We start from the raw sequence: 56,174 nt of genomic DNA, 5'->3' as shown, positions 1-56,174 counted from the left end.
TTCATGGTGCACTCCTTTCGCAATGACATGGAGTGTTCTCGATTCTCAACGCGCCCAACGAGATTGAAACACAGGGCGGATTCATGACCAGGTCCGCGCACCACACTGCGAGCGGACTGCGGTCAAGAGGATCGGATTTCGAATTGGACGGGTCGAACGTCGGCCCATCCTGCGCTGGCGGTCACCTCTGAGCATTGCAAGTCACGGGCTCCGGTATCCCACCGCAGGGCACGTCTTCGTGCGCCACCGAGGCTAATCGTAGATCTGGCGGGCTGCCACCACCCCGGCTGGGCGTTGAATCACGCCGGCCGCCAAACTGTGGTGCACGTCATGTCCGTGGCCCGGCACCCCCGATCGCCGCAGGTGCCGCCCGGGCCCACCAGAACCTCCCCCGCCCCGGCGAAATCCGGCCGACCACCTGCACCTTATTGACATTTGATCAAATATCGAATCACCTGTTACCGTTGCCGCACCGGCCGCGGCGAGTCTGCGCCTGCGTCGCCGCGTTAGCCCCAGGAGGATGCCGAATGGATGTGGAGTGGTCGGCGAAAGACCTCGCGTTCCGCGATGAGGTCCGCGCCTTTCTCGAAGAGAAGCTGACGCCGGAGATCCGGCGCGGCGGCCAACTGATGACCAGCGTGTACGCCGATCACGAAGCCAGCATGGCGTGGCAGGCCATCCTGCACGAGCGCGGCTGGGCTGCCCCGGCCTGGCCGGTGGAGTACGGCGGCTGCGACTGGACCCTGACCCAGCACTACATCTTCAGCCGCGAATCCCAGTTGGCCGGCGCGCCGTCGCTGTCGCCGATGGGTATCCGGATGGTCGCGCACGCCATCATCAAGTACGGCACCAAGGAACAGAAGGACTTCTTCCTGCCCGGCATCCTGACCGGCGAGGTGTTCTTCTGCCAGGGCTACTCCGAGCCGGAGTCCGGGTCAGACCTGGCCTCGCTGCAGATGGCGGCCGTCGAGGATGGCGATGATCTGATCCTGACCGGATCGAAGATCTGGACCACGCACGCCGTCGAGGCCAACTGGATGTTCGCCCTGGTCCGCACCACCCGGTCCGAACGCAAGCAGCAGGGCATCACGTTCATCCTGCTGGAGATGAACAGCCCGGGCATCGAGATCCACCCGCTGGTGATGACCTCCGGCGAAGAGGTTCAGACCCAGGTCTTCTTCGACAACGTGCGGGTGCCCAAGGCCAACGTGCTCGGCAAGATCGACGACGGCTGGACCGTCGCCAAATACCTGCTCGAGTTCGAGCGCGGCGGCGGCGCCACCTCCCCGGCCCTACAGGTGGCGGTCGACAAGATCGCCGCGGCGGCAGCCGATCAGCCCGGCCCCAACGGCGGTGCACTGATTGATGATTCAGCGTTTTCGCTGAAGCTCGCCGACGCCCGGATCCGCACCAAGGTGCTCGAGATCCTGGAATTCCGCACCCTGGCGGTGCTGGAGGGGGGCGGCAACCCCGGACCGGCGTCGTCGATGCTCAAGGTGATCAGCACCGAACTGTCGCAGACCATCACCGAGATGGCGCTCGAGGCGGCGGGTCCGCGCGGTCGGGTCTACCAGCCGCACGCCACCGCGCCGGGCGGCCCGGTCACCCAATACGAGCCACCGGCCGACGGCTACGTCAGTGGTCAGCCGTGGCAAGCGGTCGCTCCGTTGTTGTACTTCAACGACCGCGCCGGATCGATCTACGCCGGTAGCAACGAAATTCAGCGCAACATCCTCGCCAAGGCAGCATTGGGACTGTAAATGGACTTCACACTGAACAACGAACAGGAACTGCTGCGCGACGGGCTCGCCAAGTTCCTCAACACGCGCTACGACCTGACCGCCAGCCGCACCGCGGCCAAGACCGGCCCGGGCTGGCAGCCCGACATCTGGCAGTCGTTCGCCTCCGAGCTGGGCATCCTGGGCGCCACGCTGCCCGAGGAAGTCGGTGGGATCGGCGGTGGCCCAGTCGAATTGATGGTGATCACCGAGGCGCTCGGCCATGCCCTGGCCGTCGAGCCCTACGTCGGGACCGTCGTGGTGGCCGGCGGACTGCTGCAGCGCGTCGGTGGGCCGGTGGCCAATGCGCTGCTGGAGAAGATCGCCGAGGGTGAGGCCGTGGTCGCGGTCAGCGCCCCGCAGCCGGGCACCGAGGCCGACGGCGTCACCGCCCAACGGGACGGCCAGGGCTGGACGCTGACCGGCTCGGAGTTCGTGGTGCTCGACGCGCCGCTGGCTACGCATCTGCTGATCGCCGCCCGCGCCGATGACGGGATCGGGCTGTTCGTCACCGAATTCGATGCCGCCGCGCCGGCCTCGGGTCTGACCGTGCACGGCTACCGCACCATCGATGATCGCCTCGCCGCCGACCTGACCTTCGACGGTTTGCAGTTGCCCGCCGAGGCGTTCCTCGGTGAGGCCACCGATTCGCTGCAGCGCGCCCACGACGAGGGCGCCGCCGCGGTGGCCTCGGAGGCGGTCGGCTGCATGCGAAAGGTGTTGGCCGACACCGTCGAATACAGCAAGCAGCGCCAGCAGTTCGGCGTGCCGATCGGCAGCTTCCAAGTGCTGCAGCACCGCATGGTCGACATGTTCATGGAGGTGGAGCAGGCCGTGGCTTCGGTGTACCTGGCGGTGCTCAACCTCGACGCCGATCCCACCGAACGCGCAGCCGCGGTGTCCGCGGCCAAGGTGACCGTGGGCCGGGCAGCACGCTTCGTCGGGCAGAACGCCGTTCAGCTGCACGGCGGCATGGGCATGACCGAAGAGCTGGCGATCGGCCACTACTTCAAGCGGCTGACCGCAGTGCAGTTCGAGTTCGGCAGCACCGACTATCACTTGGCGCGGTATGCGCGTCTGACCAAGTAGGTCGTCCCGGGGGGTCGACGGGCGGGCTCTCGAATGGGGGCCCGCCCATCGGCGTCTGCGGCTACTGCCGCCCGCGCCGCGCCCGCTCCCCTACTGCCGCGGAGCCTGCGGTTTCATACGCAACACGCCGTCTCGGGCGTATGAAACGGCAGTGCCGACAGCGGACAGCCGGTTCGCCCCGCCGACCCGACGCCGACCCGCCCAACGGACCCCCCGTTGCCCGCCTCCCCCTGCACCAACTATTCTGGACGAGTGTCCAGAGATGTGGCGGTCGACGCGGAGTCCGCGCCCGGCAAGAGCCGTAAGCCGGATCGTCGGCCTGCCCGCACCATCGGCAAGCTGCTCGACGCCGGCCTGGCCGAACTGCGCACGTCGTCGTACTCGTCTATTTCGATGCGCACCGTTGCTGCGCGTGCCGGGGTGTCGGCGGCCAGCGCCTACACCTACTTCCCGTCCAAGAGCGCCCTGGTGGGCGCGGTGTACCTGGGCCTGCTGCGCGGGACCCCGATGCGCACCGACGTCAACCAAGGCACCGGCGAGCGCGTCAGCGCAACGCTGCGGGACATGGCGCTGCTGGCCGCCAACGAGCCCGAACTGACAGCTGCGTGCGGCACCGCGTTGATGGCCGACGACCCGGCCGTGCAGCCGATCACCACCGAGATCGGCAACGAGCTGATGCACCGGATCCGGGCTGCGCTGGGCCCGGGCTGGCCACCGCAGGTCGCCACCACGCTGATGATGACTTTCGCGGGCGCGTTGATGACCGCGCGGTTCTCGTCGTTCGACCAGATCGCCGGCCAACTCGATGACGCCGTCGACTTGATTCTGTCCACCTCGACCAGATCGGATGCCTGACATGGATTTTGGCCTCGTGCTGTTCACCAGTGACCGCGGCATCGCACCCGCGGCTGCCGCCCAGTTGGCCGACCAGCACGGCTTTGCCACCTTCTACGTGCCCGAGCACACCCACATCCCGGTCAAGCGCGAAGCCGCCCACCCGACCACTGGCGACGAGACGCTGCCCGACGACCGCTACATGCGCACCCTGGATCCGTGGGTATCGCTGGCCACCGCCGCCGCGGTCACCAGCCGGGTGCGGCTGTCCACCGCGGTGGCACTGCCGGTCGAGCACGACCCGATCTCGCTGGCCAAGACCATCGCGACGCTGGACCACCTGTCCGGCGGACGCGTGCAGCTCGGCGTCGGATTCGGTTGGAACACCGATGAATTGGCTGACCACAAGGTGCCCCCGGGCCGGCGTCGGACCATGCTGCGGGAGTACCTGCAGGCCATGAAGGCGTTGTGGACCGAGGAGGAAGCCGAGTTCCACGGTGAGTTCGTCGACTTCGGACCGTCGTGGGCCTGGCCCAAGCCGATCCAGGCGCACATCCCGGTGCTGGTCGGCGCGGCCGGCACGGACAAGAACTTCACCTGGATCGCCAAGTCCGCGGACGGCTGGATCACCACGCCGCGGGACTTCGACATCGACGAACCGGTCAAGCGCCTACAGGACACCTGGGCCGCCCACGATCGCGACGGCGCCCCGACCATCGTGGCGCTGGACTTCAGACCCGACCCGGACAAGTTGGCCCGCTGGCGCGACATCGGGGTCACCGAGGTGCTGTTCGGCTTACCTGACAAGAGCCCCGACGACGTCGCGGTCTACGTCGAGCGACTGGCCGGCAAGCTGGACGGGCTGGGCCTGAGCGGTTAGAGCTTGAACCGCCCGGCGAACCCGCGCAGCGGCAGGTCGGCGCTGGTGAGCAGTCCGGGCGGGGCGGCCACCACGGACTTGATCGCGTGCAGCGCCGGCATCCCGGTGACGGTCATCCCGATCGAGGCGAACGAAGTCGGGTCCGACAGGTTCACACCGGGTTTCGGGAAGATCATGTGCTTGTTGTACACACACGGGTCACCCTTGATCTGGGTGATGTAGCAGCCCTTGACCTTCCAGCTCGGGTCGGTGTGCGGCGTCATCTGCCACTCCAGGTGGGTTTCCACCCGAGGCACCCCGTCGACCATGCCCTGATAGCGAATGTAGTTGCCACCCAACGATCCCTTGGGCAGCGTGTACCAGCCCAAGTCGACGTCGCGGGTGCAGGCGCCCAGTTCGGCGGAGAACACCACCTCGTCGAGTTCGAGGTCGAAGCAGTCGGCCATCATCAGCACGCTGTCGGCGAACACCCGGGTGTACTTCTCCAGCTTGCCCGGGATGCTCGGGTCGTCGACCGGTAGGCCGTAGCCGACCTCGATCCAGGTGTCCCGTGAGTGGTGACACGACACGTCGACGGATTCGATGGTGGTGACGTTCTCGATCTCGGCGACGTCAGCCGAACACACCACGCCCAGAATCTGATTGACGCCCGGATTCATCCCGGTGCCGTAGAAGGTCGATCCGCCGCGCTCGCAGGCCGCGGCCAGCAGTTCGCTGACCGGACGCCCGGACGGGTGCGGATGGTTGGTGTCGCGATGCCAGCCGGTGATCCAGTCCGCGGTGGTGACCACGTTGATGCCGGCTTCGAGCACCTTGACGTACAGGTCCTCGTCGGGGAACACCCCGTGGAAGGTCAGCACATCCGGCTTGGCCGCGATGATCTCCTCGATGCTGCCGGTCGCGGTGACCCCGATCGGCTCGATCCCAGCCAGCTCGCCGGCGTCCTTGCCGATCTTGTCCGCCGAATAGCAGTGCACACCAACCAGTTCCAGGTCGGACTGGGCGCCAAAGCGCCGGATCATCTCGGTGCCGACGTTGCCGGTGGCCACCTGGAAGACCCGGACCGGCGCACCGGCGGCGGAGGAGGCAGTCATGACGTGTCACCCTTTCTGGCGGCGTAGACCTCGGCGGCGCTCCCGCCGATACCGTCTGGATAGAACTGCTTGGCCCAGTTGCGGATTGCAGTGAAGCCCGCGAACTCCGAACCGGACAGCGCCGGCGGGTCGGCGTAGCGCTGGTGCGACCAGATGTGCACGTCCTGCTCGAACTGCCGGATCACTTCGGCGCCGAACTCTTCGGCCTTGACCCGGGCCCGCTCGGTGTCCTTGCCGGGCACCCGGCCGATGTACACCATGAACCGGACATCGGAGGTGCGGTCGTCGACCGGGGTGATCGCCGAGATGGTGCGGTTGTCGACCATCCCCCAACTCTTGGTCACCGCGACGCCCAGGCCGCCGTTGATCGCCTCGACACCGCTGTTGACGTCCTCGATGCGTTGCCCGTCATCGCCTTCGAAGGTGATGGTGAAGTCGACGAAGGACACCGGTGCATCGAAGTCGTGCCGGGTGAACACCGGGATGATCGGGGTCTTGTGCACGAACTTGAAGTGCGCGAAATCCACTCCGTTTTCCAGCACGTACTGCGGGTGCAACTCCAGACTCGCCCGGAACATGCGCTGCTGCGGGTAATAGTTGGCCGCACCGCCGGCGTCGCCGAAGCTGGCGAACACATCGGGCACCTCGAAGTGCGGCGGCCGGCCGTCGATGTCATGCCAGATGTACACCGAGTCATTGCATTCGGTGACCGGGTAGGTGCGCATCCGGCGGCCGCGGTTGGGCCGACTCTCGTAGGGAATGCAGACGTTGCGGCCGTCGTGGTCCCATTGCCAACCGTGGAACGGGCACTCGATCACCTCGCCCTCGACGTGCCCGCCATGACCCAGGTGCGCGCCCAGGTGTTCGCAGTAGGCGTCCATCACGGTCAGCCGCCCCGACTGCGCGCGCCAGGCGATCATCTCGGTCCCGAAGTAGGTCATCCGGTGCACATCGCCGACGCCGATCTCATCTGACCACGCGACCTGGAACCAACCGGTCGGCTGCATGGACAGCGGGGGCTTGGCCAACGGATCACTCCTGCGTAGGCGCGGACTCCCCGATGGTAGAGCGCCCAGTCGCAAAATAATAGAGGGCACTGTGAAAAAGTCGCGCGCTCGCTACCATCGCAGCATGACCTCGCCGGGCAACCCAGTCCGCCGCAGTAACAAGCGCGGCTTGGCGACCCGGGAGAACATGCTCGAATCCGCCATCCGGGCCTTGGCTTCCGGGGAGCCCGGGGCGGTTTCGGCCAGCCGGATCGCCAAGGACGCCGGCGCCACCTGGGGTGCGGTCAAGTACCAGTTCGGCGATGTCGACGGCTTCTGGGCTGCCGTGCTGCATCGCACCGCCGAGGTGCGTGGCGAGTTGCCGTTGCTCACCGACACGTCGGCGCCACTCCCGCAGCGAGTGGGCGCCATCATCGACCTGCTCTACGACGGCCTGACCTCGACGCATTCCCGCGCCATCGAGAACCTGCGCGCCGCACTACCCAGCGACCCGGCCGAACTGCAGCGCAGCTTTCCCCGCACCGCCGCGGAGCTGTCGTCCTGGGGTACCGCGTGGATCAGCGCTTGCCAGAAGGCTTTTGCCGATCTCGATGTCGACCCGGACCGGGTGCGTGAGGTGGCCAGCTTCATTCCGGGCGCGATGCGCGGCATCGTCTCCGAGCGCCAACTCGGCTCGTTCTATGACCTCGATGAGGCCCGACGCGGGTTGACCAACGCGATCGTGGCCTATTTGGAGCAGTAACCGTGCATTTATGGCACCGCTCAGCGCCGGCATGTGCACATTACAAATGCCGCCGCCCAGCGGTGTCACAAATGCACACTTCGGGGGCTGTCGGCGCGAGCCACATCCCGGGGAGGCAACCTAAGGTTTGATCCTGCACGCGGCGGGTCTCCACGGGCGAAAGCCGCTGCCAGCCGCGCTGGCCACTATGGAGGAACAAACATTAGGGTAGAGTCGTCCGACGTGACCTCCGCAGCCGCGAAGCGACGTTGATGTTCACGCTCCGCTTCGACATGCGCGCACCGCACGGTTCAGCACCCACGGTCAACCTGTACGCCGCCGCGATCGAGATGTGCGCCTGGGCCGAGAGCCGCGGCGCCGTGCTGACCATCCTGTCCGAGCACCACGGCACCGAGGACGGCCACCTGCCGGCGCCGTTGATCCTGGCCTCGGCGATCGCCGCGCGCACCCGCCAGCTGGCGATCATGCTGGCCGCGGTGCCGATCACGTTCTGGGATCCGGTCCGACTGGCCGAACAGATCAGCGTGCTCGACATCATCAGTAAGGGTCGGGTGTCCTATGCCTTCGGCATCGGGCACCGCGACGAGGAGTACGAGCACTTCGGCATCGAGCCCCGAGACCGCGGCCGTCGCGCCGACCAACACCTCGCGTTGCTGCGAAAGCTGCTGCAAGGCCGGCCCATCGAACACGACGGCCGACCCATCCACGTCACCCCGGCACCGACCGCGCCGGGCGGTCCGTACCTGTTGATCGCCGGCGGCAGCAAGGCCGCAGCGCGCCGGGCCGCACGCAATGGCCTGGGGTTCATCTCCCAGGTGGCCTCCCCCGAGCTTCGGGAACTCTACGAAACCGATTGCCGGGCACACGGTTTCGAGCCGGGAATGATGCAGTTCCCCACCGCGGGCACGCCGACCGCGGTGTTCGTCGCCGACGACGTCGACGACGCCTGGCAGGAACTCGGCCGCTACCTGCTGCACGACGCCATGACTGCGGCCGCTTACCGGCACGGCGACGACTCGGTGGCCAGCATCACCCGGGTCAGCAGCGTCGACGAGCTGCGCCGAACCGCGGGGCCCTACCGGATCTTCACCAGCGCCGAGGCCACCGACTACGTCCGCAGCGGCAAACCACTGCCGCTGCTACCGCTGTGCGGCGGACTGCCACCGGATCTGGCCTGGCCCTATCTCGAGCGTGCCGCAACCGCGGCCGAACGCGTCTGACCCGCAGGAGGATTGATGACAGCCCCTTTGCGCACCGTGGTGTGGTCCACCGGCGGGGTCGGCTCGGTCGCCATCGACGCGATCCGGACCCGGCCGGATCTCGAGCTGGTGGGCGTGTGGGTGCATTCACCTGAGAAGGTCGGCAAGGACGCCGGCGAGTTGGCCGGCGGCCAAGCCATCGGCGTCGCGGCCACCAACGACGCGGACGCGTTGATCGCACTCAAGCCCGATTGCGTGGTGTACGCCGCCAGCGGCCCGGAACGCGACGCCGCGGCCGTCCCGGACTACATCAAGCTGCTGGCAGCGGGAATCAACGTCGTCACCACCTCGTCGACCACGTTGATCTATCCGCCGGCCTACTACTCGCCGCAGTGGCGCGAGGAACTCAGCGCAGCAGCCGAACAGGGCAACGCTTCGCTGTACACCTCGGGCATCTTCCCCGGCTTCGCCTCGGACCAACTGGCGCTGCTGCTGTCCACCCAATCGAAGACGATCAAGACCCTGACCGTCAGCGAGATCTCGCTCAACGACCACTACCCGGTGGCCGACGTGATGATGGACGGCATGGGTTTCGGCCGTCCGCTCGACTTCGAGCCCTGGCTGCAACAACCCGGGTTCATCGAAATGGCCTGGCGGGCACCGATTCACCTGACGGCCGCCGCGTTGAAAGTCGAGATCGAGGAGGTTCGCGGCAGCCTGGATCGTCGGCTGACCGACCGTGACATCGAGGTCGCGTTCGGCACCATCGAGGCCGGCACCTGCGGCGCAGTCAGGACCCGTGCCGTCGGTGTGGTCAATGGCCGCGACGCCATCGTCGTAGAGCACATCATCCGGATGGCGCGCGACGTCGCACCGGACTGGCCGACCTCTGACTACGACGCCACCTACCGGGTCGACATCGAGGGCGACCCGGACATCCACTGCGCGATGAATGTCGGCGCGGCCGAGGGGCACGGCGCCGGGCACGCCGCGATGGCCGCGACCGCCATGCGGGTGGTCAACGCGATCCCCTACGTGGTGGCTGCGCCGGCCGGCCTGCTGAGCTCGCTGGACCTGCCGACCACCCTGCCGCGGCACGCCTTCGCCTGACCCGCCCCGCCCGCAGCGGCGACTCAGGCGTTGCGCAGCGCCGGCAGCACGATCGTGTCGACGATCTCCTCGACGTCGACGGTCTCGCTGACCCCGAACACCCGCCGACCCAATGCCAGCGATGGCAGCACATCGGCGATGTAGGTCAATGTCAAAGCTGCAGGCCGTAATTCGCCACGTTCGACGGCTGCGGTGATTGCCCGGCGGGTGGCGGTGAGCACCGGCGAGCCCAGGTTCTGCTGCACCGAGGCGGCGAACTCCGGGTCCACGGTGGCGGTATGCCCGATCGCCAGCATCAGCCCGGCTGAGCGCGCCTTGGAGTGGTCCACGGCGCGGCCGATCGCCACCAGGTCGGCCCGCAGGTCCCCGGTGTCGACGTCGTCGACCGGGTTCACCGCGTGCCGCACGGCCTGCAGCACCAAGGACTTCTTGCCGCCCCAGCGGCCGTACAAGGTGGCCTTGCTGGCCCGCACCCGGCGGGCCAGCGCGTCCAGACTCAGGCCCTCGTAACCACTCTCAGCGAGCATGTCGAGCACCGCGTCGAGGATCTCGAGTTCCCGGCGCGCCTCGGTGGCGTGCCGGGACTGCAGTGTCGAACTGACCGCCTCCACGAGCACCGCCTATCCGTTGCCGAATGCCTGCCGGTAGAGCGGACCGTCGGCGCTGTAGTAGCTGCAGTGGAAGCCGCTGGGCACCCGGAACGGGATGATCGCGCGGGCCAGCGGTCCATCCGCGATGTTATTCGCGTCGAACACTACCAATTCACTCTCCGGGTTACCGGCCTGATGAACCAGCGTGATCGCGTAGCCGTCGCCCTCGTCGGTGCTGCCCACCCGGGGCGCGAAGATCAGCTCACCGACCGCGGTGCCGGCCCCGAAGTGATACAGGTCCTCGGCTCCGGTCAGGGTGTCGATCCGCAGCGCGGAGTCCATGCCCTCGACCCGACCGTCGGCCGAGTGCAGGTTGCTGTTGGCGAACGCGTGCCGGCTGGCCCGGGCCATCAGCCGGTCATCGGGACGCGGGAACTGAATGTCGCGGTCGTTGATGATCTCCTCGTTGAGCGTGCTCGCCGGGGCCTGCGGGTCAATCGTCCAGCGCCGCAAGCTTTGTTGGGTTTCGGCGTGGCTGGCCCGGTTGCCGTGGATGTCGGGGAACAGCGCGGTGCCCTCGGCCGCGGCGACGTCGGCGATGATCTTGCCGTCCTGCTCCCAGACGTTGGCCTCGTGCAGCATGTGGCGCGGTTCCACCTCGATCCAGCGCACGTCGGCCGCGGTGCCGCGGCGCGGCATCAGGCCCAGCTTGGACGGCCGGTCCGGCACCCAGGCCGTCATCGGCCCGCCCTGCATGGCGCGTTGCAGGCTCAGTTCCAACGGCATCACCGGGAAGATCACCCAGTTCTCGGTGACGAAGAAGGTGTGCAGCATGGTCATGTGCGGCACCGGGATGAACTCGGTGTGCACGGGTTGGCCGTTGAAGTCGATGACGTCGTAGCGGATCACCGCCTCGCCGCCCAGGCCGTGCACCGCGTTGCCGATGTTGATCAGTTCGCCGGTGGCGTAGTCGACCTTGGGGTGCGCCGAGAAGGTGGTGGTGATCAGCCCGCCGTAGGTCTCTTCGCCGTAGGTGTCCAGGGTGCGCGGATCCAGCGCGACGGCCGGTGCGCCCTCCATCAGGGCCAACAGCTTGCCGCCGTGGATGATCACGTTGGTGTTGGCGGTGTTGTAGCGGGTGCCGTGGGCCAGCGGGTCGGTGGTCATCGGGTTGCCCAGCACCCCGAACAGTCGGCGGCCGTGGCCCTGCTCGAGCAGGAACTTGTCGGTGCGCACCCAGCGGTTGCGCATCGAGACGCGGCCGTCCTCGATGAAGAAGCCGTAGACCATGCCGTCGCCGTCGAACCAGTGGTAGTCCTCGTCGGTCGGCGCGTACAGCGGCTCGGAACCGTTGCGGTAGAACACCCCGGCCAGGTCGTCCGGCAGCTCACCGCGGATCTCCAGGTCAGGTGCGGTGACCTCCATCCGGTTGGGCTTGTGATGCCCGGTCAGAAATGGGCTCTCCCGAACCAAGGTGGTGTCCACTGCGCCTCCGACTTAGAACCAGTGCGTACGTTTGACAGTACGATAGCGTACTGCGGAGGTGCGTGCGGGTAAAACGGGCAGGTTTCGGGTGCGATGACGACGCCCCGCGTGTGCGATGACGTCAACGGTCCGTGCGACGACGACGTCAGCGGTCCGGGTGCAACGACGTCAGCAGGTCCGTGCGACGATGACGTCAGCAGGTCCGGGTCAGCGCCGCCCGTCCCACCACTGGGTGTAGATGCTCACCAGCCAGTCGTTGACCTGGTCGTAGTCGGGCCGCTCGGGCAGGTCCGCGATCTCGGTGGCCGCGACCAGATCGGCGCGCACATCGTCGAGCCGCTCGAGCATGGTGGCGCGGTCGACCTCACCGACTCGCAGCCCGCGCAGCCAGCTGCGCGACGGTTCGGGCATCGGCAACGTGATCCGCCCGGTCGTCATCAACTCGGCACCTTGCAGACCCAGCCGGATCGCGTGATAGGCGAACTTCGAGTCGAATCCGTACTTGTCCACCAGTTCTGGACGATTGGTGCTTCCCGAACGCAACCCGAGCAGTTGTTCGCGCTGCGCGTCCAGGTACCCGATGAACCTGCGGCCGGCATCGCGGGACAGGAACAGCTCAGCGCTCGCCTGCAATTCTGCTCCCGGCCAGGAGATTTCGACGATCTCCGAGGCGGGGGCGAACAACAGCAACAGCACGGTCGGGTTGCCGTGCGCGGCCAGCGCGGCCCACTTGCGCAGGCCGTAGATCACCAGGTCCAGATCGCCGGCGCCCGAGCGCGCTCCTTCGGGTTGGGTGCGAAACACGTACTGCTCGAAGCGGGCCAGGCCGATCACGCACTCCGGCGGCTCGATGCACACACCCATCTCGTCGCGGTCGTCGGTGCCCTCGACCGTCACGCCGTGCAGCCCCGAACCCACCTGGGTGCGCAGCACCGTGTTGCGCTCGGCGATCTCGCGGTGCCAATCGGTGTTGTGCGGGTTGCGGAAGACGTTCACTTTCCCAGCGTAGGGGCGGCGGGCAACCGAATTAGGCGCGAAGTGCGCCGCACACAGCCGGATAGGATCCGCTCCATGCAACTCCACGGGGGCCAGCAGTTCGCGGGCTACACCATTGTCCGGTTGCTCGGCACCGGCGGGATGGGCGAGGTGTACCTGGCCCAGCATCCGCGGCTCCCCCGCCAGGACGCCCTCAAGACGCTGTCCGACACGGTGTCGTCCGACGCCCAGTTTCGTGAACGGTTCCTGCGGGAAGCCGATCTGGCCGCCCGGCTGCGGCACCCACACATCGTCGGCGTACTGGACCGCGGTGAGCAAGACGGGCATCTGTGGATCGCGATGGACTACGTCAACGGCGAGGACGCCGCGCATCTGCTCAAGCAACAGCCCCACGGCCTACCCGTCGATCGGGCCCTGCAGATCGTCACCGCCGTCGCGTCGGCGCTCGACTACGCACACCGGCAAGGCCTGCTGCACCGCGACATCAAACCCGGCAACATCATGATCACCCATGCGGGCGCCGAACTGGATCGACGAGTCCTGTTGACTGACTTCGGAATTGCTCGTCAGGTCGACGACGATGCCGGCCTGACCGCGACGAATTTCATGGTCGGCACGGTCGACTACGCCGCTCCCGAACAGCTCACCGGGCAGACCCTGAGCAGCCGCACCGACCAGTACTCGCTGGCTGCCACCACCTATCACCTACTGACCGGCCGGGCCCCGTTCCGCGACCCCAATCCTGCGGTGGTGATCGGCCGGCATCTGAGTGCCCCGCCGCCCCGACTGGCCGACACCCATCCACACCTGGGCGCGCTCGACGCACCACTGGCCAAGGCGTTGAGCAAGGATCCCGGTGACCGATTCGACAGCTGTAGCGGCTTCGCGCAGGCGCTGCGCGCTGCCGTCGACACCGCACCCACCTCGTTTGCCGGCCCCACCGGACCCGGCAGCTACCCAGCCCACCCGGTCCGCGCGCCACTGATCGCCGCCGGTCGCGTCGAGCAGCCCTACCCGAGCCTGCCTCCCCCACCGCATACTGCACCACGCCCCAGACGCGGTCTGCAGATTGCGGTCGCGGCGCTGGCCGTGCCGCTGGTCGCCGCACTCGCCGGAGCTGGCTTCGCGGCGCTGCAGTGGCGTTCGGCCGCCGACCGCGCTGCCACCGCCAGCGTGGCCCAAGACGCCGCCCGCGCCGCCCAAGACGCCGCCAGCGCGGGCGAGGAAGCCCAAGCCGCCGCCGTCGACTTCGCAGCCATCCTGACCAGCATCAACTCCGACAACATCGACGCAGACCTGGAGAAGGTGCTCGACGGGTCCACCGGTGAATTCAAGGAGATGTACACCAGTTCCTCCGCTCAATTGCGGCAGCTGCTGATCGACAACAAGGCCCACGCCGAAGGCAAGGTGCTGGACTCGGCGGTGCAGTCGGCCACTCCGGAGCAGGTGGTGGTTCTGCTGTTCGTCGACCAGACAATCAGCAACTCTGCGCAACCCGAACCGCGGACCGACCGCAGCCGGATCAAGATGACCCTGCAGAAGGTCGATGGGCGTTGGCTGGCCAGCAAGGTCGAGTTGCCCTGATAGCGCGCCGCACCCAGCACGCCCGACACGCCGCATCGGGGTCGCCGACACGCCGGTGTGATGTCGAACATAGGATGCCCTAACAGCCAAGTTCGAGAAAGCGAGTCCCGCAATGAGGCGTAACTCCCCCGCACGGTCCGCGCGCAGCGAGGCACTCCGATGAGCGCCCAGAGCGCGGCCGGATTGCGAGTCCTCGTCGTCGGGGCATCCTCGGGGATCGGGCACGCGGTGGCGGTCAAGGCCGCCGAGCGCGGCGCCTCGGTGGCGGTCGCGGCGCGGCGCATCGAGTTGCTCAACGAGTTGGCCGAGCAGATCGGCGGTACGGCCTTCGAGCTCGACGTCGAGAACTCCGGCAGCATCCCCGCCGTGGTGGATCAGGCGGTCGAGGCCCTGGGCGGATTGGACGCGGTGGTGTTCACCAGCACCGTGGTGCCGATCGCCTACATCGAGGACACCGACGTCGCGACCTGGGTGCATGCCTTCTCGGTCAACGCGATCGGCGCCAACAACGTGCTGCGCGCGGTGCTGCCGCACCTGTCCGAGCAGGGCGTGGTGCTGGTCGCCTCGGCGCACGACGTGGGCAACCCACGCGCCGGTGTGGCCGCCTACAACGCCAGCAAGGCCGCCCTCGACGAGATCCTGCATTCCTGGCGCAGTGAGCATCCCGAGATCTCGGTGATGCGGGTGGGCATCGGGCCGACCGACAACACCGAGATCCTGCGCGGTGCCGACCGTGACCTGCTGGCGCAGCTGTTCCGCTCCTGGATCGAGCACGGCCAGCTGCCGGCGCAGATGTCGGCGCTCGACGACGTGGCCAACACCCTGGTTTCGCTGGTCGAGATGGCGCACGCCAATCCCAGCGTGGTGGCCGAGGTGGTGCAGCTCTACCCGCGCATCCGCAACCGGGAAGCCAAACCCAGCGAGCAGGCCTGACTCATCCGTCGATACGCCGGGCGACGATGAAGTCGCTGCTCACCGTGGCCGGGTCGACGCTGGGCGCCGGGGGTCGGCCGTGGTTGGTCATCGCCGCGACGGCGTCCAACGGTTCGGCGCCCCAGCCGCGCTGTGTGAGCCAGTCGACGACGTCGATGCGCTCACCGCTGAAGAACAGCTCCTCGCTGTAGATCCGTTCGGCGTCGTCATCGCCGCGGGTCGCCCGGTCCATCTGGCTGAACATCGCCTGGGTGGCCTCCTGTTGGTAGAACTCGGGCCGGTAGGTGTCGACGACGAGCTGGCTGCCCGGGGCACTCAGCGCGCAGATTCGTTCGAACAGCGCGGCTTGGGCTTCCGGCGGCAGGTACGGCAGTAGCCCCTCGATCAGCCAGTCGCTGGGCTGGGCCGGTTGGAAACCGTTGTGTTGCAGAGCGCTTGGCCAGTCCTGGCGCAGATCGATCGGCACCGCCGTGTACCCGGTGGCTGGAGCGACGCCGTGGCTGGTCAGCACTCGGGCCTTGAAGTCCAGTACGCCGGGCTGGTCGATCTCGAACACGCGGCCGTGCGACAGCTCCGGCAAGCGCCAGGCCCGAGTGTCCAGGCCGGCCGCCAGGCAGACGAACTGCCGGATCCCGGCGCGAGCCGCGACGACGACGGCGTCGTCGAAGAACTTGGTGCGTGCTGCGGCGAAGTTGGTCATGGCGGCGACGAAGTCGGCCAGTTCCGGATCGACGTCGCGGAAATCCTCGGGGCGCACCCCGCCGAAACGGGTCGCGGGACCGGCCTCGGAGGCGGCGTCGAGAAACCACTGTGCGTACGGATCGGTGAACAGCGGTGTGGGCGCGGCGTTTTCGAAGGCCCGTACGGCGGCCGCACCCAGCGCGGTGGCGCCGACACTTTCGGCCACGCCCCAGCTGTCGTCGTCCTGCCTGGTCATGGTTCCCCGATCGTTGGGAATATGATGGCAGGTCGGTGGGTGCTGCGTTGAGAATTCCTGGCGCTTGGTGACGGGGCGCCGGCGAAGTAGGTGTAGTGGTGTCTCAGCTCGAAGCGACTTTTCAGCGACTTTCCAGCCCAGCGACTTCGGTGATCGCCGAGCCGGCTAGGCGGTGTCGCGTGCTGCGTCGAGCAGCACCGGGTCGTGCGCGCAGACCACCAGCAGGCCGGTGTCGCCACGCCGATGCGTCTCGGCCAGCCGTTCCTGGTTGGCGCGCAACTGCTTTCGATCGAACGGCATCGCCGTTTCGGAGATCTGCCAGGCCAGCGGCTGGCGGCCGCCGATAAGCCTGGAGCGATGGTAGAAGGCGTCGCCGGCGTGCAGCACCCAACGGTGCCCGGCATCCACCGCGACCGCAGCGTGCCCACGGGTGTGCCCGGGCATCGGGATGAGCACAATGCCCGCGTCGATCTCGTCCAGCGGGCGGGCGGCCCGAAAACCGCGCCAGGCTTCACCACCGGGACCGTATTCGACCAGGTGCGGGCCATGTGCCCACTGCGGGCTGCGGTAGCGCAGCCGTTCTCGCAGTGACGGGGCGTGCACAGCACCGCGGGCCTCATCGGCGGTGACGTGGATCTTGGCGTGCGGGAAGTCGGCCAGGCCGCCGATGTGGTCATAGTCGAAGTGGGTCAGCACGATGTGCCGGACGTCTTCGGACTTGAACCCTAGGCCGCGCAGCTGGGCCAGGGCGGTCTCGCCGTGGCGGAGCACGGGCCGCAGGAGGTGGCGGCTGGGGCCGAGGCGTGGCCCCGGAGCCTGGCAGTCGTGAGCGCCGAATCCGGTGTCCACCAACACGAGTCCGGCGTCGGTTTCCACCAGCAGCACATGGCACACCATTGGGGCGCCAGGGACGTTCATCGTGCCGCAGTTCAGATGCCGCACTTTCACGCCCGGGCGCCCCTTTGGTTGGTGGTGGTGAAACCGCCTGCTCGGCTGTCCCCTCCCGGCAGTCGAGAAGACGGTTTCACCAACTGAGGTTGTCTCCCCCGAGACTCGGCGCCGTCCTCCTCATTCTTGATCATCTCCGCCCTGAGTGAGCTGGTCCGTCGCAGTGACCCCGCGCTGCTGCGACCGCGTGGTCTCCGAAACCATCGAGGATGCGGCCGAAAGCCAACTTCGCCGTCGCCACCGCTGCCGCAGTGACCGCCATCGCCTCAGCCGTGCCCAAACCAGGCGGCGTCGGCGGTGGGGGCGAAGTGATCATTGTTGCGCTCCCGTCAGTTTGTGATCCCGAATTCACGCAAGCGAGCACGACTGTAGCAAAGACATCTCAGGAAAATCTCAGGTCGAGATCAGTACGGATTCCGCATCGGGGGCATTCCAGGAGATCAGTGCAGTTCACGGACCTGGCAGAACCTGAAAATTTCCCCAGTATCCGCTGTTATGTTTCGTCGACTACGGAAACCGCAGCGGTCTCCCCCGCTCTCACCTGAGCAAACACCGCATGCCACATCGACCTGCAGATTGCCGTTCTGCATCCGCAAAGATTGCTCGAAACCAGCGCGGGCCATCCGAGACCACTCCGTAATCCGAAGCCGTCACCCAGCCGCGCCCGAGGTAACCGCTTGCCTTGACTACCCCACTTGCCTACCCTGCCGTCAATTCGTTCGGTACTTCTGGGGACATTGCCATGATTCGTTCGGCATCCATTGCCACCGCCATCGCCGCAGTTGGGCTGCTGTTCGCGCCGGTCGCTGCGGCCGCGCCGTACCAGAACTGCACGGCCGCGCGAGCGGCCGGCGACACCAACATCCCGTCGTCGAGCGACAAGTACGGCACGCACTTGGACCGCGACGGCGACGGAATCGGTTGCGAAAGCTGACTTAGGCCTTGAGATCCGTCGCAATCGCCGTACTGAGCCTGCTGACTGCGACCGTCGGACTGCTGGGCGCTCCGGCTTCGACGGCCGCACCCGTCGACGTCACCGCCACCGTGCTCAAGGTGGTCGACGGTGACACAATCGACGTCCGGGACGACGTCCGCGGCCGGCTGCGGATCCGGGTGCTCGGCATCGACACCCCGGAGACCCGCAAGCCTGGCTACACGGTGGGGTGCTGGGGACCCGAGGCCACCGAGTTCGCCCGCAGCCAACTCGTCGGGAAGCGGGTCGCGATCGAGTATGACCCGACCCAGGATCTGCACAACCGGTACGGGCGCACGCTGGCATATCTGGTCAAGGCCGACGGCTGGGACTACTCGGTGGAAGCGGCCCGGGCCGGCATGGCCCGTGCCTACATCTACAACCGCCAGCCGGTGCAGCGTTACCCGCAGATCGCGGCCGCCGAAGCCGAGGCACGCGACGCCGGGCGCGGCATGTGGGGTCCGCCGTGCAACGGGCAAACCGAGTCGACCAAACGCTGATCGCCCGACGGCGAGTTGCCGATGCTTTGCCGCGTTGGGCAGGATGAGGCACCTGGTCGCGCCACCGGGAGGGGACGGACATGCGCGACCAGGCGCACATCCATCACCCCGTCACGCGAAGTGTCCTGCAGCCCATATCTCCCCCATTGACCGCAATTTCCCAAACCCTGCCCGGATGGTAGTCCGTTAAACGACAAACAATTGTGAAATTGACGTAAATGCAAGCGCGAAATTTCCGAACAGAAATAGCTTCCCTTTCGGACACGACGAATTATCCCACTGGTGCACAACAGCTTTGAGGATCAGGTGCCTGATGGACAGGTCCGGAATTCAGGCCAGGAACTCAGCGCTGGCCACGACCGAGTGAGCCCGGCGAACCCTGCCGGCCATCCTGGCCGTCCTCACCGCCGGCACCGGCACACGGGCCGGTGCTGGTACTCGGGCAGGATGCAGGTAGCTGCACCCGCACCGCCGAAACTCTGGAGGAACACATGCCAGCGATCGACGTCGACGAGCGCCGCAACGGCATCGTGGTCGTGACCCTCAACCGGCCGGACCGACGCAACGCCCTGGACACCCAGACCCTGGCCGACCTGCACACCATCCTCGATGAGATCAACGGCCGCAACGATATTCGGGTAGTGGTGCTCACCGGGGCGGGCAGCTCGTTCTGCGCCGGGGCGGACATGAAGGCGACCCGCGACGACTACACCCGCCCGGGCAGCACCGCGATGGCCCAGCTCGTCGCAGATCCCGACCCGACCACCCGCACCTTCGCCGGCCAGGAACTGATGGCCTCGGCATTCGAGAAGATCCACCGGATGCGCCAACCGGTGATCGCCGCGGTCAATGGCGCCGCTGTCGGCGGTGGCTTCTCACTGGCCCTGGCCTGCGATCTGCGTTATGCCACACCGCAGGCCAGCTTCGGCGCGGTCTTCATCCGGCACGGCGTCTCGGCCTGCGACATGGGATCGAGCTACTTCCTGCCGCGCCTGGTTGGCGCGTCCCGCTCGGCCGAGTTGCTGTTGACCGGCCGGGTGTTCGACGCCGAGGAGGCGCTGTCGATGGGTCTGCTCGTCGACGTCGTGGAGCCCCAGCAGTTGCTCGACCGTGCGGTGGCGAAAGCCGAAGAGATCGCGGCGCATTCACCGCTGGCAGTGTGGATGACCAAGGAGACCATGTGGCAGACCATTGATGCGCCCAGCCTGCGGCACGCTCTCGACATCGAGAACCGGACCCAGGTGATGTGCACGGCCACCGGCGAACTGCGCCGATCGTTCAACCGGTTCGCCGAAGGTCGGACTGACCGTCGCGGGTGAACCGCGACGCACAGTTCAGGATTCCCTGAATACAGGATCTGCTGTACTATCAGTCGGTGCAGACGCTCAGCCACACCGATGCGCTGGCCCGGTTCGGGCACGCGCTCTCCGACCCGACCCGCACCCGAATCCTGTTACACCTCAACGCCGCACCCGGTTATCCCGCCGACCTGGCCGACCGGATCGGGGTGTCACGCCAGACGTTGTCCAATCACCTTGCCTGCCTTCGTGGTTGCGGTTTGGTGCTGGCGGTCCCGGAGGGGCGTCGCACCCGCTATGAACTGGCCGACGCCCGGATCGGCCACGCGCTCGACGATCTGCTGGGCCTGGTGCTGGCGGTTGACCCGGACTGCCGCTGCATCGGCCCCGACGGCGCCGTGTGCGGCTGCGGCTGATGACCTCCCCCACCGCGACCGGGGCCCGCCGGGCGCTGCTGGCCCGACGCATCCGATTCTTCGTCGCCGCGACCATCTCCTACAACGTCGTCGAGGCCGTCGTCGCGCTCGGCGAGGGCGCCCGGGTGTCCTCCACCGCGCTGGTCGGCTTTGGCCTGGACTCGGTGATCGAGGTGTCCTCGGCCGCCGCGGTGGCCTGGCAGTTCACCGGACGCGACCCGGAGGCCCGAGAGAAGATCGCGCTGCGGATCATCGCGTTCTCGTTCTTCGGACTGGCCACCTTCGTCACGGTCGACGCCCTGCGCACCCTGCTCGGCGCCGGCGCGGCCGAGCCGTCCACCATCGGTATCGTTGTGGCGGCCCTGAGCCTGGTGATCATGCCGGTACTGTCCTATCTGCAGCGCCGCGCCGGCCGCGAATACGGATCGCAGTCCGCGGTCGCCGACTCCAAACAGACGCTGCTGTGCACCTACCTGTCCGCGGTGCTGCTCGGCGGCCTGCTGCTCAACAGCCTGTTCGGCTGGGCCTGGGCCGACCCGATCGCCGGTCTGGTGATCGCGGCGATCGCGGTCAAGGAGGGCCTCAACGCTTGGCAGGGCGACACCTGCTGTGCGCCCGTGGGTTTGACGGACTCCCCGCAGGGCGATGGTTGCGGCTGCTGCGGAGAGTGAGCCCAGCGCCGCCCGAGCGCGGCACGCTGTATCCCCTACCTGCCGAACGTGCAGGTACATGCATTTCCCGACAGTAGGAGATTTGCCTATACCTGCACGCTCGGCGGTCCTTACTCAGTAGTCCCACACGGTAGGTATGCACCGGAACGCATCACCAGCGGTGGCCACCTTGCACACCGACGGGAACGGCAGATGTGTGGCCACCAACGATTCACCGGTCGCCGCGAGTTCGGTCAGCAGCCGCACCCGGACCCGGGCTGCCTCCACCGGATCGTGCTCGAACCCGTTGTGCCACTCCGGGTTCTCGAACCCCGGTGCGAAGATGGCGTCGCCGGCAAAGGTGAGCGCTTCACCACCGGAGGCCACCCGCACGATGCTGTGGCCCGGGGTGTGACCGCCGGTGCGCGAGATCAGCACCCCCGGAGCCACCTCGTACTCCGTCTCGAACGGCTGCAGGGTGCCGCGGTACTCGTCCAGGAACTGTGCGGCCACCCGGCGCAGCACACCCGGGATCGGTTGCGGCATCGTGGTTTGCGCGAAGTTCGGTGTCTCCCAGAACTCGGCCTCGGCGGCAGCCAGGTGCACCCGCAGATCCGGGCGCAGCCGCTCCTTGACCCCGTCGGTGATCAGCCCGCCGACGTGGTCCATGTGCAGATGGGTGAGCACCACATCGGTCACCGACCCGAGATCGACACCGGCGGCCGCCAACCGCTGCACGGTCTGCCCGGCGCGCGGGAAGTCCGGAAACTCCAGTCCCAGACCGGCGTCCACCAGGATGGTCTGCTCGCCGCTGCGCACTACCACGACGTTCAGCGGCCAGTCCACCACCTCTGGCGGCAGGTAATTCTCCCCCAACCAGGCGGCCAGTTCGGCCGGGTCGACGTTGGTGGCCAACGTCGAGGCGGTGATCGGCAGCACGCCGTCGCTGATCACCAACACTTCGATGTCGCCGACCTGCTGCACATAGCGGGACGGCACCAGCTCGTCGAGCCCACCCCGTTCGATCTCCGAAATGCTTTGCACGCTCATGTTTTTCTCCTCCTGTACGCCGCCACGGCGCGGTAGTGACAAACGATCCGTCTCCTCGAACACCGCCCGGTGCGCGACTTCATCCCCGAAGACTCACGCCACCAGATCGGCCGGCGCGGCGGCTTCGTCGTCGCTCAGAGCGCCACGCAACTGCTTGCGTGCCCGCGACATCCGCGACATCACCGTGCCGATCGGAATGTCCAGCAGCGCTGCGGTCTCGGCGTAGCTGTAGCCCTCGACGGCGACGTAGAACAACACTGCGGCGAAGCCGACCGGCAACGCCGACAGCGCGGCCTTGACCCGGACGTTGGGCAGCGCATCGAGCAGCGCGGCTTCGGCTGAGCGCGCCGACACCCGCCGCTGCAGCCCGTGCTCGCCCAAATCGTTGTCGTTGAGCGCGCCGGCCAACGTCTCGGCCGGGCGCCGTTGCCGCCAGCGGTGATCGTTGATCCACCGGTTGCGCATGATCCGGAACAGCCAGGCCTGCAGGTTGGTCCCGCCGCGGAACGAACCGAAGCCGGTGTAGGCCCGCAGCAACGTCTCCTGCAGCAGATCCTCGGCGTCGGCGTCGTTGTGGGTGAGTCGGCGAGCGCCCCGGGCCAACACGTCGATCAGGGGCCACACCTCGTTCACGAATCGGGCCGGATCAACCCCACCACTGGGGTTCTCGGGCACTGCGTTGCTGCTCATGATCGGACTTCCCTTCCGGTTCGGTTCTGGGTGACGCGGTCACCTTCAGATTCGCCGTCGGCGGGGCCGGCCGAACCCTGGGAAGTACGTGGTCGGGTCCGTGGTGGCGGCTGCGTGGTTCCGCGGATCTGCGTGGTCGGCCGACTCAGATCGCGATCCCGCCGCCGTCGACGTGCAACGTCGACCCGGTGATGAAACTGGAGCGCGGGGAGGCCAAGAACAGCACGGCCTGCGCGATCTCGGCGGGTTGCGCGGTCCGGCCGAGCGGCAGCGATCGCCCCAGCTCCTCGTTGGTCTCACCCCATTCGGCGTCCACGCCGTCGGTCCGGGTCGGTCCCGGCGCCACCGAATTGACCCGAATGCCCTGGCCGCCGAATTCGGCTGCCCAGGTGCGGGTCAACGACTCGACGGCAGCCTTGGTCGCGCTGTATACCGAAGCTGCCGGAACCCCGCGGAACGCCACCATCGAGGTGACGTTGACGACGCTGCCCCGGCCTCGGGACAGCATTCCAGGAACCATTGCGGCGGTGAGGAAGTAGGTGCCCCGCACGTTGATGTCGAAGGTCCGCTGAAACGACGTGGCGTCCTGGTCGACGGTCAGGGCACCGGGAAAGCTCGCTGCGTTGTTGACCAGGATGTCCACCGCGCCGGTCTGTTCGGCCAACGCCCGAAGCGACGCCAGGTCGCCGAGGTCAGCCTGCACGAACCGCAACCGGTCGTACCCGAAGGCGGCCCGGTCGCCGCGCTGAGCGTCCCGGCCGGCGATCACGACGTCGGCGCCCGCACCCGCGAGCAAGGCGGCGCTGGCCAACCCGATTCCGGCGGTGCCGCCGGTGACCAGTGCGCGATAACCGTTGAGTTCCATGATGTTCTCCTCTGCTGAGTTGGTGCTGCCCAGAACCCCCGGCGGCGAGTCGCGTCATCCTCGGTGCCGCCGAATCAATGCACCGGGCGGTCAAACGGTTTGCCACCGAAGCGGTACCGTTTTCGTCATCCGCCCTTGTCCGCCGCGCCAGGAGCCGCCGCATGAGTGCCAGTCCGCTGCCCGAGCTGGTCGGCCGGCACCCGGAATGCGCGCAGTTACTCGGAGTACTCGACGCGCTGCGGCACCGCCAGTCCGGCGTGCAGGTGCTGCGCGGCGAGGCCGGCATCGGCAAATCAGCGCTACTCGACTTCCTCGTCGCCCATGCCACCAACCTGACGGTGAGCAGAACCCGCGGCGTCGAGGCGGACATGGAACTCGCCTATGCGGGTCTGCACCACCTCTGTGCGCCCTTCCTGGGCGACGTCGACGCGTTGCCGGAACCGCAACGGGACGCCCTGCACGTGGCGTTCGGTCTGGCCGTCGGTGATGCACCGGACCGCTTCCTGGTCGGCCTCGCGGTGTTGTCCCTGCTCACCCGCGCCTCCGAAGAGCGGCCGATCCTCGTCGTCGTCGACGATGCGCAGTGGCTGGATCAGGTGTCCCGGCAAACACTGGAGTTCGTGGCGCGCCGGTTGATGGCCGAACCGATCGCGATGGTGTTCGCGGTGCGCGACCCGGAAGGCCAGGGCACTCTGACCGGGCTGCCCACCGTGACGATCGGTGGCCTGGACCCCTCGGCGGCCGGCGAACTGTTGGAAGCCGCCGTCAACGGGCGGCTCGAGCAGCGGGTGCGCAAGCGGCTGGTCGCCGAAACGCAGGGCAACCCGTTGGCCCTGCTCGAGCTCTACCGCGGGCGCAGCGCCGCCGAGTTGGGCTACGGCCTGGCACCCGAGGACGGACACCCGAGCGGTCCGGTCGCCAGCCGGGTGGAGCGCGACTTCGCGCTGCGGCTGGCGGAACTGCCGGCCAACACCAAGACGCTGCTGCTGATCGCGGCCGCCGACCCGGTCGGCGATCCCAGCCTGCTCGGCCGGGCAGCCGAGATCCTGCAGGTCACCCCGGATGCTGCACCGGCCAGGTCGGTCGGCCTGATCGGGTTCGGCGAATTCGTACAGTTCCGCCACCCGCTGGTGCGTTCTGCGGTCTACTACGGCGCCGACCCGCAGCGGCGTCGCGCGGTGCACCGAGCGCTGGCCGAGGTGACCGACGCCGTGCTCGATCCGGACCGACGGGCCTGGCACGCCGCGCAGGCCGCCGAAGGTCCCGACGAAGCCGTCGCGGCCGGGCTGGACCGCGCGGCCGGCCGAGCCCGCCAGCGCGGCGGGATGGCCGCCGAGGCGGTGCTGCTCAAACGTGCCGCCGAGCTGACACCGGATCCCGAGCAACGAGGGCTTCGAGCGCTGGCCGCCGCCGAAGCGCACTTCTCAGCGGCGGCACCCGAAGCCGCCACCGAACTGGCCGCGCTGGCCAGTGTGTGCCCGCTGCAGCCGCTGGACCAGGCCCGGCTGACCCGGTTGCGCGCCAGAATACTGTTCGCCCGCAGTCGAAGTGACGAAGCAGCGCCGCTATTGCTGGATGCTGCTGCACAATTCGCGACCGCCCAGTCCCCGCTGGCGCGGGAAACCTACCTGGAGGCCATCAGCGCGACGGTCTTCGCGGGCCGTCTGCACGGCACGTCAGGAGCGCGGGCCGCGGCGATCGCAGCCCGGGCCTCCGGGGCGCCGCCGTCGTCGTCGCCGGCCGCTGACCTGCTGCTCGACGGCGTGTCCGCGCTGCTGGCCGACGGTGTGGATACCGGACTACCGTTGCTGCGACAGGCTTTTCAGCCGTTCGCCGAAGAGCAGCTCGGTGGCCGGGAAGCGACCCTGCGGTGGCTGCTGTTGGCGCCGGTGGCGTTGGAGTCCTTCATCCATCACGGTTGGGACCTGCCGGCGTGGGATGCGCTGGCCACCCGCGCGGTCCGGTTGGCCCGCGACATCGGCGCGCTCGGCGCACTGCCACTGGCGCTGGTCTATGCCGGCGGCGTGCACCTGCATCACGGTGAATTCGACGCCGCCGCAACTGCTCTCGAGGAGGCCGAGGCGATCGCCGCCGCCACCGGAAACGCCCCGCACACCTACGGCGCGCTGGTGCTGGCGGCCTGGCGCGGCGACGAAGTCGCTGCTACCAACATGATTGCCGACGCTCATGTCGCCGCCATCGAGCGCGGCGAGGTCTCGCTGCTGGGCGTCACCTGGTTCGTGCAAGGGGTGCTGTACAACGGCCTGGCCCACTACCAACAAGCCCTGGAAGCGGCCCGTTCCGGTATCGATCACGACGGCTACAACTTCACTGGGCTGTCGCTGGTGGAGCACATCGAGGCGGCCACCCGCTGCGGTGAACTCGACCAGGCCCGCGCTTCTTTGCAGCGTTTGCTCGCGCTGACCGACCCCGCCGATTCCGGCTGGGCGCGTGGGGTCAGCGCACGCAGCCGGGCACTGCTGGCCGACGACGATCAGGCCGAGGCGTTGTACCGCGCGGCCATCGAGGAATTCGACCGCGATCTCGTGATCGTCGAGCTGGCACGCACCCATCTGCTCTTCGGTGAGTGGCTGCGTCGGACCCGGCGCCGCACCGCAGCCCGCGAGCAGTTGCGCACCGCGCATCAGATGTTCGATCGGATGGGTGCGGCGGCCTTCGCCGAGCGCGCCCGCCGCGAACTCGTCGCCACCGGTGAGCACGTACGCACCCGCGCGGCCGGCCCGTCGACCACGCTGACCCCGCAGGAGGCGCAGATCGCCGGTCTGGCGGCCAACGGCTTGACCAACCCGATGATCGGCGCCGAGCTGTTCTTGAGCCCGCACACCGTGGAATGGCATCTGCGCAAGGTGTACAGCAAGCTCGGGATCAGTTCGCGCAAGGACATCAAGGAGGCGCTGGCAGGCTAGCCACATGCATTCTTCGACCGCAACGGATCTACCTGTAGCTGCACGCCCGCACGCAGCGCCTCCTCATAATGGAAGCTGATCCAGCAACGTCACACCTGGCGGCGAGGAGTCGTGAGCATGGCCAACCGCAGCGCAGCGTTCTACCGCGACCAGCAAGCCTGGCAGGACCTCCAGGCCTTCTTGCCCGAACGGTTCCGGCTGACCGCTGACACGCTGCCGAGCGAGGAATTCTGGTCCTACCGCGGCCATCGGGTGCACCTGGACCGCTACGCCAACCCGGACGCCCCGGCCAAGATCGTGCTGCACCATGGCGTGGGGACCAATGGTCGGCAGATGAGTTTGATCGTCGGTGCACCGTTGGCCCAACGCGGCTTCGAGACCGTCGCATTGGACAACCTCGGCTACGGCCTGACCGGAGTCGCGCCGGGTGCCGCACCGTCCTACGACGACTGGGTCGACCTGGTCGTCGAGTTCCTGGCCCACGAACAGGCTCGCGATGACCGCCCGATCTTCCTCTACGGCCTCAGCGCAGGTGGCATGCTCGCCTATCACGTCGCCGCCAAGGCGCCCAAGGGAACGCTGCGCGGCATCATCGGCATGACCTTCCTGGACCAGCGCCACCAGAAGGTCCGCGACGACACCTCGCACGACAAGTTCATCTCCCGCGTCGGGGTGCCCGTGATGGGGGCGGTCGCCGCGACACCGCTCCGGCGGATGCCCTTCCCGATGACCGTGGCGTCCAAGATGTCCACCTTGGTCAATCACCCCGGCGCGCTGAAGGTGATGACCTCCGACCGCACCTCGGGCGGCAACTGGGTGTCCATCAAGTTCCTGGACAGCTACCTGAAATACACGCCGGCCGTCGAACCCGAGGACTTCGACGCCTGCCCGATCCTGCTCACCCAACCTGCCGAGGACCGCTGGTCCCCGCTCGAACTGAGTCAGCTCGTCCTCGACCGGGTCACCAAGGTGCCGGTGCGCACCGTACTACTCAGCAATGCCGGGCACTACCCCATCGAGGAACCCGGTTTGCAGCAGATGCACGATGCCATCACCGATTTCGTGACCGCGGCGGTGCGCTAGCTGCGCCGTGCACACGGGACATCCCGCGACCGTGCACTCGTTGCACACTGTGTGCACTCAGGGCACATGAAACCGCCGTCGAGCGTGCACTCATTGCACACTGTGTGCACGTAGGGCACATGAAACAGCCGCCAAACGTGCACTCATTGCACACTCTGTGCGCGTAGGGCACGCAGCACACCTGCACGCCCGCGCAGGAACCCAGATGGCAGAAACCGTGACCAGGCTGGCAACGACCAATTCGGCCTGGAGAAAGGGGGGCATTCGTAACTGTCGTCAGCGTTGTCGTCAAGACGGTCGTCAGAGCACGACCTCCACAAGGGTCGGCAAAGAACCATTAGCCGTCTTGGCATTGGCGTTGGCTCGTCTTGATCGAAAGCCGCCGTTCGCGGTTTCGACCCGCTACGAACCCAGCAGCGCGAGTGGGACCACGCCGACGCCGTCGGGGCGACGGTAGGCGTTCGGCCCCGTGTTGATGATGACCGCGTCGAGCAGGTCCACGCCTAGGTGGTCGCCGAGCCAGCGCAAGTGTGCCACATCTCGATCTTCGACGGTTGCGGCCAGTTTCACCTCGACGGCGAGCGCTCTGCCGTCGTCTCGTACCAACACCAGATCTATCTCGTGGTCGCCGTTGCGTGTCCGCAGATGACCAACGGTAGCGTCGGCGGCCTGCGCGGCAACCCGTATACAAAGTGTGACCAAGGATTCGAAGAGATGGCCGAGCATGCCACCAGCCTGAGGCCCGATCGGCCGGCCTTCACCGTTGAGAAGCGCATCCACGGACAAGCCGAGTAGACGTGCCGCCAACGCTGGATCAGCCAGATGATGCTTAGGTGATTGAGCCAAGCGCGCCAAAGGGTTTCCCGCAGGCCCCCAAGCGGGCACCGGATCCAGCAGCCACAACTGGGTTAGCACGTCTCGGTACGCGACTGTCGTTGAACGCGCCGGCTTGTCACTGACCCCTGCCGTGGCCGCGTCGAGCACTGCGGTGTAGCTGGCCGTGGTGGATGTGGCTGCGGCGTAGGCACGCAACCACCCCAACATCGCATCGGGCTTACGAACCGCGAGCCCTTGCTCCGGCACGTCGCGATCAACGGCATTGCGCAGGTACGAATCGAGCTGAAACTTCAGCGCTCGCTCACCGAGAGTCCGCATGCCCGGGAAACCTGAAGCGACGATCTCGTGCGCGTAATCGGCCAGACGAACGTCCGTCACCCCATCGAGGGGTGGCCTACTGCCAGTAAGTAATTCGCCGAGACTGACCGTCGGTGACGCGATCCCCCGCTCGGACAATGTCATTGGGCGCATGCGCAACCGCCCAATACGCCCGGCGCCCGAGTGTGCCGTCGCCCCGTGGGGGGGTGTAGCGCTCCCGGCGAGCAGGAACTGGCCTCCAGTCGGATCGTCGTCGACAGCACGCCGCACGACATCCCAAACCTCGGGAACCTTCTGCCACTCGTCGATGAGCAGTGGCCGCGGCCTCCTTAACAGCAGACCCGGGTCGGCGTGCATCGCTTCGTAGTTGGGCTTTGCGTCGAGCCTCAGCAGGCCGACAACTCGCTGCTCGGCCGTCGTGGTCTTCCCCACTGCCTTCGGGCCGTCGATGGCGATCGCGGGTATCTGCCCGAAGAGCGCATCAAGCTCGTCGTCGAGGATGCGTCTGGCGTATCGCATCGAGCAATCATACACTTAGCATGGCTCAAATCAGTCAATTAGCAGGATTTGAATCAGTCAATTAGCACGACTCGCCATGACCCTGATGCCTCAATGTGGGGATACCGAAGTTCGGCGCTGTGCATGAATGAGGCTCGCGATTGTCGTCGAACTGGACCAGCCCAATCGAACAGCAAACAGAGAAAACCCGCCCCGACCGAAGTCGAAGCGGGTTTCCAACGGGTGGAGCTAAGGGGATTCGAACCCCTGACCCCCACACTGCCAGTGTGGTGCGCTACCAACTGCGCCATAGCCCCGTGGTGCCCATCGAAATTACACCACTGCAGCCCGTTGCCCCAAAACCGCAGCTCAGGGCAGCTCGTCGGCGGAATCGGGACCCAGTGGCCGCACCGGTGTGTGCTCGGTCGAGGTCGGCGGGCGGGTCTCGGGCGCAAAAAGCCAGCCCACCGCCGCCGCCAACATGATCACCCCAGTGGTGACGAATGCCATCCCGAAACTCACATGCAGCGCGATCTGCCCCACCGCGAACGAGCCGACGATGCCACCCAGGTCCGACATCATCTGGAAGGTCGCCACCGCGGTCCCGCCGCGCGCCTTGTTCCCGACGACATCAGCCACCGCGGCCTGCTGCGGCGAGACGAACATCCCGGTCGCCGCACCCGTGACGAACGCCGCCGCCAAGAAGAACGGCAGTGACGTGGTGAACCCCACCACCACGGTCGCCAGCGCCGAGACCGTCAACCCGACGATCACCAGGACGCGCCGCCCCATCCGGTCGGACAGATAGCCGCTGGGCACCACGGCCGCGACGTTGCCGATCGCGAACGTGGCCAGCGCCAGCCCGGCAGCCCCGGTGCTGTGACCCAGCGCGTCGACCACGAACAGCGGAACCAGCGCGATCCGCAGCCCGATCGAGGACCAGCCGGTGGCGAAGTTGGAGAACAGCGAGGCCCGATACGCCGGATGCCGCAGCACCTGCCGCATCGACACCGTGGGCAGGTCGTCGACGGCCGGGGCGGCCAGCTCCGAATTGCGCAGCGACAAGAACACCACTGCCGAGGCCACCATCAGCGCCACGCCGTAGATCAGGAACGGCGCCGACAGGCCCAGTCCGGCGGTCAGGCTGCCCAGCACCGGACCGCCCACCGAACCGACCAGGAACCCGGACGCGAACAGGCCGGCCACCCGGCCGCGGGCATCCGGCGGCGAAATCCGGATCATCAGACCCAGCGAGGACACCGTGAACATCGCCGAGCCCACCCCGCCCAACGTCCGGAACAGCAGCAACTGCCCGTAGGTCTGGGCGAACGCGCACGCCCCGGTGGACACCGCGACGATCAGCAGCCCGCTGATGTAGACCCGCCGCTCCCCCAGCCGCTGCACCAGGAAACCGGCCGGCGGGGCGCCCACGAGCCGCAGCGCGGCGAACGCGGTGATCACGAACGTCGCCGCGGCGATCGACACCCCGAAGTGCCGGGCATAGGACGGCAGCACCGGCGCCACCACGCCGTAGCCCAGCGCCACCACCACATTGGCGCAGACCAGCAACCAGACCTCACGCGGCAGGCTGGGAGCGGTCGGCGAGGTCACCCGATGACTGTATTAACCACCTCGCGGGCGGCGTCTTGCACCTGTGCCAAGTGCTCGGCGCCGAGGAACGATTCGGCGTAAATCTTGTAGACGTCCTCGGTGCCCGACGGCCGCGCGGCGAACCAGGCGTTGGCGGTGGTGACCTTGAGTCCACCCAGCGGCGCGCCGTTGCCGGGCGCGGTGGTCAGCTTGGCGGTGATCGGTTCCCCGGCCAGTTCGGTGGCGCCGACCTGTTCGGCCGACAACTTGGCCAGCCGGGCCTTCTGCTCACGGTCGGCGGGCGCGTCGATGCGGGCGTACGTCGGGGCGCCGTAAGTCTCGGCGAGTTCGGCGTAGCGCTGCGAGGGCGTCTTGCCGGTGACCGCGAGCATCTCGGCGGCCAGCAGCGCCAAGATGATGCCGTCCTTGTCGGTGGTCCACACCGTGCCGTCAGTCCGCAGGAACGACGCACCGGCAGATTCTTCGCCGCCGAAACCGATTGTGCCGCCCAGTAGTCCGTCGACGAACCACTTGAACCCGACCGGTACCTCGACCAGATTGCGGCTCAATCCGGCCACCACCCGGTCGATGATCGAGCTGCTGACCACGGTCTTGCCGACGGCCACCGCGGCCGGCCAGTCGCGCCGATGAGTGAACAGGTAGTCGATCGCGACCGCCAGATAGTGGTTGGGGTTCAGCAGGCCGCCGTCGGGGGTGACGATGCCGTGCCGGTCGGAGTCGGCGTCGTTGCCGGTGGCGATCTGATAGTCGTCGATCTTGCCGATCAGCGACGCCATGGCATTCGGCGAGCTGCAGTCCATCCTGATCTGGCCGTCGGTGTCCAGCGTCATGAACCGCCAGGTGGCATCCACCAACGGGTTCACCACAGTCAAATCGATGCGGTGCCGCTCGGCGATCGCACCCCAGTACTCCACGCTGGCCCCGCCCAACGGGTCGGCCCCGATCCGCACGCCCGCCGAGGCGATCGTGGCGACGTCCACCACCGACGGCAGATCCGAGACGTAGGCGTCGAGGTAGTCGTAGCGCTGTGCGCTGCGCACCGCCCGGGCCGCCGGAACCCGCTTCACCTCGGCCAGCCCGCCGCGCAGAATGTCGTTGGCACGCTTGGCGATTGCGCTGGTGGCGTCGGAGTCGGCCGGCCCGCCGTGCGGCGGGTTGTACTTGAAGCCGCCGTCGCGCGGTGGGTTGTGTGACGGGGTGACCACGATCCCGTCGGCCAAGCCAGCCGAGCGGCCGCGGTTGGCGCCCAGGATGGCGTGGCTGACCGCCGGGGTGGGCGTGTACCGGTTGGCGGCGTCGACCAGCACCACGACGTCGTTGCCGGCCAGCACTTCCAACGCCGAAACCCACGCCGGTTCGGAAAGCCCGTGGGTGTCCCGGCCTAAGAACAGCGGCCCGGTGATGCCTTGTGCGGCACGGTATTCCACGATGGCCTGGGTGGTGGCCAGGATGTGCGCCTCGTTGAATGCGCCGTCCAGGCTGGATCCGCGGTGCCCCGAGGTGCCGAACACCACCTGCTGATCCAGGTTCTCCGGGTCCGGTTGCACGGTGTAGTAGGCGGTGACCAGATGCGCCAGGTCGACCAGGTCTTCGGGGCGGGCCGGTTTCCCGGCGCGGGGATGAGCCATGGTTGCCATTGTGCCCACCGGCACCGACGCTGTCGCCGCAAGCCGAGAGCTACCGGGCGGATCGCCGCGTGTCGGGCGACCGCCCGCCCCGCGCGCGTCATACTGCCAAGCGTGTTCGGTCACGACAACCGCGAACTGGCCGCGGTATTCGTCGGTGGCGCGGTCGGCACCGTCGCGCGCGCCGCGCTGGCCGTGTTCGCGGTGCACGACCCCGGGCACTGGCCGTGGCCGACGTTCGTGGCCAACATCGTCGGGGCCTTCGCGCTCGGCTATTTCAGCACCCGACTGTTCGAGCGACTACCGCAGTCCAGCTACCGCCGCCCGCTGCTGGGCACCGGTTTCTGCGGCGGCCTGACCACGTTCTCCACCATGCAGGTCGAGACCGTGCGGATGCTCGAGCACCAGCACTACGGGTTGGCGCTGGCGTACTGCGCGGTCAGCATCGTGGTCGGCCTGGCGGCGCTGCACCTGGCCAGCGGCCTGGGCGGACGGGCCCGGGTGCGGACGTGAGCACGGTCGCGCTGTGGGCCGGCGTGGCGGTGATCGGCGGGCTGGGCGCGGTGGCCCGGTTCCTGGTCGACCGTGCGGTGGCCGCGCGGGCCGCGAGCTCGTTTCCGTTCGGCACGCTGGCGGTCAACCTGTCCGGCGCGGCACTGCTGGGCTTCTGCAGTGGGCTGGCGCTGCACCCGCACACCGCGCTGCTGGCCGGCACCGCATTCGTCGGCGCCTACACCACCTTCTCCACCTGGATGTACGAGACGCATCGGCTCGCCGCAGAACGCCAACTGTTCTCGGCGGCAGTCAACATCGTCGGAAGCGTGCTGGCCGGGGTGGCCGCCGCCGCGCTCGGCATCGGACTCGCGGGGCTGCTGTGACCGAGCATTCCAGCTGGCCACCTACATCGCCGAGCGGCGACACAGCGATGGCTGGCACGGCCTCGCTACCGATGGGGTAAGGCTAGCCTTGGTTTACCCACGGTGTACGGTCGCAGGCTATGGAGAGCCCAACCACGGACGCGGTTCGGACCGCCCTGGAAGAGATTCTGCGCGACGATCTCAACATCGACGTGAAGCGGGTTACCGGTGAGTCACGCCTGGTCGACGACGTCGGCATGGACTCGGTGGCCTTCGCGGTAGGCATGGTGGCGATCGAGGACAAGCTCGGCGTCGCGCTGTCCGAAGAGGACCTGCTCAGCTGCGACACCGTCGCCGATCTCGAGGCGGCCATCCGGGCAAAGTCACCCACGCTCTGATGAGCGAGCTGGCGAGCAAACTGGCGCAGGCCTGGACGACGTCGCCGAACGACCTCGTCATCTTCGACCGCGCCAGTTCGAGTTGGATTCCGCACCCCTGGCCAGAAGTCCAGACGCGCGCCGAGAACATCGCCGAGCGCATCCTGGACGGCCCGGACGGGCACGTCGGGTTGGTCGGTGAACCCACCGTCGAGTTCGTCGCCACCATGCAGGGGGCCTGGCTGGCCGGCCGAGCCCTGTCCATCCTGCCCAGCCCGGTGCGCGGTGCCGAACCCCCGCAGTGGGCGGCCGCCACGTTGAACCGGTTCGCCGGCATCGGTGTCACCACCGTGTTCGGCAACGGCGAGGTGCTGGGCCCGCTGCGCGACGCTGAGTCGACGCTGGCGGTGCACGACGTCGGCGTCGTCGGGCATGCACAGCGCTCCCGCACGCTGACCCCGGTGGCCGCGCCCGTGGGCGCCCCGGCCGTGCTGCAGGGCACCGCAGGATCCACCGGCACCCCCAAGACCGCGGTGCTGTCCACCGAGGCGGTGCTGGCCAACATGTCCGGGCTGAACCAGCACGTCGATTGGGCCAACCACCAGGACGTGGTGTGTTCCTGGTTGCCGCAGTACCACGACATGGGCCTGGTGCTGACGCTGACCACCGCGATCAAGGGCCGGCCGTTGTGGCTGGCGCCGACGGCGGCGTTTGCCGCCGCACCGTTCCAGTGGCTCAAGTGGCTCTCCGACAGCAAGGCCACGGTGACGGCCGCGCCGAACTTCGCCTACAACCTGCTGGGCAAGTACGCCCGCCGGGTTCCCGAGGTCGACCTGAGCAACCTGCGGTTCGCGATCAACGGCGGCGAGCCGGTGGACTGCGAGGGCTTCGCGCAGTTCTTCGCCGAGATGGCCCGCTTCGGCCTCGATCCCGGGGCCGCGGCACCGTCCTACGGCATGGCCGAATCCACCTGTGCAACAACCCTTCCCGCGCTCGGCGGCGGCTTGCGCACCGAGGAGTACCGGGATCCGAGCACCGACGCGGTCCGCAAGTACGCGGTGCTGGGCCACCCGGTCGCGGGCATGGAGCTGCGCATCACGCCGTCCGAGCAGCACTCCGGCGGGCCCGGTCCCGAGGTCGGCGAAGTCGAGGTGCGTGGCACCTCGATGATGTCGGGCTACCTCGGTGGCGACGCCCTGGGTCCCGACGAGTGGTTCCAGACCGGCGATCTGGGCTACCTGACCGACGACGGTCTGGTGGTCTGCGGGCGCGCCAAGGAAGTCATCATGGTGGCCGGACGCAACGTGTTCCCCACCGAGGTGGAGAACGTCGCCGCGCAGGTGCCCGGCGTGCGCGCCGGGTCGGTGGCCGCGATCGGCGCCGGCGAGGGTAGCGCCCGGCCCGGGTTGGTGATCGCTGCCGAGTACCGCGGCAAGGACGGCGACGGCATCCGCAGCCAGATCATCGCGCGGGTGGCCGCAGAATGCGGTGTGGTGCCCTCGGACGTGGTGCTGTTGGCGCCGGGATCGTTGCCGCGCACGTCGTCGGGCAAACTGCGCCGGCTGGAGGTCAAACGAAACCTGGAGGTGGCGCAGGCATGACCGCGTCGGTAGAACTGAGCGTCAAGGATTACCGCGAGCTGCTCGACAAGACCTTCGACGACCGGGTGGTCGAATGGACCGCCGAAGCCGAGGCCAGCGAACAGTTCCCGCGCAAACTGATCGAATACCTGGGCAGCTCAGGTGTATTCAGCGGTAAGTGGGGCGATTCCCAGCATCCCGACGTGGCCAAGCTGATCGAATTGGCATTCAAACTGGGCTATCTCGGTTCAGCCGGCATCGGTGTCGGTGTGAGCCTGCACGATTCGGCGATCGCGATCCTGCGCCGGTTCGCCCGCTCGGACTACCTCAAGGACATCTGCGAACAGGCCATGCGCGGTGAAGCGGTGCTGTGCATCGGCGCCTCCGAGGAGTCCGGCGGCTCTGACCTGCAGATCTGCGAGACCGAAATCCGCTCGGCCCGAGGCGGGTTCGAGGTCCGCGGGGTCAAGAAGTTCGTGTCTCTGTCCCCGATCGGCGACCACGTCATGACGGTGGCGCGCAGCATCGACCACGATTCGACCAGCCGGCACGGCAATGTCGCGCTGATCGCGGTGCCGATCGCGCAGACCGAGGTGCAGACGCCCTACCGCAAGGTCGGTGCCGGCCCGCTGGACACCGCCGCGGTGCACATCGACACCTGGGTGCCCGAGGACGCACTGATCGCCCGGGCCGGAACTGGTTTGGCCGCGATATCCTGGGGTCTGGCCCACGAACGGATGTCGATCGCCGGGCAGGTCGCCTCGTCCTGCCAACGCGTATTGGGGATCACGCATGCCCGGATGGCCCGTCGTCGCCAGTTCGGCTCGACGCTGTTCGAACACCAGGCGTTGCGGATGCGGATGGCTGATCTGCAGGCCCGGGTGGACCTGCTGCGGCACGGCCTGCACGGGATGGCCGCAGTCGGCAAGCTGGACCTGCGGACCGCCGCGGCGGTCAAGGTCACCGCGGCGCGACTGGGCGAAGAAGTCGTCTCAGAGTGCATGCACATCTTCGGCGGCAGTGGCTATCTGGTCGACGAGACCCCGCTGGGCCGGTGGTGGCGCGACATGAAACTGGCCCGGGTCGGCGGCGGCACCGACGAGGTGCTGTGGGAGCTGGTCGCGGCCGCCATGAAGCCGGACTTCGACGGCTACCAGCAGATGATCGGCGAGCAGCCCGGCTAGTCAGCGGGCCGGTGCAGCGCGTAGAGCGCCATCCGGCGGTTGGACATGTCGTGCTCGCCGAGGAACTCACACCCCACGTATTCGCACAACCGGCGCGCCGCGGTGTTGCGGTGATCCGGGTCGAACATGATTCGGCGACAACGGCTGTCGAGCTCAAACAAACTGGCCACCACCTTGGGCAGTAGCAGCGGCGCGAACCCCCGGTTGACCAGGCGCAGGTCGGCGATCGCCGCGTGCAGACCGAGATCATGTGGGTCGGCGTCATAACGCGGCGCGATCGAGTCCTTGGCCGCGCGGTAGGCCTCGATGTAGGCGACGTCCTTGCCGCGCATGCTGCCCACGATGGGCCGCGAATAGCTGCCGGCAAGTTGGGCCCGCAGATAGCCGTGCCAGCGCTGCTCGGGCCAGTCGTACTCCCAGGCCTCGGCCAGGTGCGGACGGTTCATCCACTCCGAGATCATCGCGGCGTCGGCGTCCGGGTCGGCCAACCGGATGGCGTACGGCTCCGGCAACGACGGGGTCGGCGGTGCCGACACTGCGCGGACCTCATCAGTGATGTCCGTCAGCTCGCGGGGCAAGATCGGCAGCGCGGCCTGCGAGAGTTGCTCAGTCATTCCGAGCGCCGAGCCTACCGGACCCAGCTGAGGGTAGGGTTACCTAGCCGCCACCCGGCGGCTCGGTGACCGCGGCTCAGCGGCCGGCGAGGACGGTCAGCAGCACTGCCGAGTCCTCGATGGCTTCCAGCGAGTGCCGCTTGAGCGGGATCGCGACCTGCTGTCCGGCGGACAATTCGGCGGCGTCCTCGTCGGCGCGCAGCACCACGCGTCCGGCCAGCACCTGCAGCGTTGCCTCACCGGGACTTTCGTGCTCGGCCAGTTCACGACCGGCCGCCAGCGCGATCACGGTCTGACGCAGGGAATTTTCGTGTCCGCCGTGCACGGTGTGGGCGGCGCGCCCACTATGTGCGTCACGTGCGGCCGCGAGTTGCTCATTGGCAACGTCGTTCAGCGAAATCGGGTTCATGGCGCTCTCCTGGGGTTCTACGTAGCCAGCAGCAAGATACCCGACGCCAGCAGTGCCACGACCTTGATGGCTTCGATTCCGACGAAGACGTAGTGCGCTCGCGAACGGCCGGTGTCGGCGCCGGGCTCGGCGGCCAGCACCGCATCGGAGCGTCGGGTCAGCGCCGGGCGCACCGCCAGCACCTGCACAACCAGGGCGAGCGCAGCGACGGCGAAGGCCACCACCGCGCAGGTGGACGGCGGATGCGCGATCACCGCGATCAGCACGACGACGGCGAGCACCGCTTCGCAGCCGTGCAGGGCGCGAAAGACCCTGCGGCCGATGCCCAAACCGATTTGCAAAGTCACACCAGGGGCGCCGAACTTCAGCGGTGCCTCGAGGAATGAGATGGCCAACACCATGCCCAGCCAGATGAATATCGCCGCCGTAGCGACCGCAATCCAGGTATTCATGACTCCTCCTCCAACACCTCAGTCAACACGACCAGATGGCTGAGTCCCAGGTCCTTGGTCGCCGTTACTAGGGTTGAAGGTCCCTTGCCGATGGCGCGGCGCAACTCTTCGAGAGCTGCTGCGCCGCTAGGGGTGTCGAGTTCGGCCCGGTAGCGCGTGCTGAACTGGTCGAACTTGTCCGGGTCGTGGCCGTACCAATGCCGCAATTCGGTCGACGGCGCAACATCTTTGATCCAGATGCCGGCACGCGGGTCGTCCTTACGGATGCCCCGCGGCCACAGCCGGTCGACCAGAATTCGTTGGCCTTCACCGGATTGGATGTCGTCGTAAACGCGGGCGGTGTGCACCCACTCAGTTCAGCACCGCCAGCCAGCGTCGGGCAAGGTCGTCGACCCACGATTCGGCAGCGATCGGGTCGGCCGGCGGGGTGGCCACCAGCACCATCTCGTCGATTCCGGCGTCGGCCAGTCGGCCGGCGTCGCCGGGACCCGGATCGCGCAACGCGACCGACAGCCGCAGATCGCCAGGCTCGCGGCCCAACGCACGGGCTTGGCTCCGGATTCGTGCCGCACAGCCAGCGGCCTCCTCCACGTCGGCCAGGTTGAATCCGTACCAGCCGTCACCCCAAGCCGCCGCCCGGTTCAACGCGTCGTCGTTGTAGCCGCCGACCACCACCGGAAGTCCGCGGGCCTGCGGCTTGGGATCGACCCGGATGTCATCGAACGACACGAACTCGCCGTGGAAGGTGGCGCGGTCGTCGCGCCAGATGGTCCGCATCGCCTCGACGTACTCGGCCGAGCGTTCGGCCCGCCGGCCGAACGGCACGCCCAGCGCCTCGAACTCTTCGCGGGACCAGCCCACGCCCACCCCCAGAACGAACCGGCCGCCGCTGAGCCGGTCCAGCGAGGCGGCCTGCTTGGCCACGAGCACCGGATGGTGCACCGGCAACAACAGCACGCCGGTGGCCAGGCCGATCCTGGTGGTTGCCGATGCGGCGAAACTCAATGCGACGAACGGGTCCAGCCAACCGGCGTCCGATGCGGTGCGACCGGTGTCTTCAGAGAACGGAAGGGCCGGCGCCGACTCGTCGACCAGCACGTGTTCACCGACCCACAAGGTGGCAAAACCGGCCCGTTCGGCGGCAGCAGCCACCGCGTCGATCACTGTGCGTTCCGCGCCAGCGCCGATGCCAAGGGCGTGCAAACCGACGTCCATCGCCCGATCATGGCAAAGCCAGGCACACCCGATAGCGTCGATCTGGTTGCGTTGCTGCAACGGTGCCAGGGCCGCTCGGGGCAAAATGGCTCCCATGGCCGAGGACCCGGTGGAAGTACTGCGCCGATGGGAAGACTCCGGTGGACACTGGCGGGTGCTCACCCGACACGACGGACGCGTGGTGGTGGGGCTGTTCCAGTGCGACGGCGGTGAAGAACAGGACCGACTCGACTCGACGGACCCGGCGCTGCTGGAGTTCCTGGCCGGCCGGATGGACAGTATCGACTAACCGGTGTGCGGCCGGTTCTGCGCGCCGGCGGTCCTGTCCGGACGGTCACCGCGACCGGCGGGATTAAAGCGCTGGCCGTTGCTGTTGTAGCTCCCGTATGATGAAGTGTCCTGCCGATCGTCGGCGGGAATGTGCGAAGCACTAGGACAAGGGGCTGAACGGTTTCGACTTCGCGCATCGAATCAAGGGAAGCGTGCCGGTGCAGGCAAGAGACCACCGTAAGCGTCGTTGCAACCAATTAAGCGCCGATTCCAATCAGCGCGACTACGCCCTCGCTGCCTAAGCGACGGCTAGTCTGTCAGCCCGGTAGAGCCCTCGGACCGGACCCTGGCATCAGCTAGAGGGATCCACCGATGAGTTCGGTCGCGGGACTCATCGGGACAACCAACAGCGACTGGGATCGTCATCTCGGCTGGTTCGCGTGACCGAGAGATCCAAGTAGAGACAAAGCGAACTGCGCACGGAGAAGTCTTGAGGGAATGCCGTAGGACCCGGGTTCGATTCCCGGCAGCTCCACTAGAGAGAGCCAGGTCAGCGCCACTAAGCGCTGACCTGGCTCTCTTTTGTCAACGCCCTGTCACGGCCGGGCTTTCCTGGCAGCGCTCCCCCCGAACGCAGGTGCCACGAAGCGCTCCAGCAGTTGCCGCTCGGCATCGGGATCTGTGGTCGGCCAGTACGCCAACGACACCACGACCCGCACGATCCACAGCGCCGCCTCGGGATCGTCATCGGTGATACCGGTCAACTCGGCGGCCAGCTGACCCAGCACCGGCGAGGAGTGCAGCTCGGACAGCCCCGGTGCATTTCGCGCATTGGACAACAGTTTGCGAACGGGCGCCGATCTGATTTCTCGCAGGGCCACCAGGATCGCCGTCGTCACTCGATCGGACCCGCTCATCCCGTCGACGGCGAGGCGGACCGCGTCGACGATGCCGGCCGCCAGTCGGGTCAGCACCGCGTCCCGGATCTGCGCCTTGCCGCCGGCGTAGCGGTAGACCGTCGCGCGTGAGCAGTGCAGCCGTGCCGCAAGCGTGTCGATGTCGAGCGCATCGAGTCCTTCGTTGACCACCAGGTCGGTGGCGACGCCGTAGATCCGCTCGACGGCCGCGTTTCGCCGCTGACCGATCACCCAATCGTCGCGCGCCAACCCGGCCCTCCTCCTCGACGCGAAGATTTCTCACTCCTGAGACAACTCTGATCGCGATTGACACTATTAGACCAGTTCATAAGGCTCTCGTGAGACTGAATGCCGCTCCTGAGGCCGGGGGCGGTTTCGACTTTGTTCGCATGCGTTGACGCGTTACGACCAGGCCGAGCAGCGTGGAGCCGTGACGCTTCTCGATAGTGGACTCGGCTTGGCGCTGTTCGACGACAGCTACATCCAGGAACCCCACCCGCTGTATGCGCGCATGCATGAGGCAGGGCCGGTGCATCCGATCGGCGACACCGGGTTCTTCGCAGTCAGCGGGTGGGATGCGGTCAACGAGGCGATCACCCGCTGCGCGGACTTCTCCTCCAACCTGACGGCCACCATGACCCGCGGACCGGACGGCAGTGTTTCAGCGTTCCCGATGGGCGAGCTCGGCGGCGCGACCCAGGCGCTGGCCACCGCCGACGATCCGGCGCATGCCGCGCACCGCAAGTTGCTGTTGCCGCACCTGGCGGCCAAACGCATTCGCGCCTTCGAGCCGTTCATCGCCGAGACCGCCGACGAGATCTGGCGTGTCGGCGCTCAACACGGCCGCATCGAATGGATGGCGGCGATGGCCAACCGGCTACCGATGACGGTGGTCTGCCGCATCATCGGTGTCCCCGTGGCCGACGTCGAGAAGCTCACCCAATGGGCTTACTCGGCAACGCAGTTCGTCGAAGGTCTGGTCTCCACCGACGAGTTGGCGTCTGCCGGTGCCGCGGTGCTCGAACTTGGCGGCTACATCAACGAGCAGTTCCAGCAAGCCGGCCAGCATCCCGAGGGTGATCTGCTCGGCGACCTGGCTACGGCGTGCGCCGACGGAAGTCTCGATGAACTCACCGCGCTGACCATGATGGTCACGCTGTTCAGTGCCGGCGGTGAGTCCACCGCGTCGCTGATCGGTTCTGCGGCCTGGATGCTGGCCACCCGGCCCGACGTGCAACAGCAGCTTCGCGACCAGCCGGAGCTGATCGGGCCGTTCCTCGAAGAAGTGCTGCGCTACCAGCCGCCGTTCCGAGGCCACTATCGGCACGTGGTGCACGACACCGAGCTGGCCGGCACCCCGCTTCCCGCGGGTTCCCGACTGCTGCTGCTCTGGGGTGCGGCCAACCGAGATCCCGCACATTTCGCCGAACCGGACCGGTTCCGGATCGATCGCCCGGATGCCAAGGGACATATCGCCTTTGGCAAAGGAGTGCATTTCTGCGTGGGGGCTGCGCTGGCTCGCCTGGAAGCCCGGATCGTGATCACCCAGTTGCTGGAGCGCACCTCGGCCGTCGAAGCCGTCGACGTCGGCCGCTGGTTACCCAGCCTGTTGGTGCGCCGGCTGGAATCTCTGCACTTGGCGCTGCGGTGAATCAGAGCACCGGACGCAGCACCACGATGCCGGGCACGGTCGCCACATACTCGAAGAACGGTGTGTCGACCACCTTGCCGTCCTGCGGCAGCGAGGACGCGTTGCGGAACACCGGCCCGTCGGGTCCGTCGACGAAGATGCCGACATGCGTGACATCCAGACCGCCGTCGGGCGCGTAGGCGCCGACATAGTCTCCGGTGCGCAACTGGCCCAACACCGCCGCGTCGACGCTGCCGCTGGGCAGGTAGCTGATCGTGCGCGACGTCACCGGTAGGCCGGGCAGATAGGTTCCGCCGGAGTCCTTTTGGTTGAGGTTCTTCTCCACGTCCAGGGCGGCGTCGCTCAAGTCGGCGGTGATATCGGTGGCCAGCGGCGCCGGCGTCGTCGCCCAGTCGGTGAAGAAGTGCTTGCGGTTCTCAAAGCGGACCACTGCGTCGCGGTAGCGCACGTCGGTCAACGCCGCCACGAACCCGTCGCGGTCATCGGCGCGCTTGAGCGCCTCGACGTAGTCGGCGTAGGTGAAGCAATCGACCCGGCCCAGTTCCACCACCAGCTGTTCGGGCTGTGACTGTGAGCCGACGAGCGTGTCTGCGCCATAGGGTGTTCCGAGGAATTCGGCCGACAGTGCGGCCGCCTGGGCCGAAGCCTCTTCGGGCGCGCTCTGTTTGGTGGCCAGCAGCGACTGCAGGATCTGTTCGCTCTCCTCCGAGATCTGCACCGACGGCGACGGCGACTGCCCGAGGTAGTCGGCGACCGCGATGGGCTGGTCCTGCCGATAGCCGATCGGCAACAGCAGGTCTCCGGCCGTGCTGAGCACGTAGACATCCCAGCGGTGGTAGGCATCCAGGGCGCTCGGTTCGGCGGCCAGCACCGCGGCGTAGTCGTTGACCGCCTGCACATAGTGGTCGGAGTTGTTGTAGCGGAAGATGGCGTGATCGCGATCGGCGCCAAACCCGTTGGCGGCCAGGTAACGTCCCGCGGCCATGATGGCGTCGCGCGGGTTGTAGATGTCGCCTTCGCCGTACTCGGCCCAGGTGCCCGGCATGAACTGCATCGGTCCTTGGGCGCCGGCGCTGCTGGCACCCATGATGCGCCCGAACCGGGTCTCGATCAGGTTGATCGCGGCCAGCGTCGCCCAGTCCACGCCGTAGGCAGCCTCGGCCTCGCCGTAGTAACCCCGCAACTCCGCCGCCGGCGCAGGCGCGACCAGATGCCAAGCCGGCAGCGTGTCGTGCACTGCTCCCCCGTCGATGGCCGCCAGGTTGCGGCGCGCACTGATGTTGCGGTCGTAGTGCTCGAGCAACGCTTGCGGGATCTTCGGCCGTGCGATCTCATCCCACTCGGGATGACGCCCCAGCGTGCGGTAGGCCGCCTGCTGGCGGTGCGCCGCGGCGGCCAGCAACTCCTCCGAGGACGCTGGGTCACGCAAGACATGCTCGTCGGCGACCAGGTCGTCGGCGATCTGCGCGGGTTCGGCCGCCAACTCGCGGCGCGGAGCCTCGGGAGCGGGCGACGGCTCGGCCGCGGCGCTGGTCATCGACGTTTCGGCGGGGGTGACGTCCGGTGGCGGGTCGGCCGAGCAACCAGACAGAATCAGAGGGCATGCCAGCGCCAGCGGCACCAGGCCGCGGGCTAGCGCTGCCGCCCGCAGCTGTCTTGATGCCATCACGCCTGGTCGCCGTCCCACTCGTCCATCCGGTCCGGCAATCAAACTATGGGTGCCGGTCGGAGAAGTCCATACCGCGACCGGCGCCTGACGACGGCGCGCTTCGGACCCCCGACAAAGCCGCAGGCCCGGACCGGGATTCAGATCCCGACCCAGGCCCGCGGAGTGGTGCTACTTGTCCTTGTTGTTGCCAGGCTTCGCGGTTGGCGGTGGCTTGGCTTTGGTGGTCGGCTCGAACTTGCCGCCCTTCTTGGGGTCGTACGTGTTGGCCATGGTCGTACCTCCTTTGTCGTTCCCCACGATCCACCCTACGCAATCGGGCGGACCCAGCGAAGGGTTCGCCGCAACTCGATTCCAGCAAACGACTGAGTGCGTTCCCACCTGCGATGGCGCGCATTCGGTGTCTCGACACGGTTACGGATGCGTCGCGATTCGACACATCAGTTGTCACAAACACCTCACCAATCACTACTGTCACAGCAGTCCAATTCGCTGACGTCTCCCGGCGTCCTGCCCCAAGAGGTGAGATGTGCGGTCGCGACGTCGAATCACTTCGCTGTCGGTAGCGTCGATAACCGCCATCGGCGTCAGCGTGTCCGTCATCGACGCACCACTGGCGTTGGCCGAACCGTGCACCGGCCGGGCCGCCGAGGCACGGCCGGCCGTGAGCAACGAGCTCCCCAGCCCGTCGGCCCTGGCGCCGTTCGACCGCCCGATCGGCCACAAGCCCAGCGGCGCCAACGAGAAGGCCCCGCTGCCGCGTCTGGGCCAGCTGCCACTGGCCATCCTCAAAGCGCTCACACCGAATTCGGCTGCCAGCGTGGACAAACAAGCCCGCGCAGTGCCCAACCCGGCACCAAATGTGCCCACCCAGCAGGCGCCCGCGGCAGCCGCCCCCGCTCCTGCCGCCGCAGCGCCGGCTCCCGCCCCAGCGCCAGCGTCGTCGGCTCCCCCGGGCACCTCGATCGTCGGCTGGGTGAGCGGACCGGACAGCCCCAACGACACCGTGCAGCGCTACGCGGTGACCGGTACCGACCTCGGAATCATGTGGGACAACGGCGATCCCGCGGCCCGCCAAGTGCTGATGGCGTTCGGCGACACCTACGGCAACTGCGGCGTGCGTGGCTCGCAGTGGCGCTACAACGTTCTGTTCCGCAGCCAGGACGGCGCACTGTCCAACACCGTTGGTGTATCCAATGGTCAACCCGGAAACCCCTATTCGGGAGCGCCGGTCTGGAAGGCCGGTCTCGCCAAGCAGATCATCAACACCACGAACATGGCGCCCACCGAGAAGGGTGTCATCCCGACCGCTGGCGTCGCTGTGGGGAAGACTCAGTTCATCAACTTCATGTCGATCAAGAACTGGGACAGCGACGGCCAGTGGTCGACCAACTTCTCGGCGATCGCACGCTCGATCGACAACGGTGAGAACTGGGGCATCTACCCGGGCACCATCCGCCAGCCCAGCGCCGGCAATCAGAACTTCCAGCAGGGCGCGTTCCTCAAGCCCGGCCCCGGCGACCCGTACATCTACAGCTTCGGAACGCCTTCGGGCCGCAGCGGATCCGCCTACGTGGCGCGCGTGGCTCCGCAGTTGATCCCGGATCTCACCAAGTACGAGTACTGGAACGGCAACGCCTGGGTGCCCGCTGACCCGGCGGCCGCGACACCGGTGGTACCCGGGCCGGTCGGTGAACTGTCGGCGCAGTACAACACCTATCTCAAGCAGTACCTGATGCTGTACTGCAACGGCGCCAACGACGTGGTGCTGCGCACCGCACCCGCGCCGCAGGGACCGTGGAGCGGTGAGCAGGTGATCGCGCGGTCCTCGGACATTCCGGGCGGTATCTACGCACCGTTCCTGCATCCCTGGTCCACCGGCAAGGAACTGTATTACAACCTGTCGCTGTGGTCGGCGTACAACGTGATGCTGATGAAGACCGTTCTGCCGTAACGACTTAGACTGGTTCAACCGCTGGGCCGCCCCAGTGGCGGCGGACTCAGACTTGTGCCGCCGGCGCCTTCTTGGTCACCGTCAGCAGCGGCGCCCCCACCTCCACCTCACCTTCGGCCACCAGCTCGACCGCGGCGAACTTCTTGGTGTTCAGCACAATCACCGGGGTTACCAGCGAATACCCGGCCTGCTCGATCACCGCCCGATCGAAGGTCACCAAAGGTGTTCCAGCCGTGACCTTTTGACCCTTGGCGACCTTGACGTCGAAGCCCTCACCCTTGAGGTTGACGGTGTCGATGCCGACGTGGATCAACAGTTCGATACCACCGTCGAGCACCAAACCGAACGCATGCCCGGTCGGTTGGACGGCCACCAGCATCCCGGCACCCGGACTGTAGACGGTGTCCCCGGACGGCAGGATGGCCGCGCCTTGTCCCATCGTCCCCTTGGCGAACACCGGGTCGGGTACGTCGGACAGCGCCAGCACAGCGCCCGCCAGCGGTGCGTCGACCTCTCGAGTCACCCCGGTGGCAGCTGCGGTCGCGGTTTGGGCAGCGGCCGCAACCGCGCCGGCGCCGACACCCGCCGCGACCGCCGCAGGCACCTCCCCTACCGTCCCGGCCCCAGCCGCCGGCTCCGACGAGTCGGGCGCGTCCAGCGATGCGTCCGGCGCGGGTTCGGCTGGTTGCCCGGGATCCTTGTAGCCGGACATCATGACCAGCGCCATCGCGGTCAGGAAGGATGCGGTGACCGCCAACGCGTACAGCCCCATGTTGGAGAACGCTGGGATGGTCAGCACCGAGGTGAACACGAACGCACTGGTGGTGACGCCACCGCCGATCCCGATGATCAAGCCGCCGACCAGACAGCCCACCAGCATGCGCGGGTATATCCGTTTGAACCGCAGGTGGATTCCGTACAGCGACGGTTCCGAGATGCCGCCGAGCAGACCGGCTGCCAGCGCGCCGACCGAGGTCTGCTTCATCTGCGCGTCCCGCTCGCGCCATGCCAACACCAGCACGCCGGCGGTCGCGCCGAAGCAGGCGAAGTTCCACGCCCCCATCGGCCCCTGGATGAAGTCGTAGCCCAGGGTCTGGATGTTCAGCAGCATGATCGCGTTGATCGGCCAATGCAAACCGAGCGGCACCATGAACGGGTACGCCAGCGGGACCAGGATCGCGAAGATGAACGGCGAGAACTCGTTGACCGACTTCAGGAAGTTGGCCAGGCCGGCACCCGCATACACCCCGATCGGACCGATCAGGAAGGCCGTCAACGGGATCATGATCAGCATCGCGAAGAACGGCACGAAGATCAGTTGCACGTTCTCCGGGATGAGCCGTTTCAGCAGCTTCCACAGCGGTCCCAGCACCGCGGCCATCAGCAGCGGCGGGAACACCTGCGAGCTGTAGTTGAACACGGTCAGCGGCAGACCGAACACGTCGACCACGTTGACCTCCGAGCCGGCCACCCACATCGACCGCGAAAGGTCTTCCAGCGCGGCAAAGCCCGGCAGCATCACCACAGCCATCACGGCGAAACCCACCCACGGGTCGGCGCTGAGCTTCTTGCTGGCGTTGTAGGCCACCATCAACGGCAGGAACACGAACACCGATTGCCAGCACAGGTTGACGAACGCCCACGTCGGGCTCAACTGGTCTTCGCCGTAGCCGATGGTGGTCTCCGGGTCGGCCCAGTTGGCGATCAGGCCCAGCGTGCTCATCAGCGCCATGAACGTGATGAACAGCGACGCCCCGAGCAGCGCGCCCAGGATCGGCCGGAAGGAGTCGGACAGGAACTCGAAGAACGCGTCCAGCCAAGCGAATTTGCCGCGCGGCCCCTGGGCGCGGGCAGCGGCCTTGATCGCGGCGGCGTCCTGGTCGGCACCGGCACCGGACATCCCGGGCAACGCCATGATCTGGTTGTAGATGGTCTGCACCCCGCCGCCGATCACCACCTGGTAGCGGTTGCCGGCCTGCGGAACCGCCCCCAGTACGCCGTCGACGGCCTCTACATCGGCTTGGGTCACCACCGACGAGTCGTGCAGCTGAAACCGCAGCCGGGTGGCGCAGTGCGTGAGGCTGGCGATGTTGTCCGCCCCGCCAAGGCTTTCGACGATGGCTGCGGCTGAGCTCGAAGACATTGCCCATCTCCTTCACGCGTCGGCCGAAGTCCAGGATCGGCGTTGCTGATGCTAACCGCGCCGGACCCCGGCTGGGCTGCTTTCACCTGCACCGGCCGAGTCGCTCGGCCGTGCGTGAACCGTGAATTGTTGACGGCCCCACCGGGCGAAATGCGTTAACAATTCACGGTTCGCGAGGGTAGGGGGGCGGGGCAGCCCAGCCTAGCAGGAGCTCGCCGGTCGATCAGCTGCCGAGATAGAGCCCCAGCACGATGGCCAGCAAGAAGGCGAAGAACAACGTAGTGGCCAGGTTGAGTAGCAGCGGATGAGCCAGTCCGCCCGCCACGGCCAGACCGAACACCAGCGTCGCGCCGATCAGCAGCAGCCGGAACACGTAGAAGCGCCGTTGCGCCAGCACCGAACGCCACAGCCGGCGGGGCAGCCGTTGGCTGACCCAGACCAGGAACACCAGCAGGGCCAGCACGCACCCGCCGAGTACTACCCGCAGCGTCCAGGCGTCGTGACCGTCGAGACGAGAGGCGTGGGTCACGCTGCCGACCAGCCACACGACCAGCGCCAGCAGGGTCGCCAGAACCATCGGCCGCCGCAGCCCCACGCCGATGTTGTACCGGGCCACGCTGCCCAGTCGTGGCTGGCCGACCGCGGCATCCTGCAATCCGCGCAGCGCATCTGACCAGCGGCCCTTCGCGAGCTCGTTGACCGCGATGTCGTGTAGCGCGGCGTGGTGCGCCGGGTTCAACCGCAGGGCTTCCTGATAGGCCGCGGTCGAGTCGTCGAAGCGCCGCAGCTTGCGCAGGATCCGACCGCGCAGCGTGTGCAGATCCTCGTTGGTGGAATCCAAACCGATCGCGGTGTTGATGACGACCATGGCGTCGTGCGGGCGACCGAATTCGTACAGCAGCACGGCATAGGTGTGGTGCGCCAACGCATCCTGGGGTGCGGTCTGAACCGCGCGATGGGCGATCGCCAGTGCCTCGTAGCCGCGGCCCAGCGCGTCCAACGCGACCGCGTACACCCGCATCGCCAAGACGAACTCCGGGTCTATCGACAGCGCCAAGTAGGCGTTGTGCGCGGCCGACACTGGATCGTCGGTATCGAAATCGGCGCGAGCGAGTTGGACCAGCAGATCGGGGTGCTGCGGGTGCGCCACCAGCGCTTCTCGAAGCACCTCGCGCGCCCGGACGGGGTTACCCGCGGTGATGTAGTGCCGCGCCAGCTCGACCGTCCGCCCGGGATCGGTGGCCGAATCGGTCACCGAGACTTCTTGCGCCGCAGGTACTTCGCCAGGTCATCATAGCTGCCGTCGTTGTTGCCGAACTCGACGACGTTGCGCGCGACGTCGAACCAGGGCCCCGCGCTGGGTCGGGTCTGCTGCAGCGCAGCGTCGATGTCGCCCATCGTCACCGGCCGCACCTGTCCGGTACGTACCGAGTCGGCCATCGCGAATTGGGTTGCGGTACTGCAGACGTGCGCGATGTCGGCACCTGAGAAGCCCGCGGTGCGCGAAACTATGGAACCCAGATCGATGCCGGCGATCGGCCGATCGGCCAGGTTCATCCGCACGATCGCGGCGCGCGCCTCGGCGTCCGGGAGCGCGACGAAGATCATCCGGTCGAACCGTCCCGGCCGGCGCAGTGCCGGATCGATGTCCCAGGGCATGTTGGTCGCGCCGATGACGTACACACCGTCGTTACTGCTGGTCGCCGAATCCAGTTCGGACAGCAACGTATTGACCACCACCCGCATGCTCGAGCTGTTGCTCAGCGCGGTGCGGCGCAGCCCGAGCGCGTCCAGTTCGTCGAAGAACAACACACACGGTGCGTTGCGCCGGGCGGTCTCGAAGATGGAGCGCAGCGCGCGCTCACTGTCCCCGAGCCAGCTGTGCAGCACGTCGGCGATGCCGACCGGATAGAACGCCGCGCCGATCTCCCCCGACACCGCGCGAGCCAGGTAGGTCTTGCCGCACCCCGGCGGCCCGTACAGCAGCAGACCACCGCGCGCCGAGGTGTTGAACGCCTTGGCCAGTTCCGGATTGCGCATCGGACCCAACAGCGCAATGTCGAGTTGGGTCTTGACGTCGGCCATCCCGGCGACGTGCTCGAGTCGGATCTCGCTGCGCTGCAGCACGTCGTAGTCGCGTTCGTCGGTACCGGCTGCGTCGTCCTTGACCGGCAGGAACTCCGGCTCGATGATCCCGGCCACCTGTTCCTCGGCCGAGGCCCAGTCGAAGCCGGGTTCCGGCGCCGCCGGCACGACGGGCGCCTCAGGCGCGGCCGGCACGACGGGCGCCTCAGGCGCGGCCGGCGCGGCGGGCGTGGCAGGCACAGTAGGCCCAACTGGACCCGCACCGGTCTCGGCCGGGCCGGCCAGCGCCGCGGTGCAGCGTTGCAGCAGACTCAACGCCCCGGCGTGCCCGGCGTCCTGGGACAGCGCGATGCTGCAGTGCCCCAGCGCCTCGGCATACCGGCCGGCACCGAGCAGCAGCTCGACCAGGTGCAGCCGCAGCTCGATCACCTGCGGGCTGCGTTCCACGGCGGCCGTGAGTTCACGGATCACCACGTCCTGGCTCACGACTGACCTCCGCACTGCTGGGGATGAACTGCACCGATCTTAATGAGCACGGCCCGACGCACACCGCGCCAATCCTGGTCGCCCCGGCACCCACCGCAGCGCAATGCTCAGATCTTGCCCTTGACCCGTCGGCCCAGTTCCCGGGTGACCTCGCGGGCGACGTCGCGCCGCGCGATGTCGTGGCGCTTGTCGTGCGCCTGCTTACCGCGGGCCAGCGCAAGTTCCACCTTGACCCGGCCGTCGGAGAAGTACAGCGACAGCGGGACCAGGGTCAGGTTGCCGTCCCGGATCTTGCCCACCAGGTTGTCGATCTGCTTGCGATGCAACAGCAGTTTGCGGTTGCGGCGCGGTGCGTGGTTGGTCCAGGTGCCCAGGTGATACTCCGGGATGTGCAGATTGCGCAGCCACACCTCGCCGTCGTCGACGGTGGCGAACGCATCGGCCAGCGACGCCTGCCCTTCCCGCAGCGCCTTGACCTCGGTGCCCTGCAGCACCACACCGGCCTCGTAGGTGTCGAGGATCGCGTAGTTGTGCCGGGCCTTGCGGTTGGTCGCGATCACCTTCTTGCCGCCCTGCCGGGTGGGGTCAGCCTTCTTCGCCACGGCTACCGCCGCACGTATAGACGCAAGGTGACATAGGAGGTGATCGCCGACATCGCCACGCCCAGCAGCAGCAGCCACGGCGTGGTGGAGTAGACCACGTCGAACGAGTCCACCTGCGCGATCAAGCCGCCTTGATAGAACTGGTCGAGCGCCTTCTCCAGGAACAGCGCACGCACCACGATCAAACCGATGACCGCCAGCACCACACCGATCAGCGCCGCGATCACCGCTTCCAGCATGAACGGCAGCTGGGTGTACCACCTACTGGCGCCCACCAGGCGCATGATGCCGATCTCGGTGCGCCGCGTGTAGGCCGCCACCTGCACCATGTTCGCGATCAGCAGGACCGCGCCGATGGCCTGCACGGCGGCCACCGCGAACGCCACATTGCGGATGCCGTCGAGCATCGCGAACAGCCGGTCGATCAGATCCTTCTGGTTGAGCACGTCGCGCACGCCGGGCTGGGCCCGCATGGCCAGGTCGAAGTCCTCGTGGTTCTCCGGGTTCTTGAGCTTGACGATGAACGACGCCGGCCACATGTCCTCCGGGTTGTTCTCGGCGAATTCCCGGAACGCCGGGTTCTTCTCCATGGCGTCGTTGTAGGCGTCCTCGGAGTTCAGGAACCGCAGCGACTCGACGTCGTCGCGCTGGTCGATCTGGTCGCGCAACGCCGTGCAGACATCGCCGTCACAGTTCGGGTCGTTGGCCGTGATGTCCTCGGTCAAGAACACCTGCGACTCCACCCGGTCCAGGTAGATGTCGCGGGACTGGTCGGCCAACCGGATCACCAGGATGCCGCCACCTACCAGGCCCAGTGAGATCGCGGTCGTCAGGATCATCGCCACGGTCATCGTGACGTTGCGCCGAAGCCCGGTCAGGACCTCGTTGAACAGGAAGCCAAAACGCACTTATCGATCCATTCCGTAGATGCCGCGCTGCTCGTCGCGGACCAGCCGGCCCAGGGACAACTCGATCACGCGCTGGCGCATCGCGTCGACGATGTGATGGTCATGGGTGGCCATCAGGACCGTGGTTCCGGTGCGATTGATCCGCTCCAGCAGATCCATGATGTCCTTGCTGGTCTCCGGGTCCAGGTTGCCGGTCGGCTCGTCGGCCAACAGCACCAGCGGCCGGTTGACGAACGCCCGCGCGATCGCCACCCGCTGCTGCTCACCACCGGACAATTCGGAGGGCAACCGGTTGGCCTTGCCGGACAGACCCACCATCTCGAGCACGTCGGGCACCACCTTGTTGATGGTGTCGGGCCGCTTGCCGATCACCTCGAGCGCGAACGCGACGTTGTCGAACACCGACTTCTGCTGCAGCAGCCGGAAGTCCTGGAACACGCAGCCGATCACCTGGCGCAGTCCCGGGATGTGTCGGTCCCTGAGCTTGTTGACGTGGAACTTCGAGACGTGGATGTCACCGGAGTTCGGGGTGTCCTCGGCCAGCAGCAGTCGCATGAAGGTGGATTTGCCCGAACCGGAGGGTCCGATCAGGAAGACGAACTCACCCTTGTCGATCTTGAGGCTGACATCGTCGAGCGCAGGACGCGCCGACTGTTTGTACTGCTTGGTGACATGTTCGAGGGTGATCATCACGGCACGCCAGTGTAGCCGGGTTCCGGCGCTGCCCGACGAACGCTACGCCGGGGGCGTCGGCTCGAAGCCCGACGGCGGCACCGGCGTCGACGGTGTCTGCGGGATCAGCGGCTCCGGCAGCCCTGGCCACGTGGTCTGGGTGGTCGGCGTGACGCCCGGATCCGACGACTCGGTGGTGGTCGGCTCGACACCGGGGGTCGGCTGCTCGGTGGTGGGCGTGGTGGTCTCGGTCGGCGACTCCGTCGTCGTCGGGGTCGGCTCGGTGGTGGTCGGCTCGGCCGTCGTCGTCGGGACCCGAACCCGGGTGCGCGGCACCCAGGTGTAGGCCGGGTCGGGTACGAAACCGGGCGGGACCACCTGCGTCTCGTCCACCGGCGGCGGGTTGGCGGTCGGCGAGTACGCCGAGTACAGCCACCAGGTCGCCACGAACGCGACGATCAGCACCATCGTCGAGGTGCGCACCCGGCCGAACAGGTAGCCCGGCCAAGCCCGTCGGCCCTCGCCCTCGGTGCGTTTCCCGAACATCTTCACTGGCTCTGCTCCCGGCCCTGGGTTTCGGTCTCGGCGCCGCCGCTGGTGGCCGGATGCACGATCGCCCCGACCATCGGCGTGCTCGTCGCCTTGGTGGCGATCCCGGCGCGGCCGAGCGCGGCGATCACCAGCACCCGCAGCCGTCGACCCACCTCGAACTGCTTACCGGGCAGCGTGCGCGCCACCATGCGCAGGTTCACGGTGTCCAACTCGATGCGTTCGACGCCCATCAACTGCGGGGCGTCCAACAACAGATCCTTCAACATCGGATCGTTGACCGCGGTATCGCACACCTTGTGCAACAGTTCGTTGACCTCGTTGAGGTCGGCGCTGGTCGGGACCGGAACGTCGACGACGGCGCGGGCCCAGTCCTTGCTCAAGTTGACCGTCTTGACGATGTTGCCGTTCGGGATGGTCAGCATCTCGCCCTCCGAGGAGCGCAGCTTGGTCACCCGCAGCGTGACGTCGACGACGGTGCCGTCCGCCGGCACCGTGGAACCCGACAACGTCAGCGACACCAAATCGCCGAAGCCGTATTGCTTTTCGGTGATGATGAAGAACCCCGACAGCAGGTCCTGCACCAGGCGCTGGGCACCGAAACCCAACGCGGCACCGAGCACCGCGGCTGGCGCCACCAGCGAGGCGATCGGCAACGCCAGGATGTCGATCAGCTGGACGAACACCAGCACACACACCAACGCGATGGTCACCCAGGAGATCACCGAGGCGACCGCCTGGCGGTGCTTGGCGGTCTCGGACCGGACCAGCGAGTCACCCTCCTGGAAGTCGGCGTCGATGCGCGCGGTGATCCGTTGGGCGGCCCAGCTCACGAACCGGGCGACCAGTACCGCGGCGATCAGTAGCATCACGATCCGCAGGCCGCGGCTCAGGATCCATTCGCCGATGGTGCCGAGCCAGAAGTCCTGCCACTGCTGGCCCCAGTCCAGGGCCAGGTAGTCGATCGCCGGCTGGCTAGTCGTCATCACGCCGGTTCCGCCAGCGGATACCGGCCTCGATGAAACCGTCGATGTCGCCATCGAGCACCGCGGCGGGGTTGCCCACCTCGTAGTCGGTGCGCAGGTCCTTGACCATCTGGTAGGGCTGCAGCACGTAGGAGCGCATCTGGGTGCCCCACGAGCTGCCGCCGTCGCCCTTGAGCGCGTCCATCTCGGCGCGTTCTTCCTGCCGCTTGCGTTCCAGCAGTTTGGCCTGCAGCACGCGCATCGCCGACACCTTGTTCTGCAGCTGCGACTTCTCGTTCTGGCAGGTCACCACGATGCCGGTGGGGATGTGGGTGAGCCGGACCGCGGAGTCGGTGGTGTTCACCGACTGCCCGCCCGGACCGCTGGAGCGGTACACGTCGACGCGCACGTCCCCTTCCGGGATGTCGATGCTGTCGGTGGTCTCCACCACCGGGAGCACCTCGACGTCGGCGAACGACGTCTGCCGGCGGCTCTGGTTGTCGAACGGGCTGATCCGCACCAGCCGGTGGGTGCCCTGCTCGACCGACAACGTGCCGTAGGCATACGGTGCGTGCACGGCGAACGTCGCGCTCTTGATACCTGCTTCTTCGGCGTAGGAGGTGTCGAACACCTCGACCTTGTAGTCGTGCGACTCGGCCCAGCGGATGTACATCCGCATCAACATCTCGGCCCAGTCCGCGGCGTCCACCCCGCCCGCGCCCGAGCGGATGGTGACGACGGCCTCGCGCTCGTCGTACTCACCGGACAGCAGGGTGCGGACCTCCATCGCGGCGATGTCCTCGCGCAGCTTGGTCAGCTCGGCGTCGGCCTCGGCGACCGCTTCGCCGGCCGCCTCCCCCTCTTCCTCGGCGGCCAGCTCGTAGAGCACCGGCAGGTCGTCGAGCCGTTGCCGCAGCTCTTCGATGCGGCGCAGCTCGCCCTGGGCGTGCGACAGTTCGCTGGTGACCTTCTGGGCGCGGGTCTGGTCGTCCCACAGTTGCGGGTCGGAGGCTTCCTGCTCGAGTTTCTCGATCCGGGCGCGCAGCGCGCCGACGTCGAGCACCCGCTCCACGGTGGTCAAAGTGGTGTCGAGGGCGGTGATGTCGGCTTGACGGTCGAGGTCCACGGATGTCCAGGTTACCGGCAGCTGGCGCGACCGGACTCCGCGCTGGTCTACCGGGGCCGGTTCGGCGCGACTGGCCGCGGTGCGCTGCCGTGACGATTACGATCGTGATCGTAAACACATCACGCATCGCAGGTCACATGAGTAACGCCGGTACAGCCCACCCATCGGCAACGACTCGCGCTGCCTCTCTTGCGTCCGGCCGCCTCCGCGACAGCCCTCTGCGCGCGGTCGGACACCGAAGGAAGGCTCTTCGTTTATGGCCACCGAACCCTTGGATCAGTCCGCCCCTCGCCCGCACTACGTGGCGATCGTCGGTGCCGGTCCATCCGGATACTTCGCGGCGGCCGCGCTGCTGAAGGCCGCCGACGCGGCTGTGCCCAGCGGCGGCCGCGACGTGCGGGTCGACATGCTCGAGATGCTGCCCACCCCGTGGGGTCTGGTGCGCTCCGGGGTGGCCCCCGATCATCCGAAGATCAAGTCGATCAGCGCGCAGTTCGAACGCACGGCGGCCGATCCGCGGTTCCGGTTCTTCGGCAACATCACCATCGGTGAGCAGGTGCAGGCCGGCGAACTCGCCGAACGCTACGACGCGGTGATCTACGCGATCGGCACCCAGTCCGACCGCTCCCTCGGCATCCCGGGTGAAGACCTCGCAGGCAGCCTGGCCGCCGTCGACTTCGTCGGCTGGTACAACGCGCACCCGCACTTCACCGACCTGACACCGGACCTGTCGGGTGGCCGGGCGATCGTGGTGGGCAACGGCAACGTCGCGATCGACGTCGCCCGGATCCTGGTGACCGACCCGGATGTGCTGCAGGCCACCGACATCGCCGACCACGCGTTGGACTCGCTGCGCGGCCGCGGCGTCGAGGAGGTCGTGATCATCGGTCGGCGGGGGCCGTTGCAGGCCACGTTCACCACGCACGAACTGCACGAGCTGGCCGA

At 67.5% G+C, this 56,174-nt stretch carries 54 protein-coding genes, 1 tRNA gene, 1 other RNA gene and 2 pseudogenes (2 of these 58 cut by a window edge); 26 read left to right on the top strand and 32 right to left on the bottom strand.

The genetic code is table 11. The features are described 5' to 3' along the window. On the bottom strand, nt 1-5 hold the 5' portion of the coding sequence (locus AC5Y3P_RS11695) for a hypothetical protein (protein WP_500046057.1). It extends 127 nt beyond the left edge of the window; 5 of the gene's 132 nt are visible here — the first part of the coding sequence; its start codon is at nt 3-5; its stop codon lies beyond the left edge, outside the window. A 522-nt stretch (nt 6-527) separates the two neighbouring features. On the opposite strand from AC5Y3P_RS11695, the gene AC5Y3P_RS11690 reads away from it, so the two are divergent. From AC5Y3P_RS11690 to AC5Y3P_RS11675, 4 genes are all read left to right on the top strand, one after another. Then, entirely contained in the window at nt 528-1,760 is a 1,233-nt protein-coding gene (locus tag AC5Y3P_RS11690) for an acyl-CoA dehydrogenase family protein (RefSeq protein WP_500046056.1), read from the top strand. After that, nucleotides 1,761-2,867, top strand: coding sequence for an acyl-CoA dehydrogenase family protein (locus tag AC5Y3P_RS11685; protein WP_500046055.1), 1,107 nt, complete (start codon nt 1,761-1,763; stop codon nt 2,865-2,867). It begins immediately after the preceding gene. A gap of 252 nt (nt 2,868-3,119) precedes the next feature. Further along, nucleotides 3,120-3,722 carry a TetR/AcrR family transcriptional regulator gene (locus AC5Y3P_RS11680; RefSeq protein ID WP_500046054.1) on the top strand — a complete coding sequence of 201 codons (603 nt, stop codon included), beginning with the start codon at nt 3,120-3,122 and terminating at the stop codon, nt 3,720-3,722. A 1-nt stretch (nt 3,723) separates the two neighbouring features. Continuing rightward, nucleotides 3,724-4,581: an LLM class F420-dependent oxidoreductase gene (locus AC5Y3P_RS11675; protein ID WP_500046053.1), complete on the top strand. Its 858-nt coding sequence runs from the start codon at nt 3,724-3,726 to the stop codon at nt 4,579-4,581. Here the strand turns inward: AC5Y3P_RS11675 and AC5Y3P_RS11670 are convergent. Both AC5Y3P_RS11670 and AC5Y3P_RS11665 read right to left on the bottom strand, forming a co-directional pair. After that, nucleotides 4,578-5,675, bottom strand: coding sequence for an NAD(P)H-dependent amine dehydrogenase family protein (locus AC5Y3P_RS11670; protein WP_500046052.1), 1,098 nt, complete (start codon nt 5,673-5,675; stop codon nt 4,578-4,580). The two genes, AC5Y3P_RS11675 and AC5Y3P_RS11670, sit on opposite strands and share 4 nt — an antisense overlap. Continuing rightward, nucleotides 5,672-6,703, bottom strand: a complete 1,032-nt coding sequence (locus tag AC5Y3P_RS11665) for a Rieske 2Fe-2S domain-containing protein (protein WP_500046051.1) — start codon at nt 6,701-6,703, stop codon at nt 5,672-5,674. The genes AC5Y3P_RS11670 and AC5Y3P_RS11665 overlap by 4 nt, the downstream gene beginning before the upstream one ends. Before the next feature lie 103 nt (nt 6,704-6,806). Between AC5Y3P_RS11665 and AC5Y3P_RS11660 the strand changes: the two genes are divergently transcribed. From AC5Y3P_RS11660 to AC5Y3P_RS11650, 3 genes are all read left to right on the top strand, one after another. Then, entirely contained in the window at nt 6,807-7,424 is a 618-nt protein-coding gene (locus AC5Y3P_RS11660; RefSeq protein ID WP_500046050.1) for a TetR/AcrR family transcriptional regulator, read from the top strand. Between the two features lie 251 nt (nt 7,425-7,675). Continuing rightward, nucleotides 7,676-8,644, top strand: a complete 969-nt coding sequence (locus AC5Y3P_RS11655; protein WP_500046049.1) for an LLM class flavin-dependent oxidoreductase — start codon at nt 7,676-7,678, stop codon at nt 8,642-8,644. Nucleotides 8,645-8,659: 15 nt separating this feature from the next. Next, entirely contained in the window at nt 8,660-9,733 is a 1,074-nt protein-coding gene (locus AC5Y3P_RS11650; RefSeq protein ID WP_500046048.1) for an NAD(P)H-dependent amine dehydrogenase family protein, read from the top strand. Between the two features lie 23 nt (nt 9,734-9,756). On the opposite strand, the gene AC5Y3P_RS11645 is transcribed toward AC5Y3P_RS11650, so the two are convergent. From AC5Y3P_RS11645 to AC5Y3P_RS11635, 3 genes are all read right to left on the bottom strand, one after another. Beyond that, nucleotides 9,757-10,350 (bottom strand): TetR/AcrR family transcriptional regulator, encoded by a 594-nt coding sequence (locus AC5Y3P_RS11645; RefSeq protein WP_500046047.1) that lies wholly within the window; start codon nt 10,348-10,350, stop codon nt 9,757-9,759. A gap of 3 nt (nt 10,351-10,353) precedes the next feature. Beyond that, a complete protein-coding gene (locus AC5Y3P_RS11640; protein WP_500046046.1) occupies nt 10,354-11,808 on the bottom strand; it encodes a carotenoid oxygenase family protein in 1,455 nt (484 codons plus the stop codon). Nucleotides 11,809-12,015: 207 nt separating this feature from the next. Beyond that, nucleotides 12,016-12,804: a DNA polymerase beta superfamily protein gene (locus AC5Y3P_RS11635; RefSeq protein ID WP_500046045.1), complete on the bottom strand. Its 789-nt coding sequence runs from the start codon at nt 12,802-12,804 to the stop codon at nt 12,016-12,018. A gap of 75 nt (nt 12,805-12,879) precedes the next feature. Here AC5Y3P_RS11635 and AC5Y3P_RS11630 point away from each other — a divergent pair, with 75 nt between their 5' ends. Both AC5Y3P_RS11630 and AC5Y3P_RS11625 read left to right on the top strand, forming a co-directional pair. Continuing rightward, nucleotides 12,880-14,388, top strand: a complete 1,509-nt coding sequence (locus AC5Y3P_RS11630) for a serine/threonine-protein kinase (protein ID WP_500046044.1) — start codon at nt 12,880-12,882, stop codon at nt 14,386-14,388. 159 nt (nt 14,389-14,547) lie between these two features. Beyond that, a complete protein-coding gene (locus tag AC5Y3P_RS11625) occupies nt 14,548-15,321 on the top strand; it encodes an SDR family oxidoreductase (protein ID WP_500046043.1) in 774 nt (257 codons plus the stop codon). A gap of 1 nt (nt 15,322) precedes the next feature. Here the strand turns inward: AC5Y3P_RS11625 and AC5Y3P_RS11620 are convergent, their stop codons facing one another. Together AC5Y3P_RS11620 and AC5Y3P_RS11615 are read right to left on the bottom strand one after the other, a co-directional pair. Then, the gene (locus AC5Y3P_RS11620; protein ID WP_500046042.1) at nt 15,323-16,258 is read right to left on the bottom strand and encodes an SAM-dependent methyltransferase; all 936 of its coding nucleotides are present in this window, start codon (nt 16,256-16,258) and stop codon (nt 15,323-15,325) included. Nucleotides 16,259-16,423: 165 nt separating this feature from the next. Then, entirely contained in the window at nt 16,424-17,206 is a 783-nt protein-coding gene (locus tag AC5Y3P_RS11615) for an MBL fold metallo-hydrolase (protein WP_500046041.1), read from the bottom strand. Nucleotides 17,207-17,948: 742 nt separating this feature from the next. On the opposite strand from AC5Y3P_RS11615, the gene AC5Y3P_RS11610 reads away from it, so the two are divergent. The 5 genes from AC5Y3P_RS11610 to AC5Y3P_RS11590 all read left to right on the top strand — a co-directional run bounded on the left by AC5Y3P_RS11610 (nt 17,949) and on the right by AC5Y3P_RS11590 (nt 21,064). After that, on the top strand, nt 17,949-18,140 hold the full coding sequence (locus AC5Y3P_RS11610) for an excalibur calcium-binding domain-containing protein (protein ID WP_500046040.1): 192 nt from the start codon (nt 17,949-17,951) through the stop codon (nt 18,138-18,140). A gap of 8 nt (nt 18,141-18,148) precedes the next feature. Continuing rightward, on the top strand, nt 18,149-18,679 hold the full coding sequence (locus AC5Y3P_RS11605) for a thermonuclease family protein (RefSeq protein WP_500046039.1): 531 nt from the start codon (nt 18,149-18,151) through the stop codon (nt 18,677-18,679). A gap of 491 nt (nt 18,680-19,170) precedes the next feature. Further along, nucleotides 19,171-19,998, top strand: coding sequence for an enoyl-CoA hydratase/isomerase family protein (locus tag AC5Y3P_RS11600; RefSeq protein ID WP_500046038.1), 828 nt, complete (start codon nt 19,171-19,173; stop codon nt 19,996-19,998). Between the two features lie 56 nt (nt 19,999-20,054). Beyond that, complete coding sequence (locus tag AC5Y3P_RS11595) at nt 20,055-20,393, top strand: ArsR/SmtB family transcription factor (RefSeq protein WP_500046037.1); 339 nt, start codon at nt 20,055-20,057, stop codon at nt 20,391-20,393. Further along, nucleotides 20,393-21,064 carry a cation efflux transmembrane domain-containing protein gene (locus AC5Y3P_RS11590; protein ID WP_500046036.1) on the top strand — a complete coding sequence of 224 codons (672 nt, stop codon included), beginning with the start codon at nt 20,393-20,395 and terminating at the stop codon, nt 21,062-21,064. The genes AC5Y3P_RS11595 and AC5Y3P_RS11590 overlap by 1 nt, the downstream gene beginning before the upstream one ends. Nucleotides 21,065-21,178: 114 nt before the next feature. Here AC5Y3P_RS11590 and AC5Y3P_RS11585 read toward each other — a convergent pair whose 3' ends face one another. The 3 genes from AC5Y3P_RS11585 to AC5Y3P_RS11575 form a co-directional block, all read right to left on the bottom strand. Then, nucleotides 21,179-22,093 carry an MBL fold metallo-hydrolase gene (locus tag AC5Y3P_RS11585; protein ID WP_500046035.1) on the bottom strand — a complete coding sequence of 305 codons (915 nt, stop codon included), beginning with the start codon at nt 22,091-22,093 and terminating at the stop codon, nt 21,179-21,181. Nucleotides 22,094-22,186: 93 nt separating this feature from the next. Next, on the bottom strand, nt 22,187-22,783 hold the full coding sequence (locus AC5Y3P_RS11580) for a sigma-70 family RNA polymerase sigma factor (protein WP_500046034.1): 597 nt from the start codon (nt 22,781-22,783) through the stop codon (nt 22,187-22,189). 145 nt (nt 22,784-22,928) lie between these two features. Continuing rightward, the gene (locus AC5Y3P_RS11575; RefSeq protein WP_500046033.1) at nt 22,929-23,648 is read right to left on the bottom strand and encodes an SDR family NAD(P)-dependent oxidoreductase; all 720 of its coding nucleotides are present in this window, start codon (nt 23,646-23,648) and stop codon (nt 22,929-22,931) included. 161 nt (nt 23,649-23,809) lie between these two features. On the opposite strand from AC5Y3P_RS11575, the gene AC5Y3P_RS11570 reads away from it, so the two are divergent. Both AC5Y3P_RS11570 and AC5Y3P_RS11565 read left to right on the top strand, forming a co-directional pair. Continuing rightward, on the top strand, nt 23,810-26,575 hold the full coding sequence (locus AC5Y3P_RS11570) for a helix-turn-helix transcriptional regulator (RefSeq protein WP_500046032.1): 2,766 nt from the start codon (nt 23,810-23,812) through the stop codon (nt 26,573-26,575). A gap of 117 nt (nt 26,576-26,692) precedes the next feature. Continuing rightward, a complete protein-coding gene (locus AC5Y3P_RS11565) occupies nt 26,693-27,658 on the top strand; it encodes an alpha/beta hydrolase (protein WP_500046031.1) in 966 nt (321 codons plus the stop codon). Between the two features lie 402 nt (nt 27,659-28,060). Here the strand turns inward: AC5Y3P_RS11565 and AC5Y3P_RS11560 are convergent, their stop codons facing one another. The 4 genes from AC5Y3P_RS11560 to pgm form a co-directional block, all read right to left on the bottom strand. Then, the gene (locus AC5Y3P_RS11560) at nt 28,061-29,332 is read right to left on the bottom strand and encodes an ATP-binding protein (RefSeq protein WP_500046030.1); all 1,272 of its coding nucleotides are present in this window, start codon (nt 29,330-29,332) and stop codon (nt 28,061-28,063) included. A 223-nt stretch (nt 29,333-29,555) separates the two neighbouring features. Next, nucleotides 29,556-29,628, bottom strand: a tRNA-Ala gene (locus AC5Y3P_RS11555). Nucleotides 29,629-29,680: 52 nt separating this feature from the next. Next, complete coding sequence (locus tag AC5Y3P_RS11550; RefSeq protein ID WP_500046029.1) at nt 29,681-30,922, bottom strand: MFS transporter; 1,242 nt, start codon at nt 30,920-30,922, stop codon at nt 29,681-29,683. Beyond that, complete coding sequence (pgm, locus tag AC5Y3P_RS11545) at nt 30,919-32,550, bottom strand: phosphoglucomutase (alpha-D-glucose-1,6-bisphosphate-dependent) (RefSeq protein ID WP_500046028.1); 1,632 nt, start codon at nt 32,548-32,550, stop codon at nt 30,919-30,921. The genes AC5Y3P_RS11550 and pgm overlap by 4 nt, the downstream gene beginning before the upstream one ends. 111 nt (nt 32,551-32,661) lie before the next feature. Here pgm and crcB (AC5Y3P_RS11540) point away from each other — a divergent pair, with 111 nt between their 5' ends. The 5 genes and pseudogenes from crcB (AC5Y3P_RS11540) to mbtN all read left to right on the top strand — a co-directional run bounded on the left by crcB (AC5Y3P_RS11540) (nt 32,662) and on the right by mbtN (nt 36,545). Next, on the top strand, nt 32,662-33,060 hold the full coding sequence (gene crcB, locus AC5Y3P_RS11540) for a fluoride efflux transporter CrcB (protein WP_500046027.1): 399 nt from the start codon (nt 32,662-32,664) through the stop codon (nt 33,058-33,060). Then, nucleotides 33,057-33,425: a fluoride efflux transporter CrcB gene (gene crcB / locus AC5Y3P_RS11535; RefSeq protein ID WP_500046026.1), complete on the top strand. Its 369-nt coding sequence runs from the start codon at nt 33,057-33,059 to the stop codon at nt 33,423-33,425. Before crcB (AC5Y3P_RS11540) ends, crcB (AC5Y3P_RS11535) begins: the two co-directional genes overlap by 4 nt. 110 nt (nt 33,426-33,535) lie before the next feature. Beyond that, a pseudogene (locus tag AC5Y3P_RS11530) lies at nt 33,536-33,802 on the top strand (acyl carrier protein); the annotation flags it as partial. Then, nucleotides 33,802-35,382 carry a long-chain-fatty acid--ACP ligase MbtM gene (gene mbtM / locus AC5Y3P_RS11525; RefSeq protein ID WP_500046025.1) on the top strand — a complete coding sequence of 527 codons (1,581 nt, stop codon included), beginning with the start codon at nt 33,802-33,804 and terminating at the stop codon, nt 35,380-35,382. The pseudogene AC5Y3P_RS11530 and the gene mbtM, both read left to right, overlap by 1 nt. Continuing rightward, nucleotides 35,379-36,545, top strand: a complete 1,167-nt coding sequence (gene mbtN / locus AC5Y3P_RS11520; RefSeq protein WP_500046024.1) for a mycobactin biosynthesis acyl-ACP dehydrogenase MbtN — start codon at nt 35,379-35,381, stop codon at nt 36,543-36,545. Before mbtM ends, mbtN begins: the two co-directional genes overlap by 4 nt. On the opposite strand, the gene AC5Y3P_RS11515 is transcribed toward mbtN, so the two are convergent. The 5 genes from AC5Y3P_RS11515 to AC5Y3P_RS11495 form a co-directional block, all read right to left on the bottom strand. After that, the gene (locus tag AC5Y3P_RS11515) at nt 36,542-37,159 is read right to left on the bottom strand and encodes a GNAT family N-acetyltransferase (RefSeq protein ID WP_500046023.1); all 618 of its coding nucleotides are present in this window, start codon (nt 37,157-37,159) and stop codon (nt 36,542-36,544) included. The two genes, mbtN and AC5Y3P_RS11515, sit on opposite strands and share 4 nt — an antisense overlap. A 76-nt stretch (nt 37,160-37,235) precedes the next feature. Then, nucleotides 37,236-37,568: a cupin domain-containing protein gene (locus AC5Y3P_RS11510; protein ID WP_500046022.1), complete on the bottom strand. Its 333-nt coding sequence runs from the start codon at nt 37,566-37,568 to the stop codon at nt 37,236-37,238. Between the two features lie 17 nt (nt 37,569-37,585). Further along, nucleotides 37,586-38,020: a hypothetical protein gene (locus AC5Y3P_RS11505; RefSeq protein ID WP_500046021.1), complete on the bottom strand. Its 435-nt coding sequence runs from the start codon at nt 38,018-38,020 to the stop codon at nt 37,586-37,588. Beyond that, nucleotides 38,017-38,367, bottom strand: a complete 351-nt coding sequence (locus AC5Y3P_RS11500) for a DUF488 domain-containing protein (RefSeq protein WP_500046020.1) — start codon at nt 38,365-38,367, stop codon at nt 38,017-38,019. The genes AC5Y3P_RS11505 and AC5Y3P_RS11500 overlap by 4 nt, the downstream gene beginning before the upstream one ends. A 4-nt stretch (nt 38,368-38,371) precedes the next feature. Further along, on the bottom strand, nt 38,372-39,235 hold the full coding sequence (locus AC5Y3P_RS11495) for an LLM class F420-dependent oxidoreductase (RefSeq protein ID WP_500046019.1): 864 nt from the start codon (nt 39,233-39,235) through the stop codon (nt 38,372-38,374). Nucleotides 39,236-39,329: 94 nt separating this feature from the next. Here AC5Y3P_RS11495 and AC5Y3P_RS11490 point away from each other — a divergent pair, with 94 nt between their 5' ends. Then, nucleotides 39,330-39,524, top strand: a complete 195-nt coding sequence (locus AC5Y3P_RS11490) for a hypothetical protein (RefSeq protein ID WP_500046018.1) — start codon at nt 39,330-39,332, stop codon at nt 39,522-39,524. A gap of 150 nt (nt 39,525-39,674) precedes the next feature. Further along, nucleotides 39,675-40,043, top strand: a transfer-messenger RNA (tmRNA) gene (gene ssrA, locus AC5Y3P_RS11485). A gap of 58 nt (nt 40,044-40,101) precedes the next feature. On the opposite strand, the gene AC5Y3P_RS11480 is transcribed toward ssrA, so the two are convergent. After that, nucleotides 40,102-40,671 (bottom strand): TetR/AcrR family transcriptional regulator, encoded by a 570-nt coding sequence (locus AC5Y3P_RS11480; protein ID WP_500046017.1) that lies wholly within the window; start codon nt 40,669-40,671, stop codon nt 40,102-40,104. A 181-nt stretch (nt 40,672-40,852) separates the two neighbouring features. Here AC5Y3P_RS11480 and AC5Y3P_RS11475 point away from each other — a divergent pair, with 181 nt between their 5' ends. Further along, nucleotides 40,853-42,073, top strand: coding sequence for a cytochrome P450 (locus tag AC5Y3P_RS11475; RefSeq protein ID WP_500046016.1), 1,221 nt, complete (start codon nt 40,853-40,855; stop codon nt 42,071-42,073). Between the two features lies 1 nt (nt 42,074). On the opposite strand, the gene AC5Y3P_RS11470 is transcribed toward AC5Y3P_RS11475, so the two are convergent. Both AC5Y3P_RS11470 and AC5Y3P_RS11465 read right to left on the bottom strand, forming a co-directional pair. Beyond that, nucleotides 42,075-42,833 (bottom strand): DUF1460 domain-containing protein, encoded by a 759-nt coding sequence (locus AC5Y3P_RS11470; protein WP_500046080.1) that lies wholly within the window; start codon nt 42,831-42,833, stop codon nt 42,075-42,077. 138 nt (nt 42,834-42,971) lie between these two features. Then, nucleotides 42,972-43,610, bottom strand: a pseudogene (locus tag AC5Y3P_RS11465) (lytic transglycosylase domain-containing protein); the annotation flags it as partial. Nucleotides 43,611-44,268: 658 nt separating this feature from the next. Here AC5Y3P_RS11465 and AC5Y3P_RS11460 point away from each other — a divergent pair. Further along, nucleotides 44,269-45,693, top strand: coding sequence for a glycoside hydrolase family 183 protein (locus tag AC5Y3P_RS11460; RefSeq protein WP_500046015.1), 1,425 nt, complete (start codon nt 44,269-44,271; stop codon nt 45,691-45,693). Between the two features lie 46 nt (nt 45,694-45,739). On the opposite strand, the gene AC5Y3P_RS11455 is transcribed toward AC5Y3P_RS11460, so the two are convergent. The 9 genes from AC5Y3P_RS11455 to prfB form a co-directional block, all read right to left on the bottom strand. After that, the gene (locus AC5Y3P_RS11455; protein ID WP_500046014.1) at nt 45,740-47,836 is read right to left on the bottom strand and encodes a glucose PTS transporter subunit IIA; all 2,097 of its coding nucleotides are present in this window, start codon (nt 47,834-47,836) and stop codon (nt 45,740-45,742) included. A gap of 223 nt (nt 47,837-48,059) precedes the next feature. Next, nucleotides 48,060-49,091, bottom strand: a complete 1,032-nt coding sequence (locus tag AC5Y3P_RS11450; RefSeq protein ID WP_500046013.1) for a tetratricopeptide repeat protein — start codon at nt 49,089-49,091, stop codon at nt 48,060-48,062. Next, entirely contained in the window at nt 49,088-50,407 is a 1,320-nt protein-coding gene (locus AC5Y3P_RS11445) for an ATP-binding protein (protein WP_500046012.1), read from the bottom strand. The genes AC5Y3P_RS11450 and AC5Y3P_RS11445 overlap by 4 nt, the downstream gene beginning before the upstream one ends. Before the next feature lie 107 nt (nt 50,408-50,514). Beyond that, nucleotides 50,515-51,009 carry an SsrA-binding protein SmpB gene (smpB, locus tag AC5Y3P_RS11440; RefSeq protein ID WP_500046011.1) on the bottom strand — a complete coding sequence of 165 codons (495 nt, stop codon included), beginning with the start codon at nt 51,007-51,009 and terminating at the stop codon, nt 50,515-50,517. A 2-nt stretch (nt 51,010-51,011) separates the two neighbouring features. Then, nucleotides 51,012-51,917, bottom strand: coding sequence for a permease-like cell division protein FtsX (gene ftsX, locus AC5Y3P_RS11435; protein ID WP_500046010.1), 906 nt, complete (start codon nt 51,915-51,917; stop codon nt 51,012-51,014). Further along, nucleotides 51,918-52,607 (bottom strand): cell division ATP-binding protein FtsE, encoded by a 690-nt coding sequence (ftsE, locus tag AC5Y3P_RS11430; RefSeq protein ID WP_500046079.1) that lies wholly within the window; start codon nt 52,605-52,607, stop codon nt 51,918-51,920. Nucleotides 52,608-52,652: 45 nt separating this feature from the next. Continuing rightward, a complete protein-coding gene (locus AC5Y3P_RS11425) occupies nt 52,653-53,135 on the bottom strand; it encodes an Rv3103c family proline-rich protein (protein WP_500046078.1) in 483 nt (160 codons plus the stop codon). Nucleotides 53,136-53,137: 2 nt separating this feature from the next. Continuing rightward, nucleotides 53,138-54,124: a mechanosensitive ion channel family protein gene (locus tag AC5Y3P_RS11420; protein ID WP_500046009.1), complete on the bottom strand. Its 987-nt coding sequence runs from the start codon at nt 54,122-54,124 to the stop codon at nt 53,138-53,140. Then, nucleotides 54,114-55,229, bottom strand: a complete 1,116-nt coding sequence (gene prfB, locus AC5Y3P_RS11415) for a peptide chain release factor 2 (protein WP_500046008.1) — start codon at nt 55,227-55,229, stop codon at nt 54,114-54,116. Before prfB ends, AC5Y3P_RS11420 begins: the two co-directional genes overlap by 11 nt. 256 nt (nt 55,230-55,485) lie before the next feature. Between prfB and AC5Y3P_RS11410 the strand changes: the two genes are divergently transcribed. Further along, nucleotides 55,486-56,174: the 5' portion of an FAD-dependent oxidoreductase gene (locus tag AC5Y3P_RS11410; protein WP_500046007.1), read on the top strand. 718 nt of this gene lie beyond the right edge of the window; 689 of the gene's 1,407 nt are visible here — the first part of the coding sequence; it begins with the start codon at nt 55,486-55,488; the stop codon falls past the right edge of the window.

It is taken from the genome of Mycobacterium sp. NGS45 (assembly GCF_059812645.1).
This window is presented reverse-complemented; position numbering and strand designations above follow the sequence as displayed.

Bases quoted from the DNA above. Each gene is read 5' to 3' on its own strand.
- AC5Y3P_RS11565 (WP_500046031.1), top strand. From the start codon at position 26,693: ATGGCCAACCGCAGCGCAGCGTTCTACCGCGACCAGCAAGCCTGGCAG.
- AC5Y3P_RS11515 (WP_500046023.1), bottom strand. From the start codon at position 37,159: ATGACTGAGCAACTCTCGCAGGCCGCGCTGCCGATCTTGCCCCGCGAG.
- AC5Y3P_RS11610 (WP_500046040.1), top strand. From the start codon at position 17,949: ATGATTCGTTCGGCATCCATTGCCACCGCCATCGCCGCAGTTGGGCTG.
- AC5Y3P_RS11510 (WP_500046022.1), bottom strand. From the start codon at position 37,568: ATGAACCCGATTTCGCTGAACGACGTTGCCAATGAGCAACTCGCGGCC.
- AC5Y3P_RS11575 (WP_500046033.1), bottom strand. From the start codon at position 23,648: ATGGAACTCAACGGTTATCGCGCACTGGTCACCGGCGGCACCGCCGGA.
- AC5Y3P_RS11650 (WP_500046048.1), top strand. From the start codon at position 8,660: ATGACAGCCCCTTTGCGCACCGTGGTGTGGTCCACCGGCGGGGTCGGC.
- AC5Y3P_RS11670 (WP_500046052.1), bottom strand. From the start codon at position 5,675: ATGACTGCCTCCTCCGCCGCCGGTGCGCCGGTCCGGGTCTTCCAGGTG.
- AC5Y3P_RS11425 (WP_500046078.1), bottom strand. From the start codon at position 53,135: ATGTTCGGGAAACGCACCGAGGGCGAGGGCCGACGGGCTTGGCCGGGC.
- AC5Y3P_RS11590 (WP_500046036.1), top strand. From the start codon at position 20,393: ATGACCTCCCCCACCGCGACCGGGGCCCGCCGGGCGCTGCTGGCCCGA.
- AC5Y3P_RS11560 (WP_500046030.1), bottom strand. From the start codon at position 29,332: ATGCGATACGCCAGACGCATCCTCGACGACGAGCTTGATGCGCTCTTC.
- AC5Y3P_RS11690 (WP_500046056.1), top strand. From the start codon at position 528: ATGGATGTGGAGTGGTCGGCGAAAGACCTCGCGTTCCGCGATGAGGTC.
- AC5Y3P_RS11630 (WP_500046044.1), top strand. From the start codon at position 12,880: ATGCAACTCCACGGGGGCCAGCAGTTCGCGGGCTACACCATTGTCCGG.
- AC5Y3P_RS11570 (WP_500046032.1), top strand. From the start codon at position 23,810: ATGAGTGCCAGTCCGCTGCCCGAGCTGGTCGGCCGGCACCCGGAATGC.
- AC5Y3P_RS11660 (WP_500046050.1), top strand. From the start codon at position 6,807: ATGACCTCGCCGGGCAACCCAGTCCGCCGCAGTAACAAGCGCGGCTTG.
- mbtM (WP_500046025.1), top strand. From the start codon at position 33,802: ATGAGCGAGCTGGCGAGCAAACTGGCGCAGGCCTGGACGACGTCGCCG.
- AC5Y3P_RS11490 (WP_500046018.1), top strand. From the start codon at position 39,330: ATGGCCGAGGACCCGGTGGAAGTACTGCGCCGATGGGAAGACTCCGGT.
- ftsE (WP_500046079.1), bottom strand. From the start codon at position 52,607: ATGATCACCCTCGAACATGTCACCAAGCAGTACAAACAGTCGGCGCGT.
- AC5Y3P_RS11600 (WP_500046038.1), top strand. From the start codon at position 19,171: ATGCCAGCGATCGACGTCGACGAGCGCCGCAACGGCATCGTGGTCGTG.
- AC5Y3P_RS11625 (WP_500046043.1), top strand. From the start codon at position 14,548: ATGAGCGCCCAGAGCGCGGCCGGATTGCGAGTCCTCGTCGTCGGGGCA.
- mbtN (WP_500046024.1), top strand. From the start codon at position 35,379: ATGACCGCGTCGGTAGAACTGAGCGTCAAGGATTACCGCGAGCTGCTC.
- AC5Y3P_RS11685 (WP_500046055.1), top strand. From the start codon at position 1,761: ATGGACTTCACACTGAACAACGAACAGGAACTGCTGCGCGACGGGCTC.
- pgm (WP_500046028.1), bottom strand. From the start codon at position 32,550: ATGGCTCATCCCCGCGCCGGGAAACCGGCCCGCCCCGAAGACCTGGTC.
- AC5Y3P_RS11420 (WP_500046009.1), bottom strand. From the start codon at position 54,124: ATGACGACTAGCCAGCCGGCGATCGACTACCTGGCCCTGGACTGGGGC.
- AC5Y3P_RS11505 (WP_500046021.1), bottom strand. From the start codon at position 38,020: ATGAATACCTGGATTGCGGTCGCTACGGCGGCGATATTCATCTGGCTG.
- AC5Y3P_RS11675 (WP_500046053.1), top strand. From the start codon at position 3,724: ATGGATTTTGGCCTCGTGCTGTTCACCAGTGACCGCGGCATCGCACCC.
- AC5Y3P_RS11495 (WP_500046019.1), bottom strand. From the start codon at position 39,235: ATGGACGTCGGTTTGCACGCCCTTGGCATCGGCGCTGGCGCGGAACGC.
- AC5Y3P_RS11655 (WP_500046049.1), top strand. From the start codon at position 7,676: ATGTTCACGCTCCGCTTCGACATGCGCGCACCGCACGGTTCAGCACCC.
- AC5Y3P_RS11620 (WP_500046042.1), bottom strand. From the start codon at position 16,258: ATGACCAGGCAGGACGACGACAGCTGGGGCGTGGCCGAAAGTGTCGGC.
- AC5Y3P_RS11580 (WP_500046034.1), bottom strand. From the start codon at position 22,783: ATGAGCAGCAACGCAGTGCCCGAGAACCCCAGTGGTGGGGTTGATCCG.
- AC5Y3P_RS11585 (WP_500046035.1), bottom strand. From the start codon at position 22,093: ATGAGCGTGCAAAGCATTTCGGAGATCGAACGGGGTGGGCTCGACGAG.
- AC5Y3P_RS11455 (WP_500046014.1), bottom strand. From the start codon at position 47,836: ATGTCTTCGAGCTCAGCCGCAGCCATCGTCGAAAGCCTTGGCGGGGCG.